The sequence below is a fragment of the Rhizobium sp. AAP43 genome, from assembly GCF_001296045.1.
GTDB lineage: Bacteria > Pseudomonadota > Alphaproteobacteria > Rhizobiales > Rhizobiaceae > Allorhizobium.
In genome coordinates, this window is sequence record NZ_LJHS01000019.1 from 56,327 (window position 1) to 113,997 (window position 57,671).

Annotated in this window: 51 protein-coding genes and 1 tRNA gene (2 of these 52 running past the window's edge); 25 read left to right on the plus strand and 27 right to left on the minus strand. The window is 58.6% G+C overall.

Features of this window, described 5'->3' with window-relative positions; translation table 11 throughout:
- The 4 genes from metG to IP76_RS12635 all read left to right on the plus strand — a co-directional run.
- Nucleotides 1–956, plus strand: the 3' portion of a protein-coding gene (gene metG / locus IP76_RS12620; RefSeq protein ID WP_054158576.1) for a methionine--tRNA ligase. Its footprint begins 598 nt before the window's first position; the window shows 956 of its 1,554 coding nt (coding positions 599–1,554); its start codon lies beyond the left edge, outside the window; its stop codon occupies nt 954–956.
- Nucleotides 957–960: 4 nt separating this feature from the next.
- Nucleotides 961–1,746: a TatD family hydrolase gene (locus IP76_RS12625; RefSeq protein ID WP_054158577.1), complete on the plus strand. Its 786-nt coding sequence runs from the start codon at nt 961–963 to the stop codon at nt 1,744–1,746.
- A 10-nt stretch (nt 1,747–1,756) separates the two neighbouring features.
- The gene (locus IP76_RS12630; protein WP_054158578.1) at nt 1,757–2,575 is read left to right on the plus strand and encodes an MBL fold metallo-hydrolase; all 819 of its coding nucleotides are present in this window, start codon (nt 1,757–1,759) and stop codon (nt 2,573–2,575) included.
- A 703-nt stretch (nt 2,576–3,278) separates the two neighbouring features.
- On the plus strand, nt 3,279–4,658 hold the full coding sequence (locus tag IP76_RS12635; protein WP_054158579.1) for a phosphatidylserine decarboxylase family protein: 1,380 nt from the start codon (nt 3,279–3,281) through the stop codon (nt 4,656–4,658).
- 7 nt (nt 4,659–4,665) lie between these two features.
- On the opposite strand, the gene IP76_RS12640 is transcribed toward IP76_RS12635, so the two are convergent.
- On the minus strand, nt 4,666–5,421 hold the full coding sequence (locus IP76_RS12640) for a metallophosphoesterase (RefSeq protein ID WP_054158580.1): 756 nt from the start codon (nt 5,419–5,421) through the stop codon (nt 4,666–4,668).
- Between the two features lie 256 nt (nt 5,422–5,677).
- Here IP76_RS12640 and IP76_RS12645 point away from each other — a divergent pair, with 256 nt between their 5' ends.
- The gene (locus IP76_RS12645; RefSeq protein ID WP_054158581.1) at nt 5,678–6,115 is read left to right on the plus strand and encodes a DUF4864 domain-containing protein; all 438 of its coding nucleotides are present in this window, start codon (nt 5,678–5,680) and stop codon (nt 6,113–6,115) included.
- 46 nt (nt 6,116–6,161) lie between these two features.
- Here the strand turns inward: IP76_RS12645 and tgt are convergent, their stop codons facing one another.
- The 5 genes from tgt to coaD form a co-directional block, all read right to left on the minus strand.
- Nucleotides 6,162–7,292, minus strand: a complete 1,131-nt coding sequence (gene tgt / locus IP76_RS12650) for a tRNA guanosine(34) transglycosylase Tgt (protein WP_054158582.1) — start codon at nt 7,290–7,292, stop codon at nt 6,162–6,164.
- 3 nt (nt 7,293–7,295) lie between these two features.
- Nucleotides 7,296–8,390: a tRNA preQ1(34) S-adenosylmethionine ribosyltransferase-isomerase QueA gene (gene queA / locus IP76_RS12655; protein ID WP_054158730.1), complete on the minus strand. Its 1,095-nt coding sequence runs from the start codon at nt 8,388–8,390 to the stop codon at nt 7,296–7,298.
- 94 nt (nt 8,391–8,484) lie between these two features.
- Nucleotides 8,485–8,994, minus strand: coding sequence for a peptidylprolyl isomerase (locus IP76_RS12660; RefSeq protein WP_054158583.1), 510 nt, complete (start codon nt 8,992–8,994; stop codon nt 8,485–8,487).
- Between the two features lie 40 nt (nt 8,995–9,034).
- Nucleotides 9,035–9,604: a peptidylprolyl isomerase gene (locus IP76_RS12665; protein WP_054158584.1), complete on the minus strand. Its 570-nt coding sequence runs from the start codon at nt 9,602–9,604 to the stop codon at nt 9,035–9,037.
- 25 nt (nt 9,605–9,629) lie between these two features.
- On the minus strand, nt 9,630–10,124 hold the full coding sequence (gene coaD, locus IP76_RS12670) for a pantetheine-phosphate adenylyltransferase (protein WP_054158585.1): 495 nt from the start codon (nt 10,122–10,124) through the stop codon (nt 9,630–9,632).
- Nucleotides 10,125–10,323: 199 nt separating this feature from the next.
- On the opposite strand from coaD, the gene IP76_RS23110 reads away from it, so the two are divergent.
- From IP76_RS23110 to IP76_RS23630, 3 genes are all read left to right on the plus strand, one after another.
- Nucleotides 10,324–10,479: a hypothetical protein gene (locus tag IP76_RS23110; RefSeq protein ID WP_156318560.1), complete on the plus strand. Its 156-nt coding sequence runs from the start codon at nt 10,324–10,326 to the stop codon at nt 10,477–10,479.
- Nucleotides 10,480–10,564: 85 nt separating this feature from the next.
- Nucleotides 10,565–10,717, plus strand: coding sequence for a hypothetical protein (locus IP76_RS23115; protein ID WP_156318561.1), 153 nt, complete (start codon nt 10,565–10,567; stop codon nt 10,715–10,717).
- Between the two features lie 63 nt (nt 10,718–10,780).
- Nucleotides 10,781–10,915 carry a hypothetical protein gene (locus IP76_RS23630; RefSeq protein ID WP_306765482.1) on the plus strand — a complete coding sequence of 45 codons (135 nt, stop codon included), beginning with the start codon at nt 10,781–10,783 and terminating at the stop codon, nt 10,913–10,915.
- A 130-nt stretch (nt 10,916–11,045) separates the two neighbouring features.
- Here the strand turns inward: IP76_RS23630 and gyrA are convergent, their stop codons facing one another.
- The gene (gene gyrA / locus IP76_RS12675; RefSeq protein WP_054158586.1) at nt 11,046–13,856 is read right to left on the minus strand and encodes a DNA gyrase subunit A; all 2,811 of its coding nucleotides are present in this window, start codon (nt 13,854–13,856) and stop codon (nt 11,046–11,048) included.
- 192 nt (nt 13,857–14,048) lie between these two features.
- On the opposite strand from gyrA, the gene IP76_RS12680 reads away from it, so the two are divergent.
- Nucleotides 14,049–14,678 (plus strand): MarC family protein, encoded by a 630-nt coding sequence (locus IP76_RS12680; RefSeq protein ID WP_054158587.1) that lies wholly within the window; start codon nt 14,049–14,051, stop codon nt 14,676–14,678.
- 107 nt (nt 14,679–14,785) lie between these two features.
- Here IP76_RS12680 and IP76_RS12685 read toward each other — a convergent pair whose 3' ends face one another.
- Entirely contained in the window at nt 14,786–15,322 is a 537-nt protein-coding gene (locus IP76_RS12685) for a single-stranded DNA-binding protein (protein ID WP_054158588.1), read from the minus strand.
- A gap of 268 nt (nt 15,323–15,590) precedes the next feature.
- Between IP76_RS12685 and uvrA the strand changes: the two genes are divergently transcribed.
- The 3 genes from uvrA to IP76_RS12705 all read left to right on the plus strand — a co-directional run bounded on the left by uvrA (nt 15,591) and on the right by IP76_RS12705 (nt 21,574).
- Complete coding sequence (uvrA, locus tag IP76_RS12690; RefSeq protein ID WP_054158589.1) at nt 15,591–18,512, plus strand: excinuclease ABC subunit UvrA; 2,922 nt, start codon at nt 15,591–15,593, stop codon at nt 18,510–18,512.
- A gap of 433 nt (nt 18,513–18,945) precedes the next feature.
- A complete protein-coding gene (locus IP76_RS12700; RefSeq protein ID WP_054158591.1) occupies nt 18,946–19,764 on the plus strand; it encodes a DUF72 domain-containing protein in 819 nt (272 codons plus the stop codon).
- Nucleotides 19,765–19,912: 148 nt separating this feature from the next.
- A complete protein-coding gene (locus tag IP76_RS12705; protein WP_054158592.1) occupies nt 19,913–21,574 on the plus strand; it encodes a Na/Pi cotransporter family protein in 1,662 nt (553 codons plus the stop codon).
- 34 nt (nt 21,575–21,608) lie between these two features.
- Here the strand turns inward: IP76_RS12705 and IP76_RS12710 are convergent, their stop codons facing one another.
- Nucleotides 21,609–23,087, minus strand: coding sequence for a bifunctional ADP-dependent NAD(P)H-hydrate dehydratase/NAD(P)H-hydrate epimerase (locus IP76_RS12710; protein WP_054158593.1), 1,479 nt, complete (start codon nt 23,085–23,087; stop codon nt 21,609–21,611).
- Nucleotides 23,088–23,437: 350 nt separating this feature from the next.
- Here IP76_RS12710 and IP76_RS12715 point away from each other — a divergent pair, with 350 nt between their 5' ends.
- Nucleotides 23,438–23,776, plus strand: a complete 339-nt coding sequence (locus IP76_RS12715) for a P-II family nitrogen regulator (RefSeq protein ID WP_006727717.1) — start codon at nt 23,438–23,440, stop codon at nt 23,774–23,776.
- Nucleotides 23,777–23,838: 62 nt separating this feature from the next.
- On the plus strand, nt 23,839–25,248 hold the full coding sequence (gene glnA / locus IP76_RS12720) for a type I glutamate--ammonia ligase (RefSeq protein ID WP_054158594.1): 1,410 nt from the start codon (nt 23,839–23,841) through the stop codon (nt 25,246–25,248).
- A 185-nt stretch (nt 25,249–25,433) separates the two neighbouring features.
- Here glnA and IP76_RS12725 read toward each other — a convergent pair whose 3' ends face one another.
- The 4 genes from IP76_RS12725 to IP76_RS12740 form a co-directional block, all read right to left on the minus strand.
- Nucleotides 25,434–26,438: a TAXI family TRAP transporter solute-binding subunit gene (locus IP76_RS12725; protein WP_054158595.1), complete on the minus strand. Its 1,005-nt coding sequence runs from the start codon at nt 26,436–26,438 to the stop codon at nt 25,434–25,436.
- Between the two features lie 45 nt (nt 26,439–26,483).
- Nucleotides 26,484–27,509: a TAXI family TRAP transporter solute-binding subunit gene (locus IP76_RS12730; RefSeq protein WP_054158596.1), complete on the minus strand. Its 1,026-nt coding sequence runs from the start codon at nt 27,507–27,509 to the stop codon at nt 26,484–26,486.
- A gap of 139 nt (nt 27,510–27,648) precedes the next feature.
- Nucleotides 27,649–28,677 carry a TAXI family TRAP transporter solute-binding subunit gene (locus IP76_RS12735; RefSeq protein ID WP_156318562.1) on the minus strand — a complete coding sequence of 343 codons (1,029 nt, stop codon included), beginning with the start codon at nt 28,675–28,677 and terminating at the stop codon, nt 27,649–27,651.
- A gap of 18 nt (nt 28,678–28,695) precedes the next feature.
- A complete protein-coding gene (locus IP76_RS12740) occupies nt 28,696–29,583 on the minus strand; it encodes a hypothetical protein (RefSeq protein ID WP_197278338.1) in 888 nt (295 codons plus the stop codon).
- 566 nt (nt 29,584–30,149) lie between these two features.
- Here IP76_RS12740 and hspQ point away from each other — a divergent pair.
- Nucleotides 30,150–30,479, plus strand: a complete 330-nt coding sequence (hspQ, locus tag IP76_RS12750) for a heat shock protein HspQ (RefSeq protein ID WP_054158600.1) — start codon at nt 30,150–30,152, stop codon at nt 30,477–30,479.
- Between the two features lie 81 nt (nt 30,480–30,560).
- Here the strand turns inward: hspQ and IP76_RS12755 are convergent, their stop codons facing one another.
- Nucleotides 30,561–31,184: an invasion associated locus B family protein gene (locus IP76_RS12755; protein WP_054158601.1), complete on the minus strand. Its 624-nt coding sequence runs from the start codon at nt 31,182–31,184 to the stop codon at nt 30,561–30,563.
- A gap of 299 nt (nt 31,185–31,483) precedes the next feature.
- Here IP76_RS12755 and IP76_RS12760 point away from each other — a divergent pair, with 299 nt between their 5' ends.
- The 4 genes from IP76_RS12760 (at nt 31,484) to IP76_RS12775 (ending at nt 35,528) form a co-directional block, all read left to right on the plus strand.
- On the plus strand, nt 31,484–33,259 hold the full coding sequence (locus IP76_RS12760; RefSeq protein WP_054158731.1) for an extracellular solute-binding protein: 1,776 nt from the start codon (nt 31,484–31,486) through the stop codon (nt 33,257–33,259).
- Between the two features lie 110 nt (nt 33,260–33,369).
- The gene (locus IP76_RS12765; RefSeq protein WP_054158602.1) at nt 33,370–34,041 is read left to right on the plus strand and encodes a DsbA family oxidoreductase; all 672 of its coding nucleotides are present in this window, start codon (nt 33,370–33,372) and stop codon (nt 34,039–34,041) included.
- A gap of 60 nt (nt 34,042–34,101) precedes the next feature.
- A complete protein-coding gene (locus IP76_RS12770; protein ID WP_054158603.1) occupies nt 34,102–35,034 on the plus strand; it encodes a DMT family transporter in 933 nt (310 codons plus the stop codon).
- A complete protein-coding gene (locus IP76_RS12775) occupies nt 35,031–35,528 on the plus strand; it encodes a GNAT family N-acetyltransferase (protein WP_054158604.1) in 498 nt (165 codons plus the stop codon). Before IP76_RS12770 ends, IP76_RS12775 begins: the two co-directional genes overlap by 4 nt.
- 9 nt (nt 35,529–35,537) lie before the next feature.
- Here the strand turns inward: IP76_RS12775 and mfd are convergent, their stop codons facing one another.
- Nucleotides 35,538–39,044 (minus strand): transcription-repair coupling factor, encoded by a 3,507-nt coding sequence (mfd, locus tag IP76_RS12780; RefSeq protein ID WP_054158605.1) that lies wholly within the window; start codon nt 39,042–39,044, stop codon nt 35,538–35,540.
- A gap of 3 nt (nt 39,045–39,047) precedes the next feature.
- Complete coding sequence (locus IP76_RS12785; RefSeq protein WP_054158606.1) at nt 39,048–39,359, minus strand: succinate dehydrogenase assembly factor 2; 312 nt, start codon at nt 39,357–39,359, stop codon at nt 39,048–39,050.
- Between the two features lie 95 nt (nt 39,360–39,454).
- On the opposite strand from IP76_RS12785, the gene recG reads away from it, so the two are divergent.
- Complete coding sequence (gene recG / locus IP76_RS12790; RefSeq protein ID WP_054158732.1) at nt 39,455–41,560, plus strand: ATP-dependent DNA helicase RecG; 2,106 nt, start codon at nt 39,455–39,457, stop codon at nt 41,558–41,560.
- Between the two features lie 12 nt (nt 41,561–41,572).
- Here recG and IP76_RS12795 read toward each other — a convergent pair whose 3' ends face one another.
- The 9 genes from IP76_RS12795 to pcsA form a co-directional block, all read right to left on the minus strand.
- Nucleotides 41,573–42,301: a DUF502 domain-containing protein gene (locus tag IP76_RS12795; RefSeq protein WP_054158607.1), complete on the minus strand. Its 729-nt coding sequence runs from the start codon at nt 42,299–42,301 to the stop codon at nt 41,573–41,575.
- A gap of 96 nt (nt 42,302–42,397) precedes the next feature.
- Nucleotides 42,398–44,224, minus strand: coding sequence for a glutamine--fructose-6-phosphate transaminase (isomerizing) (glmS, locus tag IP76_RS12800; protein WP_054158608.1), 1,827 nt, complete (start codon nt 44,222–44,224; stop codon nt 42,398–42,400).
- Nucleotides 44,225–44,354: 130 nt separating this feature from the next.
- Complete coding sequence (gene glmU / locus IP76_RS12805) at nt 44,355–45,716, minus strand: bifunctional UDP-N-acetylglucosamine diphosphorylase/glucosamine-1-phosphate N-acetyltransferase GlmU (protein WP_054158609.1); 1,362 nt, start codon at nt 45,714–45,716, stop codon at nt 44,355–44,357.
- A 76-nt stretch (nt 45,717–45,792) separates the two neighbouring features.
- Entirely contained in the window at nt 45,793–46,542 is a 750-nt protein-coding gene (locus IP76_RS12810; protein ID WP_054158610.1) for a FadR/GntR family transcriptional regulator, read from the minus strand.
- A gap of 136 nt (nt 46,543–46,678) precedes the next feature.
- Nucleotides 46,679–47,752, minus strand: coding sequence for a BMP family ABC transporter substrate-binding protein (locus IP76_RS12815; protein ID WP_054158611.1), 1,074 nt, complete (start codon nt 47,750–47,752; stop codon nt 46,679–46,681).
- Between the two features lie 37 nt (nt 47,753–47,789).
- Nucleotides 47,790–48,710: an ABC transporter permease gene (locus IP76_RS12820; protein ID WP_054158612.1), complete on the minus strand. Its 921-nt coding sequence runs from the start codon at nt 48,708–48,710 to the stop codon at nt 47,790–47,792.
- A complete protein-coding gene (locus IP76_RS12825; protein WP_054158613.1) occupies nt 48,704–49,798 on the minus strand; it encodes an ABC transporter permease in 1,095 nt (364 codons plus the stop codon). Before IP76_RS12825 ends, IP76_RS12820 begins: the two co-directional genes overlap by 7 nt.
- Nucleotides 49,788–51,350: an ABC transporter ATP-binding protein gene (locus IP76_RS12830; RefSeq protein WP_054158614.1), complete on the minus strand. Its 1,563-nt coding sequence runs from the start codon at nt 51,348–51,350 to the stop codon at nt 49,788–49,790. The genes IP76_RS12825 and IP76_RS12830 overlap by 11 nt, the downstream gene beginning before the upstream one ends.
- A 136-nt stretch (nt 51,351–51,486) precedes the next feature.
- On the minus strand, nt 51,487–52,215 hold the full coding sequence (pcsA, locus tag IP76_RS12835) for a phosphatidylcholine synthase (protein WP_054158615.1): 729 nt from the start codon (nt 52,213–52,215) through the stop codon (nt 51,487–51,489).
- 187 nt (nt 52,216–52,402) lie between these two features.
- Between pcsA and IP76_RS12840 the strand changes: the two genes are divergently transcribed.
- Nucleotides 52,403–53,608, plus strand: a complete 1,206-nt coding sequence (locus IP76_RS12840) for a UbiH/UbiF family hydroxylase (protein WP_054158616.1) — start codon at nt 52,403–52,405, stop codon at nt 53,606–53,608.
- On the opposite strand, the gene IP76_RS12845 is transcribed toward IP76_RS12840, so the two are convergent.
- Both IP76_RS12845 and IP76_RS12850 read right to left on the minus strand, forming a co-directional pair.
- Nucleotides 53,585–54,547 carry an AEC family transporter gene (locus tag IP76_RS12845; protein ID WP_054158617.1) on the minus strand — a complete coding sequence of 321 codons (963 nt, stop codon included), beginning with the start codon at nt 54,545–54,547 and terminating at the stop codon, nt 53,585–53,587. The genes IP76_RS12840 and IP76_RS12845 overlap by 24 nt on opposite strands.
- A gap of 50 nt (nt 54,548–54,597) precedes the next feature.
- Nucleotides 54,598–55,344 carry a cytochrome c biogenesis CcdA family protein gene (locus IP76_RS12850; RefSeq protein ID WP_054158618.1) on the minus strand — a complete coding sequence of 249 codons (747 nt, stop codon included), beginning with the start codon at nt 55,342–55,344 and terminating at the stop codon, nt 54,598–54,600.
- 186 nt (nt 55,345–55,530) lie between these two features.
- Between IP76_RS12850 and IP76_RS12855 the strand changes: the two genes are divergently transcribed.
- From IP76_RS12855 to IP76_RS12870, 4 genes are all read left to right on the plus strand, one after another.
- Nucleotides 55,531–55,606, plus strand: a tRNA-Lys gene (locus IP76_RS12855).
- A gap of 133 nt (nt 55,607–55,739) precedes the next feature.
- Nucleotides 55,740–56,090, plus strand: coding sequence for a VanZ family protein (locus IP76_RS12860; protein ID WP_054158733.1), 351 nt, complete (start codon nt 55,740–55,742; stop codon nt 56,088–56,090).
- Between the two features lie 186 nt (nt 56,091–56,276).
- The gene (locus IP76_RS12865) at nt 56,277–57,578 is read left to right on the plus strand and encodes an efflux RND transporter periplasmic adaptor subunit (protein WP_054158734.1); all 1,302 of its coding nucleotides are present in this window, start codon (nt 56,277–56,279) and stop codon (nt 57,576–57,578) included.
- Between the two features lie 10 nt (nt 57,579–57,588).
- On the plus strand, nt 57,589–57,671 hold the 5' end (the start) of the coding sequence (locus IP76_RS12870; RefSeq protein ID WP_054158619.1) for an ABC transporter ATP-binding protein. 634 nt of this gene lie beyond the right edge of the window; 83 of the gene's 717 nt are visible here — the first part of the coding sequence; its start codon is at nt 57,589–57,591; the stop codon falls past the right edge of the window.

The following is a 57,671-nucleotide window of genomic DNA, read 5'->3' on the forward strand; positions in this document are numbered from 1 at the left end:
CGGGGCTGAAGGATCTCTCCATCTCCCGGACCACCTTCGACTGGGGCATCAAGGTGCCCGGCGACGACAAGCATGTGATGTATGTCTGGGTTGATGCGCTGACCAACTACATCACCGCGACGGGTTATGTCGAAGACGAAAACGGCCCGCGCGCCAAATACTGGCCGGCGGACGTGCATATCATCGGTAAGGACATCATCCGCTTCCACGCCGTCTACTGGCCGGCTTTCCTGATGTCGGCAGGCCTGCCGTTACCGAAACGCGTCTTTGCCCATGGCTTCCTGCTCAACAAGGGCGAAAAGATGTCGAAGTCGGTCGGCAATGTCGTCGATCCCGTTGATCTCGTTGGTCATTTTGGCCTCGATCAGGTGCGCTATTTCTTCCTGCGGGAAGTTTCCTTTGGCCAGGATGGCAGCTATTCGGAAGAGGGGATCGCAACCCGCATCAATGCCGACCTCGCAAACGGCATCGGCAATCTTGCGTCACGTTCGCTTTCGATGATCAACAAGAACTGCGAGGGCAGGGTGCCGACACCGGGTCCGCTTTCGCCGGAGGACGAGGCGATCCTGAAGGTGGCGGATGACGCCATTGCAATCTGCCGCGAAGAGATGGGCAAGCAGCAGATCCACAAGGCGGTCGCCGCCATCATCAATATCGTCAACGAAGCCGACCGCTATTTTGCGGCCCAAGCGCCGTGGGTCTTGAAGAAGACCGACGAGGCGCGCATGGGAACCGTGCTCTATGTGACGGCGGAAGTGGTGCGCCAGATCGCGATCCTGTTCCAGCCGATCATGCCGGCATCCTCGGCAAAGATCCTCGATCTCGTGGCGGTGGCCGAACACGATCGGGTGTTTGCGAAACTTGGTGTTGCCGGTCGTCTGACGCCGGGCTCCGAACTGCCGGCTCCATCGCCGGTCTATCCGCGTTACGTCGCGCCGGACGCGGCCAAGGCCTGAACCGATGCTGATTGATACGCATTGCCATCTCGACTTTGCCGATTTTGACAGCGAGCGCGACGAACTCGTCACGCGGGCGCATCAGGCCGGCGTGAAGCAGATGGTGACCATTTCCACGCGGGTCCGTAAGCTCGACACTCTCCTGGCGCTGACCGAACGTTATCCGAGCGTCTTCTGCTCTGTTGGTACGCATCCGAACAATGCCGGCGACGAGCTGGATGTAACGGCAGACGAATTGGTGCGGCTGGCGGAAAGCCATGATAAGATCGTGGCCATCGGCGAGGCGGGGCTCGACTATTTCTACGACACGCAGAAGCCCGAGGACCAGAAGACGGGCCTCATCCGCCATATCGAAGCGGCACGGCGCACGGGGCTACCGCTCGTCATCCACAGCCGCAGCGCCGATGAGGACATGGCGGCAATCCTGACCGAGGAGACAGGGAAGGGTACCTTTCCCTTCATCCTGCATTGCTTCTCGTCTGGCCAGGCATTGGCCGATACCGGCGTTGCACTTGGCGGTTACGTCTCCTTCTCAGGCATCGTGACCTTCCCGAAATCGGAGGAGCTTCGCGCGATTGCCAGGACCGTGCCACTTGACCGGCTGTTGGTCGAGACCGATGCGCCGTACCTGGCGCCCAAGCGCTGGCGTGGAAAACGCAACGAGCCGTCCTATGTCGTGAACACGGCGGAGGTTCTGGCGGAGGTTAAGGGCGTGAGCTACGCTGAGATGGCCGATATCACCACGGAAAACGCCTTCCGTTGCTTCTCGAAAATGCCAAGGTTGGCATAAGGGGGCTCAGATGAAGGTCACGCGCCGGTTTACGCTGCTCGGCTGCTCGTCGTCTCCAGGTGTTCCCAGAATCAATGGTGACTGGGGCAATTGCGATCCAGACAACCCGAAGAACCGGCGGACACGTGCTTCCTTCCTGATCGAACAGATCGGCGAAGACGGAGGCAAGACCACTGTCGTTGTCGATACCGGCCCGGATTTCCGCGAGCAGATGATCCGCGCCAAGGTTGGCCGTATTGATGCGGTGATCTACAGCCATGCCCATGCCGACCATCTGCACGGCATTGATGATCTTCGCGGCTATTTTCACACACAGCACGAACGCATCCCGATCCATGCCGAACCATTCACGATGGGTCGTATAGAGGAAGGTTTCGGCTATTGTGTGAAAACGCCGCCCGGCAGCAGCTATCCGCCCATCGTCGAGCCACGGATCATCGAGGATCTCGACGAGCCGATCGTCGTCGCGGGTGCAGGCGGACCGCTCTCGCTTCTACCATTGAAGCAACAGCACGGCGATATCGTTTCCATCGGGATCCGGGTCGGCGACGTCGCCTATTGCTGCGATGTGTCTGACTTCCCGCCAGAGACGGTGGCAAAGCTGGGCGGGCTTGATCTCCTTTACATCGATGCCCTGCAATACCGGCCACATCCGAGCCACCTGTCGCTGGAACAGGCGCTCGACTGGATCGCCCGATTGGCACCGCAACACGCGGTACTGACCCACATGCATACGCCGCTGGACTATGAGACCGTAATGGCCGAAACGCCCGCGCACGTGGTGCCCGGTTACGATCAGTTTATTCAAGAATTTCATATTGCTATTTGATAAACTTCAGACTTTGATCGCAATTCGTCATTCAGTCTTTAGAGACAGGTTGGTTTGATCTCAAAACGCATATGGATCGCCTCGTAAAAGCAGGCTTCGGTCATGCTTGATCGTAAATGCCTGTTTTCCAGTGCCCAAGATGTGAAACCCGATGTTTGCCAGAGCCGGATCGCCGATATGTCGTTTGCCTCAACACGCAGGCGCCCAGGTATCGCAGATCCGGCATCAGACCTGTCTGGTAGGCATTATTTGGAGACGCAAGAGCAGCCTCGATCAACCGACGCGCCACGCCGGATCGGCGCGTATGGTCGTCCGTAAAGACCTAGATGAGACCGATATGCCGGGTCTTTGAGACTTTTCAAGAAGGCAAGTGGAGGCGGTCCATAAACCGGCAAAAGCGCTTCACCTATAAACATTGCAGATCCGATTGTTCCATAATCTATCTTATGCGATCCAGGTGTGTAGTCGGGTGGGTTCAAGGATGAAGTGCGACCTGCCCTTTCTTCTGCCTTCATGACCAAGAACAGCGCAAAGACGGGCATAACGTTCGCGACCAAGTCTGCGGATCGCTTGTTGCAAGGTCCACCCAGATGTGACCGTTTGATCCGAGGCCGGCCCCTAAGCTTCCAGGGATGCGCATCACGATATGCTGCCCTAAACTCACAACGTATAGTTTTATACCAAAACGATCACGGAGTTTGTCATGTCGCAGTCGCCACCGGATGTGCCCATGCGTTTCAACCAGTCCAGTGGCGGCGGTTGGCATCCGAAGGACCCGGCCGTCGTTGCTGGATGGATTGCCTGGCTGCGGGCAGAAGCCGCCACGCGCAATCTTGCTGAAGCGCCGCCGATTGCTGCTTTGCGGACTTTGGTCACTTCTGTTCCCTATCTCAATGCGCAGGCAGAGGCGATGTTTGCCGATGCCCTCAAACGCTGCCCCACCACACCGCTCGGTCAGCCATCCGTCGTCGACTTCAACGAATTTCTGCTGTTGCTGAATGTCATCATGCAAATGGCGCCGGAAGCCTATCAAACCTATCCGGCCCTTGAGCCAGCAGGCCTTATCGGCTTCCCGATCAATGCTCTGCTCAACTGGCCAATGGCGACGGAATTCGGTTACACGTTCTTCTCCGATACCATGGTCAACGAGCGCTTCCGCGCCATCCTCATCTACTGGTCGCGTTTCCTGACATCTGCGGCTTCGACCTATGTGCTGACAGAAACACCACGCAAGGTGAGCCCGACGACGATAGCCCTGCCGTGGCTTGGCGCCCAGGCCCAATCGGAGATGGTGGCAGTGGCGCAGCAGGCGCTGGGTGATGGGCCCAATCCGACACCGGCAAGCTTTGCTCAGATCTTCAATTGCGATCCGTCGCAGCCAAGCTACGGGTTCGGCTCCTGGGATGAGTTCTTCACCCGGACCTTCAAGGCCGGGGTACGGCCCGTCTCTGCGCCATCCGACGATAGCGTCATTGTGAATGCCTGCGAATCCGCGCCTTTACAGGTGGTCACGAATGTTCAGGCGCACGATCAGTTCTGGCTGAAAGGCCAGCCCTACTCCCTGGCCGACATGATGGCCAACGACCCGTTTGCCCCTCAGTTTACCGGCGGCACGGTCTATCAGGCCTTTCTCAGTGCTTTGAGCTTTCACCGCTGGCACAGCCCTGTCTCGGGCACACTTGTGCGATCATTTGTGGCACCAGGCAGCTATTACCTGGAGAATCTGTATCAGGGCTTCGTCAATCCCGCTGGGGCAGATCCGAGTGCTCCCAATCAGTCGCAGCCCTTCCTATCCTCCGTCGCGACGCGGGCCGTAATGTTCATCCAGGCAGACAATCCGAAGATCGGTCTGATGTGCGTTGTGGCCATTGGCATGGCGGAGGTGTCAAGCTGTGAAGTCACGGTGAAGCCCGGTCAGCATATCAACAAGGGCGACCAGATCGGGATGTTCCACTTTGGCGGATCGACCCATTGCCTCGTCTTCCGACCCGGCGTGAATCTAAACTTCGATTTCTACGGCCAGCAACCCAATATCAACGCCACGAATATGCGGGTCAATACGCGGATCGCTGTAGTCAGCTAGGAGAAGGCTAGAGATCGGCTACATGCAGGATGGTCTTGGCCGAAATTTCGGTCTCTGACGGATAACCGAAGGCATTGTTGATATAGGTGACGCCATCCAGCACCTTGTTGCGGTTCAGGTGGCTGTGCCCATAGAAATGCATGGAGGAGCCGAGTGCGCGAATGCGGGCCTCAATCCGGTCGGTGCCGAGCACGGGAAACAGCGCCTTGTGCTTTTCCGGATAGCGTGCCGGCATCAGATCGAGCCGCGGCACGAAGTGCGAAACGCTGTAGACCCTGTCGAATCCGACAGTATCCGGCAGCATATTCAAGGCGTCGAAGCGTTCGGCAACCTGCGCCGGCTGAAGGCCTTCCCAGTTGCACTTGTAGAAGTCCATCCAGCCACGCCGGATGGTCGGTCCTGGCTCGCCGAAGGAATAATCATACCAGCCAAGTATTGGCACAATCAGGCTCGAACCTATGGCCATCGAGCCCGTTTCGATCCCATAGTCGTGGCATAGCGTCTGCAATTGCTCGAATTTCTCGAAGGACGACCCTCGCCCGCTTCTTGAGGTCCAGAGATCGTGATTTCCCGGCAAAAAGAGAAGCCTGCGGTATCGCGTCGATAGGGCATCAAAGCAGGCTTTGACGAGATCAATCTCGTCCGACAGGTCACCGGCAATCACAAGAACATCATCGGTAAAGTCGCTGCGGGACAGGCCCCGCAACCAGTCGAGGTTCTCCCTGTAGTCAACATGGAAATCGGATCCGAGGAAGAGACGCATGTTTCAGGGGATCCGTAAGGCTATGACGATCATGACCATGCCATATAGGGTTTGCCAACGCCCGTACAGCCAGCTGGGAAATCGATACCATCGCGATCATGAACCGTGATCATGCGACTTGCCAGAGAACCCGGAATCCATCGGAATTTGGTCACGAAATCGCGATGTCGGACAACAATGCACGAAGGGGCCTTTTCGAACACGGGAATCGTCCTATTCTTTTATTTCGGATGTTCTGAATTACGGGGGATTGAAGATGCGCAGGCAGATTGGAATTGCCCTTTTAATCACGGCTGGCCTTTTCGGCTCTCCGGCGGCAAGCCAGGATGGGAAAGATGAGGTGGCAGGCCTTGCCCAAAATATCATCGCCCAGCAGATCAACGCTTTCCTGAATGACGATGCGAAGGCGGCCTATTCTCTGGCCTCCCCCGAAATCAAATCAGTGTTTCCGAATGCAGAGCGCTTCTTCGACATGGTCAAAAAGACCTATGCTCCAGTCTACAGACCCGGAAACTATGCCTTCGGGAGAAACCAGATTTCGAAAGATGGCACAGTGGCCTTCCAGGAGGTGCTGATTTCAGCCCCCGATGGAAAAGACTGGGCCGTATATTATGAGCTGAAGAAGCAGCAAGACGGCAGCTTTGCCATCAATGGTGTTCGGATGAAACGCGAAACTTCGAGTCAGGGCATCTGACAAAGTCACCTGCCAGACGCCGACGCCCTGCCCTTCGGCCGATCGATTAGACCGGGTCTATGTCGCCGCGCGCCCACATCTCGATGGTCTCGGCCTTGAAATCTTCGAAGCGATCTTCGGCGATCGCCTGACGGATGCCCTGCATCAATTCCTGATAGTAGCTGAGGTTGTTCCAGGAGAGCAGCATGCCGCCGAGTGCCTCATTGGAGCGCACGAGGTGATGCAGATAGGCGCGCGAATAGTCGCGGGTCGCCGGGCAGGACGACTGCTCGTCGAGCGGGCGCATGTCTTCTGCATGGCGGGCATTGCGGATATTGACCTTGCCGCGGCGGGTAAAAGCGAGACCATGGCGACCAGAGCGGGTCGGCATGACGCAGTCGAACATGTCGATGCCTTCGGCGACCGATTTCAGCATGTCGTCAGGTGTGCCGACGCCCATGAGGTAGCGCGGCTTTTCGGTGGGCAGAACCGGCAGCGTGATGCGCAGCATGTCAAGCATGACGGACTGAGGTTCGCCAACGGCAAGACCGCCGATCGAATAACCCTTGAGGTCCAACTGCTTGAGGCCTTCCGCCGAGCGGATGCGCAGAGCCGGCTGGTCGCCGCCCTGGACGATACCGAACATGGCCTTGCCGGGCTGATTGCCGAAGGCGACGCGGCAACGCTCGGCCCAGCGCAGTGACAATTCCATGGCGCGTTCGATCTCGCGCGGCTCGTTGGGCAGCGCCACACATTCGTCGAGCTGCATCTGGATGTCACTGTCGAGCAGGCCCTGGATCTCGATCGAGCGTTCCGGCGACATGTGATGGAGAGAACCGTCGACATGGCTCTTGAAGGTCACGCCCTGCTCGTCGAGCTTGCGCAGGCCCGACAGCGACATGACCTGGAAACCGCCGGAATCGGTCAGGATCGGGCCGGGCCAGCGGATCAGCTCATGCAGACCGCCGAGGCGGGCGACACGTTCCGGGCCGGGGCGCAACATCAGGTGATAGGTATTGCCGAGGATGATGTCCGCGCCGCCTTCCTTGACCTGGTCGAGATACATGGCCTTGACGGTGCCGACCGTACCGACTGGCATGAAGGCAGGCGTTCGGATCGTGCCGCGTGGCATGGTGATCTCGCCAAGTCGGGCCTTGCCGCTGGTGGCCTTCAGATTGAATGTGAAATTCTCGGTCATCGGTCAGTTGTCTTTCCGGAAGAGCAGGCTGGAATCGCCGTAGGAATAGAAGCGGTAGCCGGTTTTGATGGCGTGAGCGTAAGCGCCGCGCATCGTGTCGAGGCCGGCAAAGGCGGAAACCAGCATGAAGAGCGTGGATTTGGGCAGGTGGAAATTGGTCATCAACATGTCCACCGCCTTGAAGCGATAGCCGGGCGTGATGAAGATGCCGGTCGCACCCGACCAGGCGGGGATGTGGCCATTGTCTTCGGCAGCGCTTTCGAGCAGGCGCAGCGAGGTGGTGCCGACAGCGATGATGCGGTTACCGCGCGCACGAACGGCGTTAAGGGCTGCGGCCGTTGTAGCGTCGATATAACCGATTTCCTCGTGCATCTTGTGTTCGGCGGTATCGTCAGCCTTCACGGGCAGAAACGTACCGGCGCCGACATGCAGCGTGACGAAATGGCGCTCGATTCCGGCGGCGTCGAGTTTCGCGAAGAGATCGGGCGTGAAATGCAGGCCGGCGGTGGGGGCCGCGACGGCGCCCTCTTCGCGGGCATAGATGGTCTGGTAGTCGGCGCGGTCTTGTCCGTCTTCGGGCCGCTTTGCGGCGATATAGGGCGGAAGCGGGATATGGCCGACAGTGGCGATCGCCTGGTCAAGATCAGGTCCCGAGAGATCAAAGGCCAGGTCGATTTCGCCGGCTTCGCCTTTTTCGGCGACGGTTGCCACCAGCGAACCCATGAGACAGACAGCGCCCTCGCCCTGCCCTTTGCCGAAATCAATCCGGTCGCCCTGCTTGATGCGTTTGCCGGGCTTGGCAAAGGCCTTCCATCTGGAGGCGCCGACGCGCATATGGAGCGTGCACGAGACAGCGATTTCCTCGGCGCCTTCCCGGTGACGAATGCCCTCGAGTTGGGCCGGAATGACCTTGGTGTCGTTGAAGACCAGCGCGTCCCCGGGCTTCAGGAACGATGGCAGATCAAAGACCTGACGGTCTTCGAGCACGTGCTCTGCATCCGGTCGGACCACTAAAAAGCGCGCATGATCCCGCGGGCTTGCGGGCCTGAGCGCAATATTCTCGTCCGGCAGATCAAAATCGAAAAGGTCTACACGCATCGTCGTCAGTTCGCTTTTTGGCTGGCGTTCATCAGAAAGCGAAAACCCGCCCGGGTGCTCAGCACCGAGGCGGGCTTGGTGTGCCTTAAGCCGATCAGGCGTCGGCAGCAACCTTCATCGACAGGATCGAATCCGGATCGCTGACCGGTTCGCCCTTCTTGATCTGATCGATCACATCCATGCCTTCGATGACCTGACCCCAGACGGAGTACTGCTTGTTGAGCCAAGGCGCATCGGTGAAGCAGACGAAGAACTGCGAATTGGCCGAGTTCGGGTTCTGCGAACGAGCCATGGAGCACGTGCCACGCACATGCGGCGTTGCCGAGAATTCAGCCTTCAGGTCAGGCTTTTCCGAACCGCCCATGCCGGCGCGGCCTGGGTTGAAGTCGGCGCCACCCTTCTTGCCGAACTTGACGTCGCCCGTCTGGGCCATGAAGTCGGGAATCACGCGATGGAAGACGACGCCGTCATAAGCGCCTTCGCGCGACAGTTCCTTGATCCGGGCTACATGGCCAGGGGCCAGATCCGGGAAAAGAGCGATGACAACCTTGCCCTTGGTGGTTTCCATCAGGATGGTGTTTTCCGGATCCTTGATCTCGGCCATGGTGTTTCTCCTTGGTTGGGGCCCTCTGGCCCAGTAGATATCAGTTGCGGCCGACAGTAACCTTGATCATGCGGTCCGGATCGGTGACTTCGCCATTGCCACCTTCGCCACGCTTGATCTTGTCGACATGATCCATGCCGGCGACGACCTTGCCAACAACCGTGTACTGGCCGTTCAGGAAGCTACCCTCGGCGAACATGATGAAGAACTGCGAGTTGGCCGAATTCGGATCCTGGCTGCGCGCCATGCCGATCGTGCCGCGTTCGAACGGGGTGTTCGAGAATTCAGCAGGCAGATCGCCGAGGCTGGAACCGCCGGTACCGGCACGCGCTGCGTCGAATCCATTTTCCATGTCACCGAACTCGACGTCGCCGGTCTGAGCCATGAAGCCATCGATAACACGGTGGAAGGCGACATTGTCGTATTCGCCCTTGGAGGCAAGTTCCTTGATCTGCGCGACATGCTTGGGTGCGATCTCAGGCATGAGCTGGATGACGACCGGGCCATCCTTCAGCTGGATGGTAAGGAAATCGTCATTCGACTGCGCCTTGGCAGGCCCGAAGGCTGCGACGGCAATGAGGAAGGCGGTTGCGATATGGGCAAGCTTCATGGTCACTCCGGTTCTGATCGGGGGCTCAGCGCCCGTATTTGGAATTCAGGGCGGCGAGCACGGGTCCGGGAACGAAGGCACTGACATCACCACCAATGCCGGCGATCTGGCGGACCAATGTGGCGGTTATGGGCCGAGAGAGCGTGCTCGCCGGCAGGAAGATGGTCTGCAACTCAGGTGCCATTGTTGCATTCATGCCGGCAAGCTGCATTTCATAGTCGAAATCCGTGCCGTCGCGCAGGCCGCGGACCATGACGCGGGCGCCGTGGCGGCGCGCAGCATCAACCGCAAGGTCGGCGAAGGAAACGACCTCGACATCCCCTGCCCGTCTGGGCAAAACGGCAGCAAGTGAACGGCGGATCAGATCAGCGCGCTCATCAAAGGTGAAAAGCGGCACCTTGCCGGGATGCACACCAATTGCCACGACCACCTTGTCGACGACATTCAGCGCCTGGACGAGGACGTCCAAGTGCCCGTTTGTCATCGGATCGAAGGAGCCGGGGTAGAATGCGCTGGTCATGAATGCCCGATCAATATTTTTCGACCGCCTTTTGTCACGGACCGCGTCTAACCGCAAGCGCCTTGCCTTTGCGAAGACGCTGGATTGCCTCGGTTAGAGCACATGAATGCCAGATGAACGCAGCGTTCAAGGCGACTTCAGGACGTCTCCCCTATGTTGCCAGCATTGACATAACCAACGGACTGCAAAGGACGTTTCCATGCTGGTACTGCTGATCGTAACCGCCGTCGCTGCTTCGCTTCTGGTCGAACTCGGCCTGATGGTTGCTCGCGAGATTTCTGAAGCTGCCCAAGATGTTCGCAAAGATGAACGCCAGATGAACGGCGCGTTCAAGACGACTTCAGGCGCTCGTTGATAGATTGATCTTACGCTGCGCTGGAACCATTTCGGCGTATGGACATTTACCGGTTCGAATGCCGGCATTCACAAGGACTAAAGCAATGCATGATAAAGTTACCATGATCAACCTCGTATGGGTGATGCTGATGACTGCCATGGTTGCGACTTCGGCAACCTTTTACGTGAAAGACAGCACAAACGGCAAGTTCAACGGCCCGCCGATGACGGCCCGTTACCACAGCTTCGGTCACTGATCTCAAGGCCGGCAGCTTCTCTACTGAATTTGACGTTCACGCTGAAAAAGAAAGGAAAGACCCATGATACTCACCCTCACGGTTCTCGCCGCTCTGATCAGCGGCATGTTCGTCGCTTCCGTCGCCTCGACGGTCGCCGCTTTGAAGCGCGAAGACGAGGATTTTAAAGCCATGGTCGAACGCCAACGGGCGTTCTAAGGCTCGACGCACCACACTCGCACTGACCAAACATCAAAAAGCCCGCCCGGATCACGATCCGGCGGGCTTTTCTCATTCTATCTTGACATGACAAAGGCCGGACCCTGAAAGTCCGGCCTTCTTTTCAAGATTACTCGGTCGGCGTTTCGCTGTCCGCGCTACCGTCTGCTGCCGCGCCAGTGTCCAGACCGACTTCCAGTTCTGAAGCTTCGGCGTCCACCGCATCTTCCTCGCCTTCCGGCTCGCTGATGCGCTCGACAGACACAACCTTCTCATCTTTCGCGGTGGAGAAAATGGTCACGCCCTTCGTCGCGCGGCTGGCGATGCGGATGCCATCAACCGGCACGCGGATCAGCTGACCACCATCAGACACCAGCATCAACTGGTCCTTGTCCTCGACCGGGAAGGCCGCGATCAGTTCACCGATTTCGCTTGTCTTGGACGTGTCAGTGGCCCGGATACCCTTGCCGCCACGGCCCGAAATGCGGAAGTCGTAGGACGACGAACGCTTGCCATAGCCCTTCTGAGAGACCGTCAGAACGAACTGCTCACGCGACTTCAGTTCCTGATAACGCTCCTCGGTGAGTTCACCTTCCTCGGTGACTTCCTCGCCAACCAGCGCGATATCATCTTCTTCAACACCGCTTGCACGCCGTTCGGCGGCAGAGCGCTTGAGATAGGCTGCACGCTCCCATGGTTCCGCATCGACATGGCCCAGAATGGTCATGGAGATAATGCGGTCAGTCGCAGCCAGCGAAACGCCGCGGACACCAATCGAATTACGACCGGCAAACACGCGGACATCATCGACCGAGAAGCGGATGGCCTGACCGAGCGCAGTCGTCATCAGAACATCGTCCCGATCGGTACAGGTCTCGACGGCGAGAATCTGGTCGCCCTCTTCTTCAAGCTTCATCGCGATCTTGCCGTTCCGATTCACCTGGATGAAGTCGGAGAGCTTGTTTCGGCGCACGGTCCCGCGTGTCGTCGAGAACATCACGTCGAGGTTTTCCCAGTTCTTTTCGTCCTCAGGCAGCGGCATGATCGAGGTAATACGCTCGCCGGGCTCCAGCGGGAACATATTGATCATGGCCTTGCCGCGAGAGGTTGGCGTCCCGATCGGCAGACGCCATACCTTCTCCTTGTAGACAATACCGCGCGAGGAGAAGAACAGAACGGGCGTATGCGTATTGGCGACAAACAGGCGGGTGGCGAAATCTTCGTCCTTCATCGCCATGCCCGAGCGGCCCTTGCCGCCACGACGCTGAGCGCGATACGTGGTCAGAGGCACGCGCTTGATGTAGCCGGCATGCGAAACAGTGACGACCATCTCCTCACGCGCGATCAGGTCCTCGTCGTCCATATCCGGGCCGCCATCCATGATGACGCTCCGACGAGGCGTGCCAAATTCATCGCGCACGGCCGCGAGTTCATCCTTTACGATCGTCTGGATGCGGACACGCGAAGAGAGAATATCGAGATAATCGGCGATTTCCGCGCCGATCTTGTTCAATTCCTCATCGATTTCATCGCGACCGAGTGCCGTCAGGCGGGCCAGGCGCAGTTCGAGAATGGCGCGCGCCTGTTCTTCCGAGAGATTGTAGGTCAGGTCCTCGTTGATCCGGTGACGCGGATCGTCAATCAGGCGGATCAGAGATTCGACGTCCTTGGCAGGCCAACGGCGCGTCATCAACTGCTCGCGGGCCGTTGCCGGATCCGGCGCCTTGCGGATCAGCGCAATGACTTCGTCGATATTGGCAACAGCAATCGCAAGACCGACCAAGACATGCGCCCGGTCGCGCGCCTTACGCAGGAGGAACTTGGTACGGCGGCTGACGACGTCTTCGCGGAAGGCGACGAAGGCGCGCAGCATGTCGAGCAGCGTCAGCTGTTCCGGCTTGCCGCCGTTGAGCGCCACCATATTGCAGCCGAAAGAGGTCTGCAGCGGTGTGTAGCGGTAGAGCTGATTGAGGATGACCTCGGCATTGGCATCGCGCTTCAGCTCAATGACAACCCGGTACCCCTGACGGTCCGACTCATCGCGCAGGTCGGAGATGCCTTCGATACGCTTTTCGCGCACCAACTCGGCCATCTTCTCGATCATCGTCGACTTGTTCACCTGATAGGGGATCTCGGTGATGATGATCTGTTCGCGGTCGCCGCGCATTGGCTCGACGCGGGCAACGCCGCGCATGATGACGGAGCCCCTGCCCGTCTCATAGGCCGACTTGATGCCGGACCGGCCTAGGATCATCGCACCGGTCGGAAAGTCGGGACCCGGGATGATCTGCATCAGTTCCGGCAGTTCGATCGCCGGATCATCGATCAGCGCAATACAGCCATTGATGACTTCGGAGAGATTGTGCGGCGGTATATTGGTCGCCATGCCCACCGCGATGCCGCCTGCGCCGTTGACCAGCAGGTTCGGGAATTTTGCGGGAACGACAACCGGCTCCGACATGGTGCCGTCGTAGTTGTCGCGGAAATCGACGGTTTCCTTGTCGAGGTCATCGAGCAGCGCGTGGGCGACCTTCTGAAGGCGGCATTCCGTGTAACGCTGGGCCGCCGGTGGGTCACCGTCGACGGAGCCGAAATTGCCCTGACCATCGATCAGCGGCATACGCAGCGACCAGTCCTGCGCCATACGGGCGAGCGCGTCATAGATCGCGGCGTCGCCATGCGGATGGTATTTACCCATCACGTCACCGGTGACGCGGGCGCTCTTGACGTATTTCTTGTTCCAGTCGAGGCCGAGTTCATTCATCCCGAAAAGGATGCGGCGATGAACCGGCTTCAGTCCGTCGCGCACGTCTGGAAGCGCGCGGCTGACGATGACGCTCATGGCGTAATCGAGATAGGACCGCTGCATTTCCTCGATGATGGAAATCGGCTCGATGTCGGACGGAAACTTGCCGCCGCCGGGAGTGCTTTGCTCAGTCAAATCAGGTCACGATCTTTGTTCGGAATCACTGGGAATTTTATAGCGGAACAGGCGCTGGAGCGCCAATTTTGCGCCTCGTTATAAACAGGCTTTTGGGCTGAGGGAAAGGCGCAGCGGACAATAACCGGCGCTATCTCTTGCAAGCCGCTCCCCAGTTTGACTTTATGGGCGCAACTTCAGGGGAGAAATGTGATGGCCGTGACCGAAACGATGATCAGCGCGCTGACAACTTTGCTGGTCACCGTCGATCCACCGGGGCTTGCACCGCTGTTTCTCGGCCTGACCCAGGGGATGAACACGGCGCAGCGGCAACAGGTGGCGGTGCGCGGCGCAGTAATGGGTTTCGCCATCCTGACTGTCTTCGCCCTGTTTGGCGCGGCAATCCTCGGCGCGCTCGGGATCTCCATGGGCGCATTCCGCATCGCCGGCGGCCTCATGCTGTTTGCTATCGCCTTCGAAATGATCTTCGAGAAGCGCAACGAGCGGAAGGAAAAGACCACAGGCGACGCAATCACCAAGGATCACATCCACAATCTCGCCGTCTTCCCGCTGGCCATCCCGCTGATCGCCGGCCCCGGCGCCATCTCTGCAACGGTGCTGATCTCTGGCACGATGGAGGGATTTATCGGCAAACTCCAACTGATCGCCGTTATCGCTGCAGTCCTCGGCCTGGTCTTTGTCTCGCTTTTCCTCGCCGAACGCCTCAACCGATTCCTCGGCGTTACCGGTCGAGCGCTCCTGACCCGACTGCTCGGCGTACTGCTGGCGGCCTTGTCGGTTCAGTTCGTTGTCGACGGTGTAAAGTCTGCTTTCGGCGCGTAGGGGGAGAGGGACGCGGACCCCCAACATGGTCCAGGCGCAGCTAGCGCCCTTATAACGCCGCTGGCATGAAAACGGGGGCCAAAGCCCCCGCCTCTACCGAATATTGATCAGAACGGAATGTCGTCGTCGAGATCGCGGGAGAAGCCGCCAGACGGCGCACTGCCGCCGCGGCTTGCGCCACCGCCGGACGAACCGCCGCGCGACGGTGCCGGCGAGCCGTAACCACCATCATAACCGCCACCGAAATCGCCGCCGCCCATGTCGTTGCCGCGTGATCCGCCGGCACCGTCACCACGGCCACCGAGCATTGTCAGGTTGCCGTTAAAGCCCTGAAGGACGACTTCGGTGGAGTAACGATCGTTGCCGGTCTGATCCTGCCACTTGCGGGTCTGCAGCTGGCCCTCAACATAGACGGTCGAGCCCTTCTTCAGATACTGTTCCGCCACCTTGCACAGACCTTCATTGAAGATCACGACACTGTGCCACTCCGTCTTTTCCTTGCGCTCGCCGCTGTTCTTGTCGCGCCAAGTTTCGGAGGTGGCGATGCGAAGATTGGCGATTGGACGACCGTCCTGGGTCCGGCGGATCTCGGGGTCAGCCCCAAGGTTGCCGATCAGAATGACCTTGTTGACGCTACCAGCCATGACACTCACCTTACTGCCGCGCCGCCGCGGCTTTCAAAATTCGATCAAAAGCCACCTTATCCCATTCGCTCGAGCGATTGGGCAAGTGGAGGCTTAAATCCACAGCGAAAAATGTTCTTTATTTGTTCTATTATTTCTGTAGGATCTTGTCAACAGAATCGAAAAACCGCCTCGGTCGCCGCTTGCGGCTCGACTCGAGGCTTCCTGTGACTACATAAGGACAGTCCTCCCAGGAACCGTCCCTTCCCTTTGCCGATCAGAGCCCGACATGAGCGAACTCAAGACCATTTCCATCCGCGGCGCCCGCGAGCACAATCTCAAGGGGATCGACCTCGATCTGCCGCGCAACAGTCTGATCGTCATGACCGGCCTGTCCGGCTCCGGCAAGTCGTCGCTTGCCTTCGACACGATCTATGCCGAGGGCCAGCGGCGATATGTCGAGAGCCTGTCAGCCTATGCGCGCCAGTTCCTCGAAATGATGCAGAAGCCGGACGTTGACCAGATTGAAGGCCTGTCACCGGCAATCTCGATCGAACAGAAAACGACCTCACGCAACCCGCGCTCGACGGTCGGCACGGTCACCGAAATCTACGACTACATGCGCCTGCTCTTCGCCCGTGTTGGCATTCCCTATTCGCCGGCGACCGGATTGCCGATCGAAAGTCAGACGGTGAGCCAGATGGTTGACCGCGTTCTGGCCTTCGACGAAGGCACCCGTCTCTACATACTGGCCCCGATGATCCGGGGACGCAAAGGCGAGTACAAAAAAGAACTCGCCGAACTGATGAAGAAGGGGTTTCAGCGCGTCAAAATCGACGGTCAGTTCTATGAGATCGCCGATGCGCCGCCGCTCGATAAGAAATACAAGCACGATATCGATGTCGTGGTCGACCGCGTCGTTGTGCGCCCGGACATTGCCAGCCGCCTCGCAGATAGTCTTGAGACGTGCTTGAGACTGGCCGACGGGCTCGCTGTGGCAGAATTCGCCGATAAGCCTTTGCCGCCGGAAGAAACCTCCGCCGGTGGCTCGGCCAACAAGTCATTGAACGAGACGCATGAACGGGTCCTGTTCTCGGAAAAGTTCGCCTGCCCGGTCTCCGGCTTCACCATTCCGGAAATCGAGCCACGTCTCTTCTCCTTCAACAATCCCTTCGGCGCGTGCCCGACCTGCGACGGGCTCGGCAGCCAGCAGAAGATCGATGAAGCGCTGATCGTGCCTGAGATGAACCGCCGTCTGAACGACGGCGCGATCGCGCCCTGGGCCAAGTCGAGTTCGCCATATTACAACCAGACACTGGAAGCGCTGGGCAAGGCCTTCGGTTTCAAGATGACTGCCAAGTGGTCCGAGCTTGGACACGCCGCGCAGAAGGCGATCCTGCACGGGACCGAAGAGAAGATTGACTTCCACTATGCGGATGGCGCGCGCTCCTACACCACAACCAAAACATTCGAAGGCATCGTGCCCAACCTTGAGCGTCGGTGGAAGGAAACCGACAGTGCCTGGGCGCGTGAGGAGATCGAGCGCTACATGTCGGCGGCCCCCTGCCCTGCATGCGCTGGCTTCCGCCTGAAGCCCGAGGCCTTGGCGGTTAAGATCAACGGCTTGCATATCGGCCAGGTGACCGAAATGGCGATCCGCAACGCAGGCGCATGGTTCGAAACCTTGCCGGCAACGCTGAGCGACAAACAGAACGAGATCGCGACGCGGATCCTGAAAGAAATCCGCGAACGCCTGCGATTCCTCAATGATGTCGGGCTCGACTATCTCTCGATGTCGCGCAATTCCGGCACGCTGTCGGGCGGCGAGAGCCAGCGTATCCGGCTAGCCTCGCAGATCGGCTCCGGACTGACGGGGGTTCTCTATGTGCTGGACGAGCCATCGATCGGCTTGCACCAGCGCGACAATGCCCGCCTCCTCGACACGCTGAAGCACCTGCGGGATATCGGCAACACGGTGATCGTTGTCGAACATGACGAGGATGCAATTCTGACCGCCGATTACGTGGTCGATATCGGCCCTGCGGCCGGCATCCATGGTGGCCAGGTGATCGCGCAAGGCGCACCAAAGGACATCATGGCCAACCCCAATTCGCTGACCGGCAAATACCTGACCGGCGAACTCGGGGTGAAGGTGCCCGCTCAGCGGCGCAAACCGAAGAAAGGCCAGCAGATCAAGGTCGTCGGCGCCAAAGGCAACAACCTGAAAAACGTGACGGCGGCCATTCCGCTTGGCGTTTTCACGGCGGTGACCGGGGTCTCCGGCGGCGGCAAGTCGACCTTCCTGATCGAGACGCTGTACAAGGCCGCCGCTCGCCGGGTTATGGGGGCCCGCGAAAATCCGGCCGAACACGAACGCATCGACGGTTTCGAATTCATCGACAAGGTGATCGACATCGACCAATCGCCGATTGGCCGCACGCCGCGATCGAACCCCGCCACCTATACCGGCGCCTTCACGCCGATCCGCGACTGGTTTGCGGGGCTGCCGGAAGCAAAGGCACGCGGCTACCAGCCGGGCCGCTTCTCGTTCAACGTCAAGGGTGGACGCTGCGAGGCCTGCCAGGGCGATGGCGTCATTAAGATCGAGATGCACTTCCTGCCGGACGTCTATGTCACCTGCGATGTTTGCCACGGAAAGCGCTACAACCGCGAAACGCTCGACGTACACTTCAAAGGCAAGTCAATTGCCGATGTGCTCGACATGACAGTCGAGGAAGGCGTCGAGTTCTTCCAGGCAGTTCCAGCGGTGCGCGATAAACTGCAGGCTCTGTTCGATGTCGGGCTTGGCTACATCAAGGTCGGCCAGCAGGCAAACACCTTGTCAGGCGGCGAGGCGCAACGCGTCAAGCTGGCGAAAGAACTGTCAAAGAAGTCGACAGGGCGCACGCTCTACATCCTCGACGAGCCAACGACCGGCCTGCATTTCCACGATGTTGCCAAGCTGCTGGAAATGCTGCAAGAACTCGTCAATCAGGGCAACAGCGTTGTCGTCATCGAGCACAATCTCGAAGTGATCAAAACGGCCGATTACATCCTCGACTTCGGCCCGGAAGGGGGCGATGGCGGTGGCCTAATCGTGGCCCAGGGCTCACCGGAAGAGGTTGTGAAAGTCGACGCTTCCTATACGGGCCAATTCCTCAAGGAATTGCTGGAACGGCGACCGATGAAAAAGGTCGAGGCGGCGGAATAGCGAAGTGATCGGGTCTTGGGCAAATAGATTGTTTGCGAAGCTGCCAAGCTTGAACTCTGGGCTAGGCCAGGTGGCGTATCAAACGCCTCCGATTAAAGGTCAGATTTCAGGGGCAATGCTTCAATGGCGGGTCAAGCAATCGATTGACGGCGAAGCCTATTTCATAGGCTTGAAGCTGCGCCCGGACAACTACGTTGGACCCGAAGGAAGCGCTACGAATTATATAAATCTGTCCATCGACGCAGCAGAACAGGCCAAGTCGGATTTGGAAACATGCATCGCCGAATACAAGAGGCTTTCGGGTCGCTAGGTGCGTGAAGACATTCAACGTGCCATGTCAGCGTTGTGAACCGCTACAGGCATCTGCAACAGATGTATGAGTTTTCATCGAAATTAATCAATAGCTAGGCGAATTTCAGCGGGAGGTGTTTTGATGACGAAGTCAGGGATAATCCGTGCCGGTATCGGCGGTTGGACCTTCGATCCGTGGGAAGGCACATTCTATCCCGAAAAGCTCGCCAAGAAGAAGCAGCTGGACTATGCCAGCCGGCAGCTGACGGCCATCGAGGTGAATGGCACCTATTATTCCAGCCAGAAGCCGGCAACCTTCGCTAAATGGGCATCAGAGGTGCCAGAGGGTTTCATCTTTTCGCTGAAGGCGAGCCGCTACTGCACAAACAGGAAGATCCTGGCCGAGGCTGGCCCCTCAATTGAAAAGTTTCTGACGCAGGGCATTGCGGAGCTCGGCAGTCACCTGGGTCCAATCCTCTGGCAGTTCATGGCGACCAAGAAATTCGAGCCAGAAGATTTCGAGGCATTTCTGGCGCTGCTACCGAAAACGCTCGACGGGTTGCCTCTCCGGCACGTGGTCGAACCGCGGCACGCCTCATTCCAAAGTCCGGAATTCATCGAGATGTTGGGCCGATATAAGGTGGCTGCCGTATGCGCAGATCATCACGATTATCCGATGTTCGCAGACCCGACGTCCGACTTCGTCTACGCGAGGCTGCAGAAGGGTACGGATGATGTGCCGACTTGCTATCCGCCCGATGAGATTGACACCTGGGCGCGGCGGTTCGAAACTTTTGCCCAAGGCGGCATGCCCGCCGACCTACCGATGATTGCCAAGGACAAAATGGCAGAGAAGCAACCGCGCGATGTCTTCGCCTTTTTCATTACCGGCGGCAAGGTCAACGCCCCGCGGGGCGCATGCGAGCTGCAGGCGAGGCTCAAGGCGGTCAGTCAAGGCTGAACGGGCAGCGCCAAAAGATGACAGATTTGTGACGGCGGCGAAACTGGACTAGGCTCGGTCGCAGAGTCGCGCGTCTTTGCGGCCACAGGACCGTATGGTTTCCTCTCGGATTCCGACGTCCGCGTCGAGAGCATCATCGGGGCCACATATGTCGGGTATCGTCGTCTTCATCCATCTTGCCGGCGCCGTTGCTCTCTTGTTGTGGGCAACGCGCATGGTCCGCACGGGGATAGAGCGCGCCTATGGCGGCGTCCTGAAAGACAAACTCCGCTTGGCCGTGAGCAATCGATTTTCGGCAGCGACAGCTGGTTTTTTCTTCGCAGTTGCCCTGCAGAGCGCCACCGCCGTGGCGCTGATCGTCGCGTCCTTCACTGCCGGTGGCTACATTACCTCGGCAATAGGGATCGCCACGCTTCTTGGCGCCGACTTCGGTTCCGCCTTCGTCGTCCGTATATTGCGTTACGACTTGTCGCTTCTGGTTCCGGTCCTGCTGCTGGCCGGTACCGTTGCATTTCGAGCTTCAGAAGAACGCCAATGGCGGCAGATCGGCCGCATCCTCTTCGGCCTCGGTCTCCTGCTCCTGTCGTTACGGATGATCGGCGAATCCTCCGAGCCGTTGCGGCAGAGCAGCCTCCTGCCCGTGCTGTTCAACTATCTCGCCAGCGACTGGATCAGCGCCTTCCTGCTGGCAGCACTGCTGGCCTGGGCCTTTCATTCGAGTGTTGCCGCCGTGCTGTTGGTCGCGTCGCTGGCCGACAAGCAGCTCCTCCCGGATGCCTTGATCATTCCACTGGTGCTCGGCATCAATTTCGGTGCCGCAGTCATTGCGGCTCTTCTGACCAAGAATGCAGAAGCAACGGCCCGCATTGTGCCGCTCGGCAATGTCGTCATCCGCGGCATGATGACATTGGTGGCGCTCGCCCTCCAGTTTGCCATCCAGGCCAGTCCATCGCTCTTTGCTGGCAATCCCGGTGAGGCGGTCGTCATGGTGCACCTCGCGCTAAACGCATCAGTTCTTGTGCTCGGCCTACCCTTTGCCGGCATGGTCGCATCGACACTGGAAGCCCTGCTCGCCGCCCCCACAGAAACTCCGGCGAATGACGATCGATACTCCGCTCTCAACCCTGCCCATCTCGACAATCCGCAACAGGCAATCAGCAATGCCACTCGCGAAGTCCTGACCGTCTGCAACAAGACGGAAATCATGTTGAACAGCATTTTCGACCTGTTCGAACATTGGGATCTCAAACGAACCCAAAAGATCGAAGCGCTCGACGACCAGATCGATTCCATTCATCGGGACATCAAGTTCTACCTGGCTCGGATCTCGGCGACGGCCCTTGACCAGCAATCGGCTGCGCTTTCGCAAAACCTGCTCGGAGCCACAATCAAAATCGAGCAGGCGGCCGACATCATCTCGCAGAACATGCTGACGAGGGCACGCAAGAAGCATGAGCGCCATGTCGCTTTTTCCGGTGAGGGCTGGGCGGAACTCTGTGCCATGCATCGCGAAGTTCTGCAAAACGCCCACCTCGCCTTCAACCTGCTGGTCACCCGAGATGTAGAACATGCGAGGCAACTGGTGACGCGCAAGGAAGCGGTCCGTAACCTGGTCAAATCCAGCGAGGAAAAACATCTCGATAGACTGCGACAGGGCAATGCTGCGAGCTTTGAATCCAGTTCGCTGCATATCGACACAATGCGGGACCTGAAGGAGATCAACTCCCTGTTTGTATCAATCGGCTATCCGCTGCTGGAGGGCGAGGGGCTGCTGCGCCGAAGCCGCTTGGTTCAGCCCGTAGATCTCTGAACGTCAGAACACCGCCGCGCCATGCAGCATGCAATCACGCAGGTCGTACAGCGAGTGCGAGTTCCTCCGCCGTCAAACCAGGACCAAGTCTCAACGCGGCCTGGCCGTGCAGATGGACGGCCGCGCAAGCGGACTCAAATGGTCGAAGGCCTCTGGCAAGAAAGGCGCCGATCATGCCGGCAAGAACATCGCCCGACCCTGCCGTTGCAAGCCAAGGCGGAGCATGCTCTTCAATCACGGCACGTCCATCTGGCGCGCCAATCACGGTATCGGCACCCTTGTAGACCACAACCCCACCAAGAGCCTCAGCAGCAGCAAGCGTCTTCTCGACCTTATCCAGATCGCTCCGTCCCGCGATCTCCGGGAAGAGCCTTGAAAACTCACCCTCATGGGGCGTAGTGACAATCGTCGCCCCCTCTTGCGTGAAGGCATCGGCAAGGTCGGATCGCGAATCGCGAAAAGCGGTGATGCCGTCGGCATCAAGCACAAGACTGCGCCCTGCCCTGCCAAGCCGAAGCGCGAAATGGCGAGCACGCTCAAGGTCGCCAAAGCCGGGACCAAGCACAAAGGCCTGGCGTCGCGTGTCTGCCAGATAGGCCTCGAGATCGGCCTCAGACTGCAGCATTGAGAGCATGATTGCGGTCAGATGACCAGCATTGACAGCCAGCGCATCGGCGGGCGACGCGAGCGTCACCAGGCCAGCACCGGACTTCAGTCCCGCCATGGCGGCAAGCCGAGCAGCCCCGCTTGTGGTCGGACCACCAGAAAACACGGTCAGATGACCACGCCGATATTTGTGATCGGCGGCAGAGACGGCAAGCGGCAGATGCTGCCAGAGTTCCAGGCCATTCCTGACCAAAGGCGCGGCCTCGAGTTCAACGACACGCCAGGGAATGCCAATGTCGGCTATCTCGACCACGCCGCACTTCATCCGTCCCGGCAGTAGAACATGCCCTGGCTTGCGACACATGAAGGTCACGCAGTGTGTGGCACTGAAGGCCGCTCCGCGGACCCCACCCGTCTTGCCATCAATGCCGGACGGCAGGTCTACAGCAATCACGGGCGTGCACGCCTGGGTCACGCGCGCAATCAAATCCGCAACATCACCCGTCAGATCCCTCGATAGCCCCGCGCCGAATAAGGCATCAATGACAACATCCCCGGGTTGAGGCTGATAGTCGAGAATATTGGAACCCGGCTGACCGCCTTCACGCCACGCTCGCGCCGCATCTCCTTCCAGCTTCGCTGGATCACCGAGGTGAATTACCTCCACCGCTGCACCCGCACCAAGCAAGGCTGCGGCCGCGACATACCCATCGCCACCATTGTTGCCGGGACCACATAGGACGCAGAAGCGTATCGCCCCAGGAAAGAGACGCAACGCCGCTGCTGCAACCGCAAACCCCGCACGTTGCATGAGCCCATAGCTGTCGAGACCCGACAAAGCCGCAGCATGATCGACGCGTGCCATGGCCTGGGGTGAAAGCAGAAGATTGTTTGGATGATAGCGCATGAAGCGAGATTAGGCCCTAATCGACGCCAACGCAAAACGGCGCAGAAATGAGCACATAGCGATGCGCAAGATTTATGCTTATGCACACAAATTAATCATATCGAAGCGCTTTTCTTGAAGGCCAACAATACGTTAGCAAACCTCAATTCACGAAAAAAGATCGGCAAGACGTGATAATTTCGGCGATTTGGGCTGGCTTTTCCCTCCGTTTTGCTGGAGATTTGCGTTGCCGCCGGGAGGAAGAGGCACATTTTGCCGTGTTTTTCGAAAAGACTGGCACGGTATCTGCATCCTTGGCGGCGGGCGGGGATAATCCTGCTTTAATGAGAGAAGCGGAGAGAAATTTTCTCATGAAAAAGATCGAAGCGATCATCAAGCCCTTCAAGCTCGATGAGGTGAAGGAAGCCCTTCAGGAAGTCGGCTTGCAGGGTATCACCGTTACGGAAGCCAAGGGCTTTGGACGCCAGAAGGGCCATACAGAGCTTTATCGCGGCGCCGAATACGTTGTGGACTTCCTGCCAAAGGTGAAGGTCGAAGTGGTTCTGGCAGACGAAAATGTGGAAGCCGTCATCGACGCCATCCGCAACGCGGCCCAGACCGGCCGTATCGGAGACGGCAAGATCTTCGTCTCCAATGTCGAGGAAGTCGTCCGCATCCGAACCGGCGAAACCGGTATCGACGCCATCTAATCCTACCCGATACCGTATAACGGTCGGGCCCCATCGTCAGCTTATGCGAGGAACACAAGATCATGACGACCGCCAACGATATTCTCAAGCAGATCAAGGACAACGACATCAAGTTCGTCGACCTGCGCTTCACCGACCCGAAGGGCAAGCTTCATCACGTGACGATGGACGTGGTTTGCGTCGACGAAGACATGTTTGCCGATGGCGTCATGTTCGACGGCTCGTCGATCGGCGGCTGGAAGGCCATCAACGAGTCTGACATGGTTCTGATGCCTGATCCGGAAACGGCCCATATGGACCCGTTCTTCGCACAATCGACACTGGTCATCATCTGCGACATTCTCGACCCCGTCTCGGGCGAAGCCTATAACCGCGACCCGCGCGGCACTGCCAAGAAGGCCGAAGCCTATCTCAAGGCCTCGGGCATCGGCGACAGCGTGTTCGTTGGTCCGGAAGCCGAATTCTTCGTCTTCGACGACGTCAAGTACAAGGCTGACCCCTACAATACCGGCTTCAAGCTCGATTCGTCGGAACTGCCGTCGAATGACGACACCGACTACGAGACTGGCAATCTCGGCCACCGTCCGCGCGTCAAGGGCGGCTACTTCCCGGTCCCGCCGATCGATAGTCTCCAGGACATGCGCTCCGAAATGCTGACCGTGCTCTCGGAAATGGGCGTCGTCGTCGAAAAGCACCACCACGAAGTGGCGGCTGCCCAGCACGAGCTCGGCATCAAGTTTGACGCGCTGGTCCGCAACGCCGACAAGATGCAGATCTACAAATATGTCGTGCATCAGGTTGCCAATGCCTATGGCAAGACGGCAACCTTCATGCCGAAGCCGATCTTCGGCGACAACGGCTCTGGCATGCATGTGCATATGTCGATCTGGAAGGACGGCAAGCCGACCTTCGCCGGCGACGAATATGCCGGCCTCTCGGAAAGCTGCCTTTTCTTCATCGGCGGCATCATCAAGCATGCAAAGTCGATCAACGCCTTTACCAACCCCTCGACCAACTCCTACAAGCGCCTCGTTCCGGGCTATGAAGCGCCGGTTCTGCTCGCTTACTCGGCACGCAACCGTTCGGCTTCGTGCCGCATTCCCTTCGGCTCCAACCCGAAGGCCAAGCGCGTCGAAGTCCGCTTCCCGGATCCAACGGCGAACCCCTACCTCGCTTTCGCCGCCATGCTGATGGCCGGCCTCGACGGCATCAAGAACAAGATCCATCCAGGCAAGGCCATGGACAAGGACCTCTACGACCTGCCGCCGAAGGAGCTGAAGAAAATCCCAACCGTCTGCGGCTCGCTGCGCGAAGCCCTGGAAAATCTCGACAAGGACCGCAAGTTCCTGACCGCTGGCGGTGTATTCGACGACGATCAGATCGACAGCTTCATCGAACTGAAGATGCAGGAAGTCATGCGTTACGAAATGACCCCGCACCCAGTCGAATTCGACATGTACTACTCGGTCTGAGGCATTCGCCACCCTCACGACAGGCTGCGCGTAAGCGCTGCTTGTCGTGTACTGAACGCCTCGTCTCCATGATGCTTCAAGCCGCATCAAGACACGGCATTAAAAAACCGGCAGGCCCGTGATGGCGCTGCCGGTTTTTTTCATTCATCCCGCTCCGACTTGTCCGCGCGGGCAGAGCGGTAGAATTACTGCTTCATATGGGTGCGCAGCAGGTCCAGATAGTCCTGATTGGCGCTATCGGCAGCTTTCGGTGCGGTGCATTGTACTTCATAGGTCGGCTCCAGCCCCCTGCGGACGCAATCACCGATAGTCCAGCCCTGCGGAATTTCCGTCAGATCGATGTCTTTCCACTTCGGGTGACCTGTCCGACGCAGTTCGTCGATGTTGTCGACAATCAGCTTGGTAAAGTCAGACACCGCCTTGCACGCTTTTTGCGAATAGGCATTTTTCTTCGCACCGTATTCATAGGTCATGATTACGGTTTTGACGGCGATGGTCTCGATGGCGGTCGGCTGGAACTTGTAAAGGCCAGCCTGCAGTGTTGTTGGCTTGTAGCTAGCCTTCAAAACACTTTCGGTGATTGGCACCATATGGAAGCGCTCGTCCAGGCGTCCGTCAGCAAGCGCCTCAACAGGCGCGCCTGCGACACGCAGCAGTGCATCGATCTTGCCGTCGCGCAGCTGATCAATCATCTCGTCATTCGACCCCTTGACCAGTTCGACCCCCTTCACCCCAAGAATGTCGAAAACCAGCTGGCCGGTAAGGTTGGCAGCGCTATCTTGCGGTCCAACCCCAACGCGCAAACCGGCAAGATCGGCCAGAGAGTTGATGCCAGAGCGAGCGACGACTTGAACTTCAGCGTCATAGAGCGGCAGCATGATCCGCATGCCCTGCACCGCTGCACGAACATCCGCATTCTGGCTCTGATAGGAGTTCATGTAGTTCAATACGTCGGCAGCCACGATGCCGAACTGGGTATTGGCCCGGTTTCGCACACCGAAGAAGTTTTCCAGCGAACCGCCAGACTCGACGAGATTGAGGTCCAGGCCACATTTCTTGCCGACTCTGGCAATATCCTCAGCGAACGGCCAATGCGTCCCACCGGGCTTGCTGGCCATGATATTGTATTCTGCTCCCTCCGCCTGAACGGCGCCCGGCACAAGGCCGGCAAGCAACGTCAGGATCAGCATCGATAATGTCGCTAGCCTCACAGGTATTCCTCCCAAAAATGATGACTACGGTTTCAAATGTTGCTTCAACAGGTCGAGGTACTGCTCGTTACCGCCGCCCGCAGACGTCGCCGCACATGTCGGTTCGAAGGACGGATCAAGGCCTTCCCGCACGCAAGTACCGACCTGCCACCCAGGTGGAAGCGCTGAAAGATTCACCTGCTTCCACTTCGGATGCCCCTCGCCTTGCAATCGCTCCAAGCCATCGACAATCAGACGGCTGAAATTTTGTACCGAATGACAGCTTTCCCGATGATAGGCATTCCGGCCCGGCTCGTATTCGAAGGTCATCAGCACTGCCTTCACGGCAATCAGATCGACCGGCTGCTCCTGGAAGCTATAGGTGCCAGCAGCGATCGTTGTCGGGGTGTAAGTCCGCATCAACGCTTCGTCGCGGATTGGAAGAAGGTGAAAGCGCGATCCATCGATCGTGTTTTTCACGAATAGAGACGCAGGCGCCCCTGCAACATAGAAGAAGGCGTCAATTTCCCCGCGCTCGAGCATAGGCAACGCCTCGTCTTGTGAAAACTCGAGACGCTGCGCTCCCTTGATACCAAGAATGTCAAGCATCAGGCTGGCGGTCAGATATGTGCCACTATTGACCTTGCCAATCGCCACACGCCGCCCGGAAAGGCTGCGCACATCGGCGATATCCTTGCGGGACAGAATATGGATTTCTTCGTTGTAGAGCGGCAGCATGATGCGCACACCGCGGACAGCCTGTTGTATCTCAGGGTCGGCGGATTCATACGTCTTCAGATATTCGAGGACATCGCTCTGGACGATTCCAAACTGTGTATTGCGACGGTTGCGAAGCGCGCTGAAATTCTCAAGCGAGCCGGCGCTCTCAACGACATTGAGATTGAGACCACAGGATTTGCCAAGCGCAGCGATATCACGACCAAACTGAATATAGGTGCCACTTGGGCCGCCCGTCATGATGTTGCGTTCAAAGTTGTCCGCAAATGACGCGCTGGAAACGAGGCACGCCGTCATAAGGACGACGAAGCCCACGAAGCTTCTCACATACATAAATAATCCCCTTGCCCGCCCCTTATGGGTTTTGTCCGCGCAGAGTCCGGGCAAGGTTATCTGTGCGGTTCTGGTCAGCGTCTGGCCGCAACCAGACGCTCGAACGGAAAACACCGGCCATCAGACCGGTGTTCGCCATTCAATTCTTGAGGTGCAGCTTCAGCAGATCCAGGTAATCCTGGTTGAAGCTATCTGCCGGAGCGGCAGGCGCTGCAGCGCATTCCACCTTGAAGTCAGGCTGGAGGCCCATCTTCACGCAGTCACCGATTTCCCAGCCTGGCGGAATTTCAGTGAGATCCATGTCCTTCCACTTCGGGTGGCCATTCTTCTTCAACTCGTCCAGATGATCAACGATCAAACGAGTCATGCTGGCAACGGCGTTGCAGGCCTCTTTGTAGTAAGAGTTCTTCATGGTCCCATATTCATAGGTCATGAGAACAGTCTTCGAAGATACGATCGGTACATCTGTCTTCTGGAAAGCATAGGTGCCAGCCGGAATGACCATCGGCTTGTAGGTCGCCTTCAGCAGCTCGTCCTCGATCGGCACGATGTGGAAGCGCTCGTCGAGACGACCGTCAGCAATCGCAGGATTGGGCGCGCCTGCGACATGCACGAATGCATCGAGCTCTCCCTGTCGAAGCAATTCAATCATATCATCCAGCGATTGATTGACGCGCTCCGCCGGACGAATATTGAGGATATCAAACACCATCTGGGACGTCAGATTGGCAGAGCTCTCCTTGTTCCCCACACCAACGCGACGACCATTGAGATCCTGCAGGGTGCGGATATCCTTGGTAGCGATGACATGGATTTCAGTATCGTAAAGCGGCAGCATGATCCGCATGCCCTGAACGCTCTGCTGAACTTCCTTGTCTTGCGACTGATAGCTCTTCAGGTAGTCCAGCAAGTCAGCACTAACGAGGCCATACTGCGTGTGCGTCCGATTGCGAACGCCATAAAAGTTTTCGAGCGAACCCTTCGATTCCACGATGTTCAGCGGCATTCCGCATTTGCGGGTGACGCCAAGAATGTCCTGGGCGATCGCGTAGTGCGTCGACCCCTTGTACATGGACATCAGGTTTTGTTCGAGCGACTGAGCTGGCGCTGCCACGAAAGCAGCCGAACACAGCGCCGAAATCATTACGAAAACGCGACTAAACTTCACGCCTCTCTCCCTTTTGGATCAGCAGTCACTATCAAGATTGCGGATAAGATCCCGCAAAGGTACGACCGGGACGTGGTTATTGAATGCAGTAGCGAGACTGCTGGATACGCACTCACCCCTGACGAGGCGAGCCTCAAGATCCTGACGCGCAGACCCAGACAAGGCATCGAGACCAGGAGCCTTTGACAAGGCATCCGCTACGGCGAATGTGGAACGCGGCGTAAGATTGCCACTGGCACTTGGCGACGTCTCCGGCGCAGTCTCCGTGACAGCCGCAGTCATATCCATAGACGACTCAGGCTCAGGCTCACCGGACAAGTCGGGGCCACCAACTGGCTCAGACGCCGGCGAAATAACCTCGGAGACACCTTCCAAAGACGACGAAGAAGAGGCAGGCTCCGATGCCAGCGCCAGCGCATTGACAGCACCGCCGGCTGTCTCCTGCTCTCCCTCAGCCGGAGCGAGCCGATCAGACATCTGTGAAGCACCAGCCGTCATGACGCGAGCGACCTCAGCTTCTGCAGCAGCCTTATCAGCCAGAGCGGAGGCGACCTTACGCTCGGCCTCTTCCTTCTCACGCGTCGCAGCAATGACCTGAGACTGTAAAGCCTCCAACTGCTGACGCAGACCCGCCGCGTCGGCACGATTTGTCTCAACCTCGACAGCGCAGCGCTTCTGCTCATCGAGCGTCCACAACTGACCGTCCAGTCCACCGCCAGATTGAGCCTGAGCGACCGACTGCTGCGCCTGATCCGGAGCCTCCGGAGACATGCTAATGTAACTTGTGATTGCCGCACCAGCTATGAATGCGACAGGAACAGCCATTCCGAGCGCAAGCGGCAGAATGCTGAATTTGCGGTGATGGCCCTGCGCCACGACAGAGTCTTCTTCCCAACGAGTACGCAACTACTTTACCCCTTGTTAATTGCGGTGTTCTTAGCGAAGTACTCTGCGCTCCACAAGTTTGTATGTTCAAAACTAGCACGCGATTACTGATTTAGAGTTAACTCGCCGAGCACCGACCACAATGACACACCTGAATTTGGCGGATTTATGAGCACGACCCTAACGTATTGCCCCTTGAAGTTCTAGGATAAACCGGGTTTTTGCCTTACTCGACTGTGACGCAGGACACAAACTGAGCGACAAGTTTTCACCGCCAACAAAGTGTACATCGGTTTATTCAAAGTTTATTAAATTAAGATCTCATTACATGCCCAGTCCATGTAAAGCATCTCACTTAACTTATGGGTGTGTTGCTCACCCAAATACTCTAGCGCGGTGCCTGCGCCTCCCCGAGCCAAAAACCGGCCAGGCTCCAGCCGGAATGAGCCCTCCGTCACCTGCACCAGAGCATGGATCCACCCTTGCCCAGGGCGCAGCGCGAACGACATGCGACAACAGAAGCGCCACCCTAACCCTTGATTTGGAGGGTCTTTCCACCCAAATATGTGACAGAAAGGAGAAATGCCATGAAACAACGAAGCGCCAAGTTTGGCATCGGAGATGTAGTACGGCATAAGTTCTTCCCGTTCCGTGGCGTGATCTTCGACGTCGATCCGGAGTTCGCCAATACGGAAGAGTGGTGGAATGCCATTCCGGCAGAGGTGCGGCCCAGTAAGGACCAGCCGTTCTATCATTTGCTCGCGGAAAATTCCGAGACGGAATACGTCGCGTATGTATCCGAGCAGAACCTCGAATCGGATTCCAGTCAAATTCCGCTGCGCAACCCGCAGATACAGCAGATCTTTGTCATGGAACAGGCCGGGCGCTACAAGCCTCGGATGAACTTCGCGCACTGAGCAAAGCCAAAGTCACAATTGCAAATGCCCGCATCGGCGAATAGCCGATGCGGGCATAACTCATTCCATCAGACGCGCTGATCAGTTGCCGGTCTTGGCAGCGTTCTGCGCGTCGTTGATGGCCTTGCTGCGCTCTTCCTGACGCTTCTGCATGGCTTCCTGCAGAAGGCGCTGGCGCTCTTCAGCCTGCGACTGCGACATCGCCTCGCCATCGAAAGCACCGGTGAAGCCGGAGAGCGAAATCTTGATCGGGTTCGGCGCGCGACGGAAGTTGATCGAGGTAAAGACCACTTCCTGACCCTTCTTGAGGCTGGCGATCAGCGCATCCGTCAGAGGAATTTCAGCCGTGCAGCGATCTGGAAGGCAAACTGCGTAGTCAACCTTCGTACCTTCGGAACCGTCGATCTGCATGAGGATACCCGGCGGGATCAGACGCGCGGACGGCACCGTCACCTGAAGCAGCTTGCGATTGACCTTGCCTTCGACGGTGATGAGACCGACGGCGGTGATCAGCTGGCCATTGGCAGCCACAATCTGGTTCTGGACGACGCAGACGTCCGACTCCTCCTGCTTCGAGCAGGTCTTGAACCACTTCGCAGCAGAGGCTTCCTGCGCCTGTACGGCAACCGGCGCGGACGTTACCGCGAAGGTCAGAGCCAGTGCAGACATTGCGGTCCGCGTTGCATTCTTAAAATTGAACATCATAGGTATTCCGTCTCCTGAAAGCCCCTGTCGCGCGACGTTTTCCGTCGCGTCGTTGACCGATCCTGCATGCCGGTGACCTGTCGCCCAAATAAGGCAAATGCATGACCTGGCGATCGTCGCACCTGTTACATGCTGGTGGCCGGAATATCCAGCACTTCTTTGCTGCAGGATCGATTCACGCCGCCTAATTCTCATCGCGATGTGTTGGTTTTGTGGTCGCCATGCTAGGTTCCAGCATATTCGAGATTCCACGCCTGAGGAGAAACAGTGTGCGTCGCCTTATCTTCAGCCTGCTTTTGATGTCATACGCCTCCCTCGGACATGCGGAACCGATGCATGGCCTCGCCATGCATGGCGAACCGGCGCTGAGCGCCGATTTTGCCCATTTCCCCTATGTAAACCCAGCGGTAAAAAAGGGCGGCACCATCAATTACGGGGTTGTTGGGACTTTCGACGCACTCAATCCCTTCGTGCTAAAGGGCATGCGGACAAGCGCCAGAGGCCTTTGGGATCCAGAACTCGGCAACTTGTTCTACGAAACCCTGATGACCCGCTCCTCGGACGAGGCCTTTACGCTATATGGCCTCCTGGCTGAGACAGCCGAATGGGACGACGCTCGCAGCTTTGTCCAGTTCAATCTTAATCCATCAGCGCGCTGGCATGACGGCAAGCCGGTGACACCTGAGGACGTGATCTTCTCGTTCGAACTGCTGCGCGACAAGGGACGCCCACCATTCAGTTCGCGCCTTGCAGCGGTTGCGAAAATGGAAAAGGTCGGCGAGCACGGGGTGAAGTTCACGTTCGATGAAAAAGCCAACCGCGAAACGCCACTGATCTTCGCGACAGCAACGCCGATCCTGCCGAAACATGCGATCGATCCGGAAAAATTTGACAAGGCTGGCCTCGACATCCCGATCGGTTCGGGCCCCTATAAAATTAAGGCGCTGCAACCGGGTGACAAGATCACATGGGAACGCGACCCGAACTACTGGGGCAAGGATATCCCCTCGAAAGTTGGGTTCGACAATTATGATGAGATCACCGTCACCTACTTCCTGCAGGAGAACACCCTCTTCGAGGCCTTCAAAAAGGGGTCCATAGATATCTATCCCGAAGGCGACGCCACCCATTGGCAGCGCGCCTATGATTTCCCGGCAGCCACCAAGGGCGATGTCATCAAGGAAACCTTCAAGCCCGGCCTGCCCTCAGGTATGCTCGGCTTCGTCTTCAACACTCGGCGCCCGATATTTGCCGATCAGAAGGTCCGCGAAGCCCTTAGCACCGCCTTCGACTTCGAATGGCTGAACAAGACCCTTTATGAAGGCGCCTTCAACAGGACGCAGAGTTACTGGCAGAATTCGGTGCTCGGCGCCTATGGCAATGCTGCAGACGCCCGCGAACTGGCACTGCTCGGACAAGCCAAGGATCGATTGTCCGCAGAAATCCTGGCAGGCACCTACACGCAGTCTGCAACAGATGGATCAGGCACTGATCGCAAGGCCCTTTCAAAAGCCGTCAAGCTCTTCGCCGAGGCGGGCTACAAGATCCAGGGCGGCAAGATGGTCGACGGATCCGGTCGCCAGCTGGCCTTCGAGGTCATGACGCAGAACGAAGGCCAGGAAAAAATGGCCCTCGCCTTTCAGCGTACGTTGAAGCTGATAGGCGTGGAGATGGGCATCCGCACGGTCGACGACGCACAATATCAGGCGCGATCAAACAGCTTCGACTACGACGTGATCATCAAGGCTTACACGTCCTCTCTATCGCCAGGGGCAGAACAGGTGAACAGATGGGGCTCCGAATCGCGGGATGCGAACGGCAGCTTCAACTATGCCGGTGTCGCTGACCCAGACATCGATCGGATGATCGAAGCGCTGCTTCAGGCCCGCAGCACCGAGGATTTCCAGGCTGCCGTACGCGCCTATGACCGCCTGCTCGTCGCCGGCCACTATGTGGTGCCACTTTATCACGTCGGCGAACAATGGGTGGCTCGGTGGAAACACATCGGCAGACCGGAAACTCAGCCCCTCTACGGCTACCAACGCGCCACCTGGTTCGACGCGCGGATGCAGTAAGTCCCCGGCGGCTCGATTGGAAACCGGCCGGACCTTGTTCCCGGCCAGTTTTGCTTTAAGTGAGCCATTATCAAACGCTGCCGGGCAGCCTTGCTTGAAAGGATGACATCATGGATCGCATCACCATCGACCTCGTATCCGACGTGGTCTGCCCCTGGTGCTACCTCGGCAAGGCGCGGTTGGAGCTTGCGATTGCCGAAGTGCAGGACGAGGTCAGCGTCGACATCAACTGGCGTCCCTACCAGCTCAACCCGGACTACCCGCCGGAAGGTGTCGACCAGCAAGTCGAACTCGCCAAGAAGCTCGGCGGCAAGGAAAACATGGACCGGGCGCATGCACAATTGACGGCGCTCGGTGCGGAAGTCGGGATCAAGTTCAACTTTGGCGCCATCAAGATCGGCCCAAACACGCTCGATGCCCACCGTCTGATTCACTGGGCCGGACAAGAAAGCCGCGAAGTCCAGGGACGCGTGGTCGACCTGTTGTTCAAGGCGAATTTCGAAGAGGGACGCAATATCGGAGATCCGATAGTCCTGCAGGATATCGCAACAGAAGCAGGATTGTCTCGCGACGTCGTCACTTCGCTGCTGTCGGGCGACGCCGATGTGGAACATGTACTGGCCGAAGTCGACGCCGCCAAGCAGATGGGCGTCAATGGCGTGCCATTCTTCATCTTCGACCAGCAATATGCGGTAAGCGGCGCACAGCCTCCAGATGAACTCGCCAATGCGCTGCGGGAAATCGCCAAAGCAAAGGCGGAAGCACTGCGCAATCTGAATTGACGGTCTGGCTGAACAGTCCTATCCCGGTGGTCTGAAGTTTTTTCCCCCGGGATATTCACCTTGTCATCTGACACGACTTTTAAAGGCGTCCTTTTCGCCTTCATATGCTTTGCCGCCTATTCCTTCAGCGATGCATCGGTAAAACTTGTCGAAGGGCGCGTGCCACCTTTCGAGGCCGGCTTTATCGGCAGCCTGTTCGGCTTCGTTGCCATCCCCTTCCTGATGAAGCGCGGCGACCGCTGGAGTGATCTGGTCCGGAGCACCAACTGGCCTCTTTGGTGTCTTCGCTTCGTCTGCTCCTCGGTCGGCACCGTTGGCAGCATCATCGCCTTTACACAGCTGTCGATGGCAGAAGCCTTCTGCCTGATCTTCCTCCTGCCCTCGTTTGCCACGGTGATGTCAGTGGTCTTTCTCAAGGAGAAGGTGGGGATGAAGCGCTGGACGGCTGTCATCATCGGCTTCATAGGCGTGCTCGTGGTCTTGCGACCCGGCTTTCGGGAATTGCAGTCCGGCCATCTGGCGGCCCTCGTTTCCGGCTTCGCCGGCGCGATCTCGATTGTCATCTATCGGGCAATCGGCCCACAGGAGAAAAACATATCGCTCTATGGCGCAGGGCTGCTCGGCAGCATCATCATATGCGCGGTGTTTTCGCTCCCGCATTTCGAGGCACCGGGCGGCAATGACCTATTGCTGCTCGCGGCCTTCGGGCTTCTGGCGGCAGTTGGCAATGTCTTCATGATGCTGGCTTCCTTTTATGCGCCGGCAGCCATCGTCGGGCCGATCCAGTACAGCCAAATGCTCTGGGCAATCCTGCTCGGCTATCTCGTCTTCGGTGACAAGGTCGATTCGGCCATGGCGATCGGCATTGCCCTGATCGTCGGATCAGGCCTGCTCACGCTCATGCGCGAACGCAAACGTGGCGTGGCACTCCCGCCGCCGGTGGCCGGCAAAACGGATGCGGCGTTGGCTATCAAGCCGGAGGATGGCGAATGATCGGAGCAAGCGATCCGGCACAACCATCCGAAGAAGACGCTCTGACCATCCGAAGAGCAGAAAGCTTTGACCTTGCAGGACTTCTGGCGCTGTATCGCGAACTCAATCCCGATGATGCCGAGATATCGGTCGACAAAGCTCACGATAATTTCGACGCACTGAGCCGATTTCCAGGAAGCGCGATCTATGTTGGGCTCATCGATCAGACAATTGCCACGACCTGCACTCTGATTGTCATTCCGAACCTGACGCGAAGTGGCCGACCATACGCACTGGTCGAGAATGTGGTCACCGCAAGTCCTTACCGCGGGCGCGGCTATGGCCGCAAAACACTTTTGCAGGCCTTATCAGCCGCTTGGGAGAACGATTGCTACAAGGTCATGCTACTCACCGGAACCACACGACCTGAAACGTTGGCCTTCTACAAGTCAGTTGGCTTCGAACAGAACAAGACAGGCTTCCAGATTCGTCGCATTGCGGCTCGTGCTGACTGACACCCGCGATCAGCCCTTCGCCAGTTCCGCCAGTTGCGTCATCACGACAGCCGCGCCTGACAGCCGCTTGTCCGGCGTCGGCAGATCGCGGGTGAGGAAGACCGAGTGGTCGGGACGAATTTTCGCCATCGTGCCTTGTTTGGCGATATAGCCGACAAGCGCTGCCGGGTTCGGGAACTGCTTGCCGCGAAACTGTACGACAACCCCCTTCGGCCCCGCCTCCAGCTTCTCGACATTCGCCTTGCGGCAGAGCGCCTTGATGTAGACCACCTTCAACAGGTGCTGAACCTCGACCGGCATCGGCCCAAATCGGTCGATCATTTCGGCACCAAAGGCATCAATGTCGGCCAACTCGGTGATTTCACCCAGGCGGCGGTAGAGGCCGAGCCGCAAGTGGAGATCCGGCACATAGTTGTCCGGGATCATCACCGATGTACCGACCTGGATCTGTGGCGACCAGCCGGTGTCATGCACCTCGTCGACGCCCTTCACTTCAGCGACCGCCTCTTCCAGCATCTGCTGGTAGAGTTCGAAGCCGACTTCCTTGATATGGCCCGACTGTTCCTCACCCAAAAGATTGCCCGCACCTCGGATATCGAGGTCATGGCTCGCGAGCTGGAATCCGGCACCGAGGGTGTCAAGCGACTGCAGCACCTTGAGGCGCCGTTCGGCGCCGGCTGTCAGCACCTTGTTGACCGGTAGCGTCAGAAGCGCAAAGGCGCGCACCTTGGAGCGGCCGACGCGGCCACGGATCTGATAGAGCTGAGCCAGTCCGAACATGTCGGCCCGGTGCACGATCAGCGTATTGGCTGTGGGCACATCGAGGCCGGATTCGACAATGGTCGTTGAGAGCAACACATCATAGCGACCTTCATAGAAGGCATTCATGATGTCTTCGAGCTCGCCAGCGCCCATCTGTCCATGCGCAACGGCAACCTTCAACTCGGGCACGTTTTCATCAAGGAAAGACTTGATGTCGGCGAGATCGGCGAGACGTGGGCAGACATAGAAGCTCTGACCACCGCGATAGTGTTCGCGCATCAGCGTCTCGCGGATCACGAGTGGATCGAAAGGCGAGATGAAGGTGCGGACAGCCATGCGGTCCACCGGCGGCGTGGTGATCAGCGACAGTTCACGCACCCCGGTCATGGCAAGTTGCAGCGTGCGCGGGATCGGCGTTGCAGAGAGCGTCAGCACATGAACGTCGGATTTGAGATCCTTCAATCGCTCCTTGTGCTTAACGCCGAAATGCTGCTCTTCGTCGATGATCAGCAGCCCCAGATTGGCGAAGCTGACGCCCGAGCCGAGCAGCGCATGGGTGCCGACAACGATATCGGTCTTGCCCTCGGCCACTTCCTTCTTGACCAGGTTCAGTTCCTTCGTGCCGACAAGGCGTGACGCCTGCTGAACACGGATCGGTAGGCCGCGGAAGCGTTCAGAGAAGGTTTTGAAATGCTGGCGGGCAAGCAGTGTGGTCGGCACGACTACGGCCACCTGGATGCCGTTCATGGCAGCAATAAAGGCAGCGCGCAGCGCCACTTCCGTCTTGCCGAAACCGACGTCACCACAGACGAGGCGGTCCATCGGCCGGCCCTGACCGAGATCCGAGCGAACCTGCTCGATCGCGTTCATCTGGTCTTCCGTTTCGTCATAGGGGAAGCGCGCGGCAAACTCGTCGTAGAAGCCTTCCTGGGTGGTGAGGACCGGTGCTGTGCGCGTCATGCGCTCGGCTGCAATCCGGATCAGGGCACCCGCCATATCGAGCAGGCGCTTCTTCAGCTTGGCCTTGCGCATCTGCCAGGCGCCGCCGCCCAACTTGTCGAGCTGCACTTCCGTCGCCTCGCCGCCGTAACGCGACAGGAGATCAATGTTTTCGACCGGCAGGAAGAGCTTGGCATCATCCGCATACTGAAGCTCAAGACAGGCATGTGGCGCACCGGCCGCCTCGATCGTGCGCAGGCCGACGAACCGGCCAATACCGTGCTCTGCATGGACAACGACCGACCCCTCGTCGAGACCGGCGGCCTCGGAGATGAAGTCGGCGGCCCGCTTGCGACGCTTGGAGCGCCGGACCATGCGATCACCGAGAATGTCCTGCTCACCGACAATGACGAGATCGCGTGTTTCGAAGCCGCCTTCGAGGCTGAGCACGGCGGTGCCTGCCTCGCCCTTCTTCAATGTCTGGACGTCCTTCAGGGACGAGATCGGCACAAGCCTTTCCAGACCATGTTCGTTCAGGACCTGCAACAGACGATCGAGCGAGCCTTCCGACCAGCCGGAGACAATCACCTTGGCGCCGGTGGCACGCTTGTCGGCGATGTAGCTGACCGCCTGGCCGAAGACGTTGGTCCGGTTGCCTTCTTCGCTTGCTTCATTGGCACTCTTTGCCCAGCGGGGCGTCGGTCTGGCATCGATCTCGACCACCAGCCGGCTGTCGCCGCCTGCTTCGGCAAAGGGTGTGATGCGGATCGGATCGAAGGCATCAAGGGCCTTTCCGAACTCGCCGGCAGCGAGATAGAGGCGCTCCGGCGGGACGGGCTTGTAGGGCGTACCCTGGGCCAGATGGCCTTTGCCGGGGGTCGCCGAGTTGAGGCGCGCCTCGTAATAGTCGCGGATCAGCTTGGCGCGCTCTTCGGCTGCCTCACGCACGGTATGGTCTGTGACCATACGGAAGCCGCGCAAATAGTCGAAGGTGGTTTCCAGCTTGTCGTAGAACATCGGGAGCCAATGCTCCATGCCGGCATAGCGGCGACCCTCGGATACGGCGGCATAGAGCGCGTCGTCGCGGGTGGCGGCACCAAACAGCGAGAGATAGTTCTTGCGGAACCGACTGATGCTCTCGGGCGTCAGCGTCACTTCGCTCATCGGATTGAGATCGAGCGAACGGACCTGAGCGATAGTGCGCTGGTTTGCGGGATCGAAGGAGCGGATGCTCTCCAGCGTATCTCCAAAGAAATCGAGGCGTACGGGTTCTTCCGCGCCGGGGACGAAAACGTCGAGGATGCCGCCGCGAACGGCGAATTCCCCAACTTCGCGCACCGTCGCGACCCGGTCAAAACCGTTCCGCTCCAGACGTGCAGCAATGTCGTCCATGCGCACCTGGTTGCCAGGCTTCGCCGAAAAGCCAAGGCTGTCGATGACATCCGCCGGCGCCACCTTCTGCAACATGGCATTGACCGTGACGAGCACGATCGCCGGGTGCGGATTGAGGTAGAGCGAAATCAGGCCCGACAGTGCCGAAAGCCGACGTGCGGAGACATCAGCCGACGGCGAAACTCGGTCATACGGCAAACAGTCCCAGGCCGGCAGGCTCAAGACCGGGATATCGGGTGCGGCAAAACTCAGCGTCTGTTCGATGTTCTGCAGCCGCTGTCCGTCCGACACCACATAGGCAACCGGTCGACCTTGACGGGCAAGCTCTGCAAGAATGAAGGCATCCATGCCATCAGGGACATGGGACAACGTCAGGGCAGATTGCGCCTCGACGATCCGCTTCACATCGATCAGGGACATCATCGCTTACTTTGTAGCCTTCTCATCGACAACCGGCGAAAAATCCGGGCGCAGCGCCGAAATCCGTTCGAAGAGCGGAGTCTGGAGATGGGCGGGAACCGGTTCCGCTCCGGTAATGTAGCGGACAAGATCGTTATCTTCCTCGGCCATGATCCGTTCGAGCTCGTCGAGATCTTCGTCGCTCAAGCCCGCGATCTCGGCCTCGCAGAACTGACCCAGCATCAGGTCCATCTCGCGGATGCCGCGGTGCCAGCAGCGGAACAGGATACGCCGGCGGCGCGGATCGAGGTCGACACTGCTTCTCACCAGTCCAGTCATTTTCGCATCCTTCGTCTTGTTGCGCCTCTATAGAACAGGGTTCAGCAAATGTCAGCTTGCCAAGCCGGCAAATTGCGATGCATTTTGCCGCCGTCATGCGCCCAAACATTCTCGATCCCCTCTTCGCCTCCGTCTCGTCTCTTCCAGGCGTCGGCCCGAAGGTCGCCAAGCTCCTTGCCACACTCGTCGGTCGCGACGAAGGTGAGGAAGCGCGCGTGCTCGACCTTCTCTTCCTTGCGCCACACCGGCTCATCGACCGCCGGCATCAGCCGGGGATCGCCTATGCCCAACAGGGGACGCTGGTCACCATCACCGGCCGGGTCGACCGCCACCTGCCCCCTCCGCCGGGCAAGAACAACATGCCGTATCGCGTGATGCTCCATGATGAGACGGGAGAATTGGCGCTCACCTTCTTCAGGGTCAAGGGCAACTGGCTGGAGAAAGCGCTTCCCGTCGACGAGATCATCATGGTGTCGGGCAAAGTCGACTGGTTCAACGGCCGCGCCTCCATAATCCATCCCGACCTGATGGTGAAAGCGAGCGAAGCGGAGAACCTGCCGCTGGTCGAGCCGGTCTACCCCCTGACATCAGGCCTTTCTCCGAAAGTTCTCCGCAAAGCGGTCGAGGCGTCGCTGGAGAAAACACCCGATTTTCCCGAATGGGCAGACGGTGCGCTGGCAGCCAAGCAAGGTTTTGGTAGCGTGCGTGACTGCCTCCTGGCCCTACACAATCCGCGCGACGAGAAAGATATCGATCCTCAGGCACCGGCGCGGCGCAGGCTCGCCTATGATGAGTTTTTGGCAGGTCAGGTGTCTCTTGCATTGGTGCGGCAGAAGCTGAGGCGCGTGCCCGGAACACCGATCCGCCCCACAGGCGAACTGAGCGGCAAGATCCGCACAGCCCTGCCCTTCACCCCGACCAACAGCCAGTTGACTGCGATCGACGACATTCTGAAAGACATGGGATCCGACCAGCGCATGCTGCGGCTCGTCCAGGGCGATGTGGGCGCCGGCAAGACATTGGTCGCTCTGTTTGCCATGGCGGCCGCCGTCGAGGCTGGCGGACAGGCCGTGCTGATGGCGCCAACGGAAATTCTGGCGCGCCAGCATCACGCGACGCTCTCCAAACTCGGTGCTCCGGCTGGACTGCGCATTGACGTTCTGACAGGTCGCACCAAGGGCAAGGAGCGCGAGGCAATCCTGGAGCGCATCGCCTCCGGTGAGGCCCAGATCGTCATTGGAACACATGCGCTGTTCCAGGACGCGGTAAGCTATCGGAACCTGACGCTTGCTGTTGTCGATGAGCAGCACCGGTTTGGCGTGCATCAGCGTCTCCGGCTGACATCGAAGGGTATATCCCCGCACATGCTCGTCATGACCGCGACCCCAATCCCGCGCACACTTGTCCTTGCCGCTTTCGGTGACATGGACGTCTCGAAACTGACGGAAAAGCCTGCCGGACGGAAGCCGATCCAAACGGTTACCGTCCCGACCGAACGCGTACCCGACGTGATCGAGCGACTGCGCGCTGCAATTGCCGATGGCAAGAAAGCATACTGGATCTGCCCTCTGGTCGAAGAAACCGAGGAAAGCGAGCTGATGTCGGCTGAGGAGCGCCAGTCAGTGCTGGCGCAGTTTATCAAATCACCCATAGGACTGGTGCACGGACGCATGGCCGGACCTGAAAAGGATGCCGCCATGCTCGCCTTCAAGAACGGCGAGACACGCCTTCTGGTCGCAACAACCGTGGTCGAAGTAGGCGTCGACGTTCCGGATGCGACGATCATGGTGATCGAACATGCCGAGCGTTTCGGACTGGCGCAGCTTCACCAGTTGCGTGGTCGCGTGGGCCGCGGAAACGAGGCGTCCAGCTGCATCCTCCTCTATAAGGGGCCTCTCGGCGAAACCGGCACCGCGCGTCTGTCGATCTTGCGGGATTCGGAAGACGGGTTCCTGATTGCCGAAGAAGACCTGAAACTGCGTGGCGAAGGAGAAGTCCTCGGCACACGTCAATCGGGAACGCCAGGCTTCAAGATCGCCAGCCTGGAGCATCACGGCGATCTTCTGGAAATCGCTCGAAAGGATGCCGCCTATCTGCTTGAGCGGGATCCTGAATTGTCGTCCGAACGCGGCCAGGCTGTGCGCACGCTGCTGTACCTGTATCGCCGCGACGAAGCGATCCGCTTCCTGCATGCGGGATAGCGACCTCGAAAGTCAACTCAGCCCGACCTTTTGGGGCGGCGCAGGCCGATCTTCAGCTGCGAGCTCGGCAAATGCAGCCATGGTATCGGCAGCGGACGGCTTATAGTCAGGCGTGACCAGGCCCGCACTGATCAGGAGTTTGACACCCTCTTCGGGCGTCATATCCAGCAACATCAACTTGCTGCGCGGCACGAACATCAGAAATCCGGCCGTCGGCACAGGTGTCGGCGCCAGGAACACGGCGACCATCTCTTCCCCGTTTTCGTTGAGCTTTGCCGCAATCTCACCCTTGGCATCAGAGGACACGAAGACCAGCGCCCAGGTGCCCGCGCGAGGGAACTCGATCAGACCGACCTTCTTGAAGGAATTGCCCTGCTCCTTCAGCACCGTCTCGAAAATTTGCTTGGTGCTCTTGTAGACCGTGCGCACCAACGGCATGCGGTTGAGGATGTTCTCGCTGTAACCGACGATAGAACGCCCGATCAGATTACGGCCCAGGAAACCGACCAGCGTAATGAAGGTGATGGCAATCAGAAGGCCGGTGCCGGGGATAGCAAACTTGAGATAGGCCTCCGGATTGTAGCGATCCGGGAGATAGGGTTTGACCCAGCTGTCCGCCCAATGGATGAAAGTCCATGTCAGATAGATCGTGATTGCCATTGGCGCACAGATGATCAATCCCGTCAGGAAATTGTTCCTGAGGCGGGTCGCCAGCGAAATTCTGTCCGTCGAATCAGTCATGCCTCGCCATCATTGTGCATCGCCGTACAGCGAGGACATTGCCGGACACCGGCCGTGGGCGCAAGGGCGACATCCGCCCGCGACCACGGACAGAGATCACTCGACCGTGACCGACTTTGCCAGATTGCGCGGCTGGTCGACATCCGTGCCCATGAAAACAGCCGTGTGATAGGCGAGCAGCTGGATCGGGATCGAATAGACCATGGGCGAGATGATCTCGGCAACGGTCGGCAGGACGATCGTCGCCATCGTCGCGAGCTTTGAGGCAGCAGCCCCCTTCTCATCCGTGATGAAGATGATCCGCCCACCGCGGGCTGCCACCTCCTGCATGTTCGACACGGTCTTTTCGAAGAAACGGTCGAAGGGCGCAATGACGATGACCGGCATGTTTTCGTCGATCAGGGCGATGGGGCCGTGCTTCAGCTCACCAGCAGCATACCCCTCGGCATGGATATAGGAGATTTCCTTCAGCTTCAGGGCGCCCTCAAGCGCCAATGGATAGCTGGTACCGCGACCGAGATAGAGCACGTCCTTGAATTTTGAAAGATCGCGTGACAGTGCCTCGATCTGTGGCTGGATAGCGTTGAGCACTTGGCTCATGATCCGCGGCATTTCAATCAGGCTGTGAACGAGCTGCCTTTCCTCGAGTTCCGTCAAAGTACCACGGGCACGACCGGCGGCCACGGCGAGCGACGCCAGAACCGCGAGCTGGCAGGTGAAGGCCTTAGTCGATGCAACACCGATTTCAGGCCCAGCCAGGATAGGGAAAACAGCATCCGCTTCGCGGGCAATCGTCGATTCCTTCACATTGACCACGGCGCCGATCTTCAGGCCATTTTCACGGCAATAGCGCAGTGAGGCAAGCGTATCCGCCGTTTCGCCCGACTGAGAAATGAACAGGGCTGCCTGATCCGGAGAAAGCGGCATTTCGCGGTAGCGGAATTCGGAGGCGACATCGATTTCAACCGGCAGACGGGCATAACGCTCGAACCAATACTTGCCGACCAGTCCGGCGAGATAGGCCGTACCACAGGCGGAAATGGCAAGACCGCGCAGAGTGGTGAAATCGATCCCGGTATTGACGGGCCGCACCTTCTGCTCGGCGAAGTCGACATAATGCGACAGAGCATGGGAGATAACCTCCGGCTGCTCATAAATCTCCTTCTCCATGAAGTGACGATGATTGCCCTTGTCGATCATGTAGGCGGAAGCAGACGAAATCTGCACGGGACGTTCGACGCGATTGCCGTCGAGATCGAAGATTTGGGCACCCGCTCTGCCGATGACGGCCCAGTCGCCGTCATGCAGATAGGCAATACGATTGGTGAAGGGCGACAGCGCGATGGCATCCGAACCGAGGAACATCTCGCCATCGCCAAAACCGATGGCGAGCGGTGGACCAGAGCGGGCGGCCATGATCGTCGACGGATCATCTTCGAAGATGACGGCAAGCGCATAGGCGCCGGTCACGTGGCGCAACATCTCATGCATTGCCTCCCGACGGCCAAGTCCCTCACGGCGATATTTGGCGAGAAGCTGAGCCACAACTTCCGTGTCGGTCTGGGTGACGAAGGTCGCGCCCTCCGCTGCAAGGGTGTCCTTGATCTCGGAGAAGTTCTCGATGATCCCGTTATGGACGACTGCAACGCCATCGACGAAATGCGGATGGGCATTGGTCTCGTTCGGCACGCCATGCGTCGCCCAGCGGGTATGTGCGATGCCGATGAGGCCCGGCAGCGGATCACTGGCAAGCTTGGTCTCAAGGTTGAACAGTTTGCCCTCGGCGCGGCGCCGGTCGAGCCTGTTGTCATGGATCGTCGCAACACCGGCAGAATCATAGCCACGATATTCGAGGCGTTTCAGCGCATCGACCAGACGTTCCGCGACCGGCTTGTTACCGACGATGCCGACAATACCGCACATGAGCTTCTCCGTATTCCGTAAGACTTCGCGCACTGTCCTACCGTCTCCGGCAGGATTGGCAATCGCGCGACCTGTCAAATTGCGTTTCGTCTCGTAATGCAACGCAGCATTACGCTCTGTGATAAAGGGATCAGGTCTTGGCTTTCTTCGCCGCCTTGATCGCCAGATTGCGTTCGCGGATAACGGCAGCACGGCCCGGCTTCATATCCTGGCGGGCGCGCCCGAAGGCCAAAGCGTCGGCCGGGACATCTTGCGTGATTACGCTGCCGGACGCGACAAGCGCGCCGTCACCGATAGAAACCGGCGCAACGAGCGATGAATTTGAGCCGATGAAGGCACCCGCTCCAATCCGCGTCTCGTGCTTGTTCACCCCGTCATAATTGCAGGTGATCGTGCCCGCGCCGATATTGGTGTCCGCACCGACGAAGGCATCGCCGATATAGGTCAGGTGATTGACCTTGGCGCCCCTGCCAATCTCGGCCTTCTTAACCTCGCAGAAATTGCCGACCTTCGACCCTTCACCGAGATTGGCACCGGGCCGCAGCCGGGCAAAGGGTCCAACGGTGGCACCGGTGGAGACATGGCAGCCTTCAAGGTGGGAGAACGCATGGATCACCGCCCCCCCTTCAATGCTGACGCCGGGCCCGAAGACCACGTTCGGCTCGATCAGCGCATCCTGGCCGATCACTGTGTCATGGCTGAGGAAAACGGTCTCCGGCGCGATCATCGAAACGCCGGACACCATCAATTCGTGCCGGCGGCGCTCCTGCCACAGGCGTTCGACTATTGCGAGCTCGGCGCGATTATTGCACCCCGTCAACTCGCTCTCGGGCGCATCTACTGCCACAGCCTTGCCGCCCAGCGAACGCGCGATCTCAACAACGTCGGTCAGGTAATACTCACCCTTGGCATTGCTGTTGCCGATCCGCTTCAGAAGATCGAGCGCCTTGCGGCCATCGATGGCCATCAAACCGCTGTTGCACCAGGTAACCGCTCGCTCGGCCTCGGTCGCGTCCTTTTCCTCGCGGATAGCGACCAGTTCGCCGTTCTCCACCAGAAGACGGCCATATCCTGTCGGTCGCTCCGTATGGAAACCGATCACGGCCACATCCGCGCCGCTCGAAAGCGCGTCCCTCGCAGCTTTAAGCGGACCCGCCGTAATCAGCGGCACGTCGCCATAGGCAATCAGAATTTCGTCATATCCGCGCGCGATGGCATCCCGGGCCATCAGCACGGCATGTCCTGTCCCCAGCCGTTCGGTCTGCAAGAAACTCTCGACCTCGACGGCACCGATCTTCGCGGCAGCTGCAACACGCTCGGCGTCGCGCCCTAGCACAAGCGCCACATCCGATATTCCTGACCCGGCGATGGATGCAACCACATGTGCAATCATCGGCCATCCACCGACCGGGTGCAGGACCTTTGACATCGAGGATTTCATTCGGGTGCTGTCGCCAGCGGCGAGGACGACGGCGAGACATTTGCGTGTCATGCGAGGCTCCAGGCAGGGATAAAAGTGCGCGTTCAGTACCCTTCAGGGATGCCGGCCGCAAGCGGTATCACCAGAATCACTTCGCAGCGGGCTGACGCAGGATGCCTGCAAGCGCTGTCGACCGGCCGCCTTCGACGACGGCATGGGTGGCAGCCCTTGCTGCCTCGGCATCCCCCGCCTCCAGCGCCTCGACAATCGCCAGATGGGCGGCGACGATATTGTGGCGACGATCAGACAGGACTGGCGCAAGTGAAATCATCAAGGCTCCTTCAAGGGCTGCCTTGATGAAGCCAATCATGCTGTCGAGGAAGATATTGCCACCCAGCAGGGTCAGGTGAATGTGGAAGCGCAGATCCGCCTCGACCTGTTCATCGAACGAAACTGGAGCATCGAGAAGAAGAGCGTATTGACGCAGTGCCGCACAGTCTTCCGCCGTCGCGTGTTTGACAGCTGCAGCGGCCGCAGCCGGCTCAAGCAGAAGTCTCACATCATAGAGATGGTTGATGAATTCCGCGGTGACACCCGCTTCAAAATGCCACCGCAATACATCCTCGTCGAGCAGATCCCAATGGCACTTGTCGGTCACACGGGTCCCAACCCGCGACTTTGCGATGATCAAGCCTTTTGCAGACAGTGTCTTCATCGCCTCGCGCAGCACAGAGCGAGACACGTCAAAGCGTCTCTCCAATAGCGGATCTCGCGGCAGCGTCTCACCGACGGGAAACTCGCCGCTCACGATGGCAAGACCAATTTCCTCGACGACCTTGGCGTGACTGCCCTTGAGCTTCGTGCCCAGCTTCAACCCGCTCACATCCTGCCTGCGCATGCCAAAGCCTCCTGTAGAAGAGGCTAGTTACATGAGGTGCCAGGGACGGTGAAGCCCGTAGTTGAGCACATTCACAATTAGACAAAGAAAAGAGGGCGCCAGTGGCGCCCTCCAGATGCAATGATACGACCAAAACTTACTGTGGCAGCTTGTCGTCGACGCCTTCGATGTAGAAGTTCATGCCAAGGATCGTGCCGTCGTCGGCCGACTCACCAGCCTTCAACCAAACGCTGCCGTCCTGCTTGTTGACAGGGCCGGTGAACGGCTTCAGCTCGCCAGACTTGATCTTGGCTTCCGTTTCCATCGCCATAGCCTTCACGTCGTCGGGCATGTTCGTGTAGGGAGCCATGGTCAAAATGCCATCCTTGAGACCATCAAAGGTCTGCTGCGACGTCCATGTGCCATCAAGGACAGCCTGGGTGCGCTTGATGTAATAGGCAGCCCAAGTATCGACGATGGCGCTCAACTGCGCCTTTGGACCTGCGGAGATCATGTCGGAAGCCTGACCGAAAGCCTTGATTCCGCGCTCTTCAGCAACCTGCATCGGCGCCGTCGTGTCGGTGTGCTGGGTCAGAACGTCAACGCCCTGGTCGATCAGTGCCTTGGCGGCGTCTGCTTCCTTACCGGGATCGAACCACGTGTTGACCCAGATGACCTTCAGCTTGAAGTCCGGATTGACGCTGCGCGCGCCATGCAGGAACGCGTTGATGCCGCCGACGACTTCCGGAATCGGGAAGGAGGCAATGTAGCCTGCAACACCCTTCTGAGACATTTTACCGGCGATCTGGCCGTTGATGTAACGGCCTTCGTAGAATCGCGAATTGTAGGTCGCGACATTGGCAGACGACTTGTAGCCGGTCGCATGCTCAAATTTCACATCCGGAAACTTCTCGGCAACCTTCAAAGTTGCGTCCATGAAGCCGAACGATGTCGTGTAGACCATGGCGCAACCCGACCGCGCCATGCGCTCGATCGCACGCTCGGCGTCTGGACCTTCCGGCACGTTTTCCAGGAATGGCGTTTCGATCTTGTCGCCGAAATGTGCCTGAAGCGCCTGGCGGCCGATGTCATGCGCCTGGGTCCAGCCGCCATCAGTCTTCGAGCCGACATACACGAAGCAGATCTTGGTCTTGTCCTGGGCGGCGGCCGGTGCCGCGACGGCAACGATCGCAGCCGCCGATGCGGCGAGCGCGAGAAGGAAAGTCTTCATGGTTTACCCCTGTCTGGTTAGGTTGGAATTCTTGTTGTTAGCGATCCGGCACGAACGGCTTGCCGAGCGAGGCCGGCGTATTGATCAGTGTCGTGCGGCGATTATGCGAGATGATCACCAGGACGACAATGGTCGCCGCATAGGGCAGAGCGGACAGAAATTGTGAAGGCAACCCCAGCCCGAGCGCCTGGGCATGCAACTGGCCGATCGTCACAGCCCCGAACAGATAGCCGCCGGCCAGAACCCGCCAAGGACGCCATGCGGCAAACACGACGAGGGCGAGCGCGATCCAGCCCCGACCCGCCGCCATGTTCTCTACCCATTGGGGCGTATAGACCAGCGACAACTGGGCACCTGCGAGGCCGGCGCAGGCCCCGCCGAACAGAACCGCGAGATAACGCGTGCGGATCACCGGCAGCCCGAGCGTATGCGCCGAGCCATGGCTGTCTCCGATCGCACGCAGCTTCAGGCCTGTCCGGCTTTTGAACAGAAACCAATTCACGCCGACGACCAACACGATCGACAGATAGAAAAACAGATCCTGACGGAAGAGGATTGGGCCGACAAAGGGAATGTCAGCCAAAAGCGGCACCGCGATCGGCTGCATCTTGATCCCCGGCACACCAACGACGCCCTCGCCGATCATGCCTGACAGCCCAAGTCCAAGGATGGTCAGCGCAAGGCCGGTCGCTACCTGGTTGGCAACGAGCGTCAATGTCAGGAATCCGAAAAGCAATGAGAAAGCTGCACCAGTCACGATGCCGGCCAGAAGCCCCATATAGGGAGATCCGGTCGCCTGCGTTGCGATGAACGCACAGACGGCGCCAATGATCATCATGCCCTCGACGCCGAGATTCAACACGCCCGAGCGTTCCGTCACCAGTTCACCCATGGCCGCAATCACCAGTGGAGTGGACGCCGTGATGATGGTCAGAGGAATGGCTTCAATGATCATGATACGGCCTTGCCGGATGCGCTGCGAGCCCGATCGAAGACGAGGCGGACCCGGTAGAGGATGAGAGTATCGCAGGAAAGAACAAAGAACAGCAGCAAGCCCTGGAACACGCGAGTGACCTTGTCGGACACCCCAATCGACAGCTGCGCCGCCTCCCCGCCGAGATAGGTGAGCGCCAGCACGAAACCAGCCGCGATAATGCCAAGCGGATTAAGCCGACCGAGGAAGGCAACGATGATCGCCGTGAACCCGTAACCAGGCGATATAGACGGCTGCAGATGGCCGATTGATCCCGAGACTTCCGATATGCCGGCAAGCCCAGCCAAGGCACCCGAAAACATAAGTGAGAACCAGACCATCTTGCGAGCCGAAAAGCCGGCAAAGCGCCCTGCCCGCTCGGACTGCCCGAGCACGACAACCTGGAAGCCCTTCAGTGTGAAACGCATCATGAACCAGACAGCGAAGGCCGCAACCAGAGCGAAGATAAGCCCCATATGGGCACGTCCGGAAGACAGGATCTCGGGGAGAACGGCTTCTGTTACGAAAGACCTCGACTGGGGAAAGTTGTAACCGGCCGGATCCTTCCAGACGCCGCGTGTCAACCAATCCAGGAACAGCTGGGCGATATAGACCAGCATCAGGCTGGTCAGGATCTCGTTCGTGTTGAAACGAGTCTTGAGAAATGCTGGAATGGCCCCATAGACCGCGCCGCCGATTGCTCCCATGATCATCATCAGTGGAAGAAGCAGGGGGGAATGCCACTCGTAGAAGGTAATCGGCAGGATGGACCCGATAATCGCGCCAACTGTGAACTGCCCCTCGGCGCCGATATTCCAGTTGTTTGACCGGTAGCAGACGGAAAGGCCGACCGCGATCAAGATCAGCGGTGCAGCCTTGATCGCCAGTTCATGCAGCGACCAGACCTCAAGCAGGGGTTCAATGAAGAAGCTGTAGAGCGCTGACAAGGGATCCTTGCCGAGCAGCATGAACATGATCCCGCCGAACACGAGGGTAAGCCCGAGCGCCAGCAGCGGCGACACGATTGCAAAGACAGGCGACTGGCGCGACCGACGTTCCAGTTCAATGCGCATGACCGCTCTCCAGTCCGTGAAGTCCGCCCATCAGGACACCAATTCGTTCGCGCGTCATGTCGCTGGCTGGATAGGCAGCAGACAGGCGCCCTTCAGAAATGGCGGCAATGGTGGATGCGACTTCGAAGATCTCATCGAGATCCTGACTGATCACCACCACGGCCGAGCCGCTCCTTGCCAGATCGACGAGCGCCTGGCGGATACGGCTAGCCGCCCCCGCATCCACACCCCAGGTCGGCTGGTTGACGATCAGCACAGAAGGCTGACGGTCGAGTTCGCGCCCGACGATGAACTTCTGCAGATTGCCGCCGGATAGCGAACCCGCGGCCGGATCGTCGCCACTCTTGCGCACATCCATCATCTCGCAGATCCGTCTCGTTGCCTGCTGCACAAGCCCATGGCGAATAAGACCAAGCCCGCCACCGGCCAGATAGGCAAGACGGTCCGAGGCGTTGCGCGACAAGACGAGGTTTTCCGATAGGCTGAGCGCGGGCACAGCCGCGTGACCATGGCGTTCTTCTGGAACGAAACCAGCCCCCATCAGGCGCCGTTCATTTATGCCAAGCTCTCCAACCGACCGCCCCCGCAACTGAATGGCATCGTTTTCCGGCACCGGATACTCACCAGACAGCGCATCGAAGAGTTCGCTCTGTCCATTGCCCGCGACCCCGGCAATCGCCAGGATTTCGCCGGTGCGCACGCGCAAATTGATCGACTTCAGCGGCATGGCAAAAGGGGAGCGCGGATTGACGGAAAGTGCCTTCACTTCCAGCTGGATTGGACCCGCTTCGACAGATGCAGGTCGCTCGACGCCAGCCACATCGGCACCCACCATCATGCGAGCAAGCGACGCAGGCGTCTCCGTGCGCGGGTTGCAACTACCCGTCACCTTGCCGTGGCGCAGCACAGTCGCGCGATCACAGATCCGCTGAACTTCCTCCAGACGATGGCTAATATAGAGGACTGACCGGCCCTCAGACTTCAGCTTCAACAACGTCTCGAACAGCTTGTCAGCCTCTTGCGGCGTCAGCACAGACGTTGGTTCGTCGAGAATGATCAGCTTTGGATTCTGCAGGAGCGCCCGAACGATCTCGATCCGCTGGCGCTCGCCGACGGACAAGTCCGCAACATGAGCGTAAGGGTCGAGCGGAAGCCCATAGGCGTTTGATAGATCTGCCGCCTTGCGAGCAAGGTCCGCCATTGAAATTTTTTCGTCAAGCGAAAGCGCAATATTCTCGGCGACTGTTAGCGCCTCGAAGAGGGAAAAGTGCTGGAAGACCATACCAATGCCAAGCCGCCTTGCCGCAGCAGGATTGGCGATCAGGGTCTCGTGCCCCTCCCACGAAACGCTCCCGTCGGAAGGCGCAAGAATGCCGAACAGCATCTTTACCAGCGTCGACTTTCCAGCGCCATTCTCACCAAGTAGAGCGTGAATTTCACCATGACCAATGTCGAGATCAATTCCATCGCACGCCTTGAAACTGCCGAACAGCTTCGTCAGGCCACGGACGGCCAAGAGCGGCTTCTCACCCCCGGATTGCGATTGCGACACGTATCCCCCTCACACACACACTGGTCTCGGCCGGATCTTTCGTCCAGTCCTCGCTCAATTCATAACCAGTTTGCGGCGGCGCACAACATATGGGCAGAAGGATTTTTTGGTTTTCCCCGAAGCTCGGAGACAAACGTCAGGCGGTTTTCCCGAGCCAGGGGAGAATCTGCAGAATGCCGCCGATCACATAGAGGTAGATACCGCTGACAACCATGCCGATCTCAACCCACATCGGCGTCTCGAAATGCAGGAGCAGCGCATAGCCGCCGAACCCACACCATGCAAAGAACACCGCCATATTAAGCGGTCGCAGGCGCTTCACGCGGACGGGATGCAGGAAATGGATTGGCAGGAATGTGAGAAAAACGGAAAGCAGCACCGCAATCAACGCGGCTGTAGCGCTGACATCGACGACGAACAGTGTGAAGATCAGCATGTTCCAGACAACGGGGAAACCGGAGAAGAAATACTCATCCGTCTTCATTCCCATATCAGCGTAGTAGATCGCGCTCGAAACGACAATCAATCCCGCAGCGACGAAGGACCATGGCTCACCGATCATGCCGCTCTGATAGAGCGCAAAGGCTGGCAAAAGCACGTAAGTCACGTAGTCGATGATATTGTCGAGCGTATCACCCGACCAGTTGGGCAGAACTTCCTTGACCCGGACCTTGCGCGCGATCGGGCCGTCTATGCCATCGACCAGGAGAGCCAGCCCGAGCCACCAGAACATGTCGACGAAACGATGTTCGGCCGCGGCAACGACGCCGAGAAATGCCAGAAAGGAACCGGAAGCTGTAAGAATGTGTACCGAGAACGCGCGGATCTCCGCATAGGGCACCCGCTTGTAGTTGAAGATCTTCATCCTTGCTCCAGTTCGGCAGGCCGGGAAAGCGAACGGTATCGGATGAAATGTCGGCATTTGCAACAACATGACGCGCAATTCACCGTTCAGGCGTGACTGACGACACGTCCACTGCGCCAATTCGGCCCATGGATTTCACCGAGAGGGAGAGCTAGATAGACAGGATCGAACAAGAGGACAGTCCGAGATGCAGGAAAGCTTTGACATCGCCGTTATCGGATCGGGACCAGCGGGGCAGATCGCCGCCATTGCTATGGCCCGCGGTGGACGACGAGTCGCACTCATCGGACCGGAAGCGGATCTTTCGGACCGCAGAACGACCGCCCTGATGGACCAGTCACTTGCAATGATGGCGCGTCTCGGTCTTTGGGAGGTGATCAAGCCGCATGCCGCCGCGCTTTCGACCATGCAGATCCTCGATGGCACGAACAGGTTGCTGCGCGCGCCGACAGTGGCATTTCGAAGCGCCGAGATCGGCCTTGATGCTTTTGGCTACAACATTCCAAACACTGCACTGCTCAGTGCCTTGGCAAGCGCCGTTTCGGCAGAACCGCTGATCGAGCGCTTCGCGGTAGCTGCCGATACCATTTCGATGACGCAGGATCAGGTCGAAATCTCCCTTGCAGATGGCCGCCCCATCTCTGCAGCCTTTGCCATCGCCGCAGACGGCAAGCGATCGGTGACAAGAGAGGCAGCAGGTGTTGGGGTCAAGACATGGTCGTATCCGCAGACCGCCCTTGTCCTCAATTTCAGCCACACGCTCCCGCACCAGAATATATCAACGGAATTCCATACCGAGTCGGGCCCCTTTACCCAGGTTCCACTGCCTGGCCTGCGTTCAAGCTTGGTCTGGGTCGTGACACCCGCTGAGGCGGAGCGATTGCTGACGCTTGATGCCGCCGGGCTTTCCCTTGCCGTCGAAAACCGGATGCAATCGATGCTGGGTAAGGTGACTGTCGAGAACGGGGCACAAGCGTGGCCACTGTCTGGCATGACCGCACATCGCTACGGCAAAGGGCGGGTCGCTTTTGTTGGTGAAGCGGGTCACGCGTTTCCGCCAATTGGAGCGCAAGGGCTCAATCTCAGTCTGCGCGACATTGCGGCCTTGGAAGAAATCGTGCTCGATCGCACCTCGCGCGCAATCCCGGCTGATGCCGGTGATCGGTTCGACCAAAAGCGGCGGATCGACATTACGAGCCGCACCGTCAGCGTCGACCTGCTCAACCGCTCATTGCTGTCCAGTCTTCTGCCTGTCCAGATGCTGCGCGCGGCTGGCCTTCAGGCGCTGTCGAGCGTCTCGCCCTTGCGTCATCTCGTCATGCAGGAGGGTGTAGCGCCAGGTCGCAGCCTGCGCAATTTGCCAACGATGCTACGGGAAAAGATCCGGCGGTAACAAGCCGTTGGTGATTGCAAACAGCAGCGCGGATACGGAAAATACGGAGATCACCGTTGTGATCAGGATTGTGGCCGACGCCCTCTCCTGCCAGACGCCATATTGCTGACCAAGAACAAAGACGTTTGTAGCAGTCGGAAGTGCCGCGAGTAGAACGGCAGCCTGGATCCACACAGGCTTAAAGCTCCCTGCTAGGCTGAGAGTGATCCATATCAGCATGGGATGGACGACGAGCTTGATCGGGACAAGATAGCCGATCTCAACCGGTATCCGTTTAAGCGGCCTCAAAGCCAGCGTTACCCCCATGGCAAAAAGCGCGCATGGTGCGGCGGCCTGTGCGAGATAGTCGACAAGTCGCAGTGCGGCCACCGGAACTTCGAGCCTGAGCGCCGCAACGATAAAGCCAAGCGCGGTTGCCACAATAAAGGGGTGGGTCGCCACCTTTTTCACCACTTCAAGAACAAGCTGGTGAGCAGGTCGTCTCTCATCACCGGCGATCGCCATCATCGCAGGTGCCACCATGAAATGCAGCGCATTCTCGAAACACACGATGAGCGCCACGGGCACGGCAGCCTGGTCCCCGAAGGCAAGAAGCCCAAGCCCCGGCCCCATATAGCCAATATTGCCATAGGCACCACCGAATCCCTGAATCACGCATTCATCGAAGCGGTTGCGCCGAATGTAGCGGCCGATCAGGAAGGCGAGCGCAAAGACCAGATAGGTTCCGAAAAGATCGGCAGCAATGAAGTCAACCTGCGCAAGGTCCTCGATCGGCGTGCGAGAGACGAGCTTGAAGAAGAGTGCCGGCAAGGCGACGTAGATGATGAAGACATTGAGCCAGCCAAGCGTTTCGGCCGTCTGATGCTTGAGTTTGGCAACGACAAAGCCGATCAGGATCAGCCCGAAGAATGGCAGAACCAGTGCCAGAATATCTGCCATGCGAAACCCCGCCAGTTACCCCGGACGCGCATGTCGGGAATGCCCCTCGCTTAGCCGATTTGCGACAGGATTGGAAAGGTCTGCTGAAACCAGATCGCCATGTCTGAGATATAACCGAAGATGAAGGCGAGACCAGTCAATACCAGGAGGCCGCCCATTGCCTTTTCGACATGGCCGAGATGCCGGCGGAAGCGTCCAAGGAACCGCATGAAGGACCCGGAAAAGCCGGCTGCAATCCAGAAGGGAACTGCAAGGCCGAGCGAATAGATCGCAAGCAGCAGAGCGCCGTCCCCAACCGTTTCCTTCGAGGCGGCGACCCCCAGAATAGCGCCTAGGACCGGTCCAATGCAGGGCGTCCAGCCAAACGCGAAGGCAAGGCCCATGACATAGGCACCCGACAACGTTGCAGGCTTTCCGCCGCCAGCAAACCGATATTCGGATGACAGAACACCAAGCCTGAAGACACCGAGGAAATTGAGGCCCATGACGATGATGATCAGGCCGCCGATCTTGGCAAGCACATCCATATGCTGCCGCAACAGGCTGCCCATTGTTGATGCGCCGGCCCCGAGGGTGACGAAGACCGTTGCGAAACCAAGAGTGAAGACAAACGACGTGAGCAGTACCGCACGTCGGGCGGCGGCGTTCTGAGCCTGCTCTCCACTGCGAAATTCATCAACCGAAATTCCCGCCATGTAGCAGAGATAGGGTGGCACCAAAGGAAGGACGCAGGGCGACAGGAACGATAGCGCGCCTGCCAGCAATGCACTCCAAAACGAGATATCGGCAATCGACAAACTGTGGCTCCCTACACGGATCGGTGCCCTTCCTAATGCCGCGACAGCACGCTTGCCAATCACCTTTGTGTAGTCTGCGACAATTGCGTTGGAATTTGCCGGGAGAAATGTAATTTTCCGGTTGACCGGCCAGAGGTGTCTGCCTATGTTCCGCGCACTTCGTGAGGCGGCCTTAAAGCCACTCGGGAGAGCGTAGCTCAGCCGGTAGAGCAACTGACTTTTAATCAGTAGGTCCAGGGTTCGAATCCCTGCGCTCTCACCATTTTCATCAAAATTATCAGCGCATTACCGCCAATACTTCATGTTGTGCATGCAGTTGCTGCCATCGCTCATTCGTGATCGCGTACATCATTGCCGAGATTGCCAATGCTGCAACCGCGAAGTATGACCCCGAAATGAGCAAATCCATCTTCAAGCCTGTTGCCTGGCTGGCGCTCGGGCTCTGCCTGGCGGCAACCGTCGTACCGATCGGCCTCAGACCGCACATGGCTATGCCAGCAGATGCGGATCGGATCCTCGCCTTCATCGGTCTAGGCTTGCTGTTCGGGCTTGCGTATCCGCGTCGTTGGTTGATGGTGGCAGCCTTCTTGGTCCTGGCTGCCTTCACGATCGAGTCGACACAATATCTGTCTCCGTCACGGCACCCCCGCCTCGACGACGCGGCGATCAAGGCTGCCGGGGCGGTGCTTGGCATCGCAGCTGCCGCTGCCCTTCACTGGCTTGCACGCCGCATCCGGGCAAATTGACGGCACCGCTTGGCCGATCAGATAATCGCATGCTGCCGATGCGAAACCTTACCGATCTTTCACTAGGGATTTCCTGCGTACGTACTAGAAGAACGATAACCAACCTTAGGGGATCGCAAGCTGGTTTTGACCCTGATCAAGCAGGGTCTAATCGGAATGCGCGATGGTTTGATGATCGACGACGTGATGGGAATTCAGGTGACGACGCAAAACGACAAGACGCCCGCGGGCGAAATCTCAGGCAAAGACGAGTTGCGCAGCCTTCTGTCTTCGGCCGGCCGACCACGCCCCCGCTGGATGTTGCGGATCATTTCCGCAGCGGTCATCCTCGTCGCAGGCTACTTTGGCTACGCCTATGTGAGCAAAGATCAGAGCTATAGTTACACGACCACACCCCTTGGACGCGGCGATGTCACGGTCATCGTGACCGCAACCGGTTCCGTCGAGCCGACCGTTCAGGTGGACATATCGAGCGAACAATCCGGCACTATCCGCGAGGTCCTCGTCGATCACAACAGCCAGGTGAAGACCGGCGACGTTCTCGCCCGGCTCGACACCGACAAACTGACCGCCGAACTGAAAGCTCAGGAAGCAGCACTCGCGGCCGCACGTGCGAGCGTGGCAAAGGCACATGCTGACGAATTGTCTGCCAAGGCGAGCCTCGAAAGGCTGAAAGCCCTTGTCGTCAGCCGCGTCTCGAGCCAGCAGGATCTCGATTCGGCCGACTTCACCTATCAGGCGGCCGAGGCCGCACGCCAGAGCGCAGAAGCGAACGTTCTGGCAGCCGAGGCTTCCCTCGAACAGGCGCAACTCGCCCTGTCCAAGGCCACAATCGTGTCACCGATCGACGGAATCGTCCTCTCGCGCGACGTCGACAGCGGCGCGACAGTGGCCGCCTCACTGGAAGCACCAACGCTTTTCACCATCGCTGGCGATCTCCGGCAGATGGAATTGCAGGTTTCGATCGATGAAGCAGATGTCGGCCAGGTCGCGGTCGCGCAGAAGGCGACTTTCACAGTTGACGCCTTCCCAGACCAGCGTTTTCCAGCCGAAATCACCTCGGTTCGGTACGCGGCAGAAACAGTCAACGACGTGGTGACCTACAAGGGCATCCTCTCGGTGCGCAACGATGACCTGTTGTTGCGCCAGGGCATGACGGCGACCGCCGACATTGTCGTCAAATCAGTCACCGGCGCGCTGGTCATTCCCAACGCAGCCTTACGTTATTCCCCCCCTCAGACCACGGCAAACGAAAGCGAGACATCCGGAGGTGGCGTCTTCAGCATGTTCCGCCCACCCCGCCAGTCTGCGATCAGCGCCCCTGAACCGACAGGGACGGAAAGGACGATTTGGTTGTTGCGTGATGGCGTTCCCGTCTCGGTCAACGTGGAAATTGGCGCCACCGATGGCCAGAAGACCGTCATCGTGAAAGGCGACATCAAGGAGGGTGATGCTGTGATCACCGACTCCGTCTTACGGGCGAGCTGAGGCGATCATCATGGCCCCTGCCCCCCTCATAGAATTCCAAGAGATCAGCCGCATTTATGGCGAGGGTGAAGCGACCATCCGCGCCCTTGCGTC

What these genes read in the sequence shown, in the direction of transcription:
- IP76_RS12760 (WP_054158731.1), top strand. Translation starts at nt 31,484, where the DNA reads ATGTCATACGCCTCCCTCGGACATGCGGAACCGATGCATGGCCTCGCC.
- IP76_RS12860 (WP_054158733.1), top strand. Translation starts at nt 55,740, where the DNA reads ATGAGCAAATCCATCTTCAAGCCTGTTGCCTGGCTGGCGCTCGGGCTC.
- IP76_RS12755 (WP_054158601.1), bottom strand. Translation starts at nt 31,184, where the DNA reads ATGATGTTCAATTTTAAGAATGCAACGCGGACCGCAATGTCTGCACTG.
- IP76_RS12815 (WP_054158611.1), bottom strand. Translation starts at nt 47,752, where the DNA reads ATGAAGACTTTCCTTCTCGCGCTCGCCGCATCGGCGGCTGCGATCGTT.
- IP76_RS12705 (WP_054158592.1), top strand. Translation starts at nt 19,913, where the DNA reads ATGTCGGGTATCGTCGTCTTCATCCATCTTGCCGGCGCCGTTGCTCTC.
- IP76_RS23110 (WP_156318560.1), top strand. Translation starts at nt 10,324, where the DNA reads ATGCTGGTACTGCTGATCGTAACCGCCGTCGCTGCTTCGCTTCTGGTC.
- uvrA (WP_054158589.1), top strand. Translation starts at nt 15,591, where the DNA reads ATGAGCGAACTCAAGACCATTTCCATCCGCGGCGCCCGCGAGCACAAT.
- IP76_RS12640 (WP_054158580.1), bottom strand. Translation starts at nt 5,421, where the DNA reads ATGCGTCTCTTCCTCGGATCCGATTTCCATGTTGACTACAGGGAGAAC.
- IP76_RS12645 (WP_054158581.1), top strand. Translation starts at nt 5,678, where the DNA reads ATGCGCAGGCAGATTGGAATTGCCCTTTTAATCACGGCTGGCCTTTTC.
- IP76_RS12680 (WP_054158587.1), top strand. Translation starts at nt 14,049, where the DNA reads ATGGCCGTGACCGAAACGATGATCAGCGCGCTGACAACTTTGCTGGTC.
- glnA (WP_054158594.1), top strand. Translation starts at nt 23,839, where the DNA reads ATGACGACCGCCAACGATATTCTCAAGCAGATCAAGGACAACGACATC.
- IP76_RS12725 (WP_054158595.1), bottom strand. Translation starts at nt 26,438, where the DNA reads ATGCTGATCCTGACGTTGCTTGCCGGCCTTGTGCCGGGCGCCGTTCAG.
- IP76_RS12630 (WP_054158578.1), top strand. Translation starts at nt 1,757, where the DNA reads ATGAAGGTCACGCGCCGGTTTACGCTGCTCGGCTGCTCGTCGTCTCCA.
- IP76_RS23115 (WP_156318561.1), top strand. Translation starts at nt 10,565, where the DNA reads ATGCATGATAAAGTTACCATGATCAACCTCGTATGGGTGATGCTGATG.
- IP76_RS12775 (WP_054158604.1), top strand. Translation starts at nt 35,031, where the DNA reads ATGATCGGAGCAAGCGATCCGGCACAACCATCCGAAGAAGACGCTCTG.
- IP76_RS23630 (WP_306765482.1), top strand. Translation starts at nt 10,781, where the DNA reads ATGATACTCACCCTCACGGTTCTCGCCGCTCTGATCAGCGGCATGTTC.
- glmU (WP_054158609.1), bottom strand. Translation starts at nt 45,716, where the DNA reads ATGACACGCAAATGTCTCGCCGTCGTCCTCGCCGCTGGCGACAGCACC.
- IP76_RS12660 (WP_054158583.1), bottom strand. Translation starts at nt 8,994, where the DNA reads ATGGCCGAGATCAAGGATCCGGAAAACACCATCCTGATGGAAACCACC.
- IP76_RS12810 (WP_054158610.1), bottom strand. Translation starts at nt 46,542, where the DNA reads ATGCGCAGGCAGGATGTGAGCGGGTTGAAGCTGGGCACGAAGCTCAAG.
- IP76_RS12710 (WP_054158593.1), bottom strand. Translation starts at nt 23,087, where the DNA reads ATGCGCTATCATCCAAACAATCTTCTGCTTTCACCCCAGGCCATGGCA.
- IP76_RS12765 (WP_054158602.1), top strand. Translation starts at nt 33,370, where the DNA reads ATGGATCGCATCACCATCGACCTCGTATCCGACGTGGTCTGCCCCTGG.
- mfd (WP_054158605.1), bottom strand. Translation starts at nt 39,044, where the DNA reads ATGATGTCCCTGATCGATGTGAAGCGGATCGTCGAGGCGCAATCTGCC.
- IP76_RS12730 (WP_054158596.1), bottom strand. Translation starts at nt 27,509, where the DNA reads ATGTATGTGAGAAGCTTCGTGGGCTTCGTCGTCCTTATGACGGCGTGC.
- coaD (WP_054158585.1), bottom strand. Translation starts at nt 10,124, where the DNA reads ATGACCAGCGCATTCTACCCCGGCTCCTTCGATCCGATGACAAACGGG.
- queA (WP_054158730.1), bottom strand. Translation starts at nt 8,390, where the DNA reads ATGCGTGTAGACCTTTTCGATTTTGATCTGCCGGACGAGAATATTGCG.
- hspQ (WP_054158600.1), top strand. Translation starts at nt 30,150, where the DNA reads ATGAAACAACGAAGCGCCAAGTTTGGCATCGGAGATGTAGTACGGCAT.
- IP76_RS12795 (WP_054158607.1), bottom strand. Translation starts at nt 42,301, where the DNA reads ATGACTGATTCGACGGACAGAATTTCGCTGGCGACCCGCCTCAGGAAC.
- pcsA (WP_054158615.1), bottom strand. Translation starts at nt 52,215, where the DNA reads ATGAAGATCTTCAACTACAAGCGGGTGCCCTATGCGGAGATCCGCGCG.
- glmS (WP_054158608.1), bottom strand. Translation starts at nt 44,224, where the DNA reads ATGTGCGGTATTGTCGGCATCGTCGGTAACAAGCCGGTCGCGGAACGT.
- IP76_RS12665 (WP_054158584.1), bottom strand. Translation starts at nt 9,604, where the DNA reads ATGAAGCTTGCCCATATCGCAACCGCCTTCCTCATTGCCGTCGCAGCC.
- IP76_RS12625 (WP_054158577.1), top strand. Translation starts at nt 961, where the DNA reads ATGCTGATTGATACGCATTGCCATCTCGACTTTGCCGATTTTGACAGC.
- IP76_RS12700 (WP_054158591.1), top strand. Translation starts at nt 18,946, where the DNA reads ATGACGAAGTCAGGGATAATCCGTGCCGGTATCGGCGGTTGGACCTTC.
- IP76_RS12825 (WP_054158613.1), bottom strand. Translation starts at nt 49,798, where the DNA reads ATGCGCATTGAACTGGAACGTCGGTCGCGCCAGTCGCCTGTCTTTGCA.
- IP76_RS12845 (WP_054158617.1), bottom strand. Translation starts at nt 54,547, where the DNA reads ATGGCAGATATTCTGGCACTGGTTCTGCCATTCTTCGGGCTGATCCTG.
- IP76_RS12865 (WP_054158734.1), top strand. Translation starts at nt 56,277, where the DNA reads ATGGGAATTCAGGTGACGACGCAAAACGACAAGACGCCCGCGGGCGAA.
- recG (WP_054158732.1), top strand. Translation starts at nt 39,455, where the DNA reads ATGCGCCCAAACATTCTCGATCCCCTCTTCGCCTCCGTCTCGTCTCTT.
- tgt (WP_054158582.1), bottom strand. Translation starts at nt 7,292, where the DNA reads ATGACCGAGAATTTCACATTCAATCTGAAGGCCACCAGCGGCAAGGCC.
- IP76_RS12840 (WP_054158616.1), top strand. Translation starts at nt 52,403, where the DNA reads ATGCAGGAAAGCTTTGACATCGCCGTTATCGGATCGGGACCAGCGGGG.
- IP76_RS12715 (WP_006727717.1), top strand. Translation starts at nt 23,438, where the DNA reads ATGAAAAAGATCGAAGCGATCATCAAGCCCTTCAAGCTCGATGAGGTG.
- IP76_RS12685 (WP_054158588.1), bottom strand. Translation starts at nt 15,322, where the DNA reads ATGGCTGGTAGCGTCAACAAGGTCATTCTGATCGGCAACCTTGGGGCT.
- IP76_RS12635 (WP_054158579.1), top strand. Translation starts at nt 3,279, where the DNA reads ATGTCGCAGTCGCCACCGGATGTGCCCATGCGTTTCAACCAGTCCAGT.
- IP76_RS12785 (WP_054158606.1), bottom strand. Translation starts at nt 39,359, where the DNA reads ATGACTGGACTGGTGAGAAGCAGTGTCGACCTCGATCCGCGCCGCCGG.